Raw genomic sequence first — 55,135 nt, 5'->3', positions numbered from 1 at the left:
GAGATCGCGGCCTCCTACCGAGCCCGCGCCCGCGGACTGCTGGGCCGCGACGGCATCGAGGGGGCGCTGCTGCTGACCCCGGCGAGCGGGGTGCACACCTTCCGGATGCGGTTCGCGATCGATGTCGCCTATCTGAGCCGGGACTTCACCGTGCTGGCCGTGCGCACCATGCGCCCGGGCCGGCTGGGCCGCCCGCGGCTGCGGGCCCGGCACGTCCTGGAGGCGGAGGCCGGTGCGATGGCGCGGTGGGGGCTGCGTGCGGGCCTGCGGCTGGACGTCGAACCCACCGGCTGAGCGCGCCGGCGCGGCCGGCCGGCGGCCCGGGCGGGCAACCCGGGTCCTGGCGGGCGCCCGGGTCATGACGCGCGCGGGAAGCTGACCTCGACCCGGCGGTTCTTCCTGCGGCCCTCCTCCGTGCCGTTGTCGGCGATGGGGTACTGCTCGCCGTAGCCGCGGATCTGGAAGCCGACGGACGGGCCGAGGTCCTTGGCCAGTTCCTCCTGCACCGCGGTGGCGCGCCGCTTGGACAGCACCAGGCCGTGGCTCGCGGAGCCGAGGTCGTCGGTGAAGCCGAACACCCGCAGGCCGGTGGCGTGCTGCTTCTTGATCTCGTCGGCGATGGTGTTGATCCGGGACAGCGCGTCGTGGGTCAGCTCGGCGCTGTCCTTGCCGAAGAGGACCTCGGCCTGGAGCGCGAAGGTCACGTTGTCGTTGGTGTCCTGGCGGCGCTCGGAGCCGTCGTCGGTCTCGACGATGGACTTGATGTTGAGGACCTTCGACGGGGCGAGCCTGGCGCCCTGGACCATCCGCAGATCGGGGTCGTTCGGGTCGATGTGCACGGGCGGGGCGGAGTCCTCGGTCACGCCCGGCGGGTCGGCGTGGGCGGCGGGCGCGGTCAGCGGCACGGCCAGCAGCAGTGCGACGGCGGCCGCGGTGACGGCGCGGCGCGGCGCGCGGCGGCCTCGGGGCGTCTGGGTCGCGGTCATCGGTACCCGCTCAGTCCGTGATCTGTACGGTGGCCGGCGGCATGGTCGGCAGCTGGAAGTCGACCTCGGTGACCTTGGCGGGGGGCGCCGGGAACTGTGCGAAGACGGGGCGGCTGGCGCCCGGCATCAGCCCGCTGAGGCCGGTGGTGCACAGGCATTCGCCGTTGGTGTCGCGCAGCACCAGATACCGCTTCTTGCCCGCCTTGTCGACGAGGGTGGCGCCGGAGATCGAGGAGCGGGAGCGCAGCTCGGTCTCGTTGGAGCGCCAGTTGATGGCGTTGAAGGGGCGGTTGCCGTGATTGGCGACCGTGCCGTTGACGGTGACGAAGCCGCCGGAGTCCCGGACGACGGAGTGCAGGGTGACCACCACGCCGTCCGGCCCCTTCATCTCACCGATCACCTTGTCGGAGTCGGCGGCCGGGCTGCCGGGGCCGCCGTCCTTGGGGGCGCTGCTGCGGGCCGGCGGCTTGTCGCCGTCCGCGCCCTTCGCACCGCCGCCGTCGCCGCCACCGCAGCCGGCCACGACGAGAGCCAGGCCGACAGCGCCGGCCAGGGCGACCGCTCCTCTGGCGGCCTTCGTGGTGCGCCGAATGCTCATGGATGCGATTCCTTTGATCGTCGTCTGGTCGGGTCGTGGCCGGGACGGTGGCCGGGTGCGGCCGGTCAATGGGCGAGGCGTACGGAGAAGAGGTCGGCGGCTTCCGGGAGGTCCTGGAGGTGGTCGGGGTCGAGGGCCCAGCGCTTGCCGTCGCAGCTCAGTTCGACGGGGGCGTGCCCGGGGTCGTCCTTGTCCTTGCCGCCCTTGCCGTCCGCGCCGCCCGTGTCCCCCGCGCCGCCCGGACCGCTGCCGTCGTCCGGCGGTGCGGCGAGGGTGCAGCGGGGGCCCACGACGGACGTCGCCTCGGACTTCGCGTGGATGCTGCTAGTCCTCGGGATGACCGAACTCCCCACGGCCTTGCGGCTGGTGACCGTGACGGCGAACGAGGTGGGCCAGGAGTCCGGGACGCAGCCGGGACCGGAGACCTCGGCGCCGTTGCGGCCGGCGAACCAGTCCGCGCTCGCGCAGGCGTCGGTGGACAGCGGGCCGCGGCCGTTCAGCAGGTCCTTCCAGGCGGCCGGGTCGGTCACGTAACTGCCGTCGCGCAGACCGTCGAGCAGGCTCTTGGTCAGCTGGTCACGGTACTTCTGGCCGGCGGCGAGCGCGGCCGCGTCGGCGGCGGTCTGCGCACCGTTGCGACTGGCCGCCGCCTGGCCGACGGCGAAGAAGGCGAGTGCGAGGAAGAGCAGGCCGGCGACCGCGACGATGTAGACGGGAAAGGCCTGTCCGGCATCGCGCGGGCCGCGGCGGGTGGGACGCGTGGGACGGGTGGGGGAAGCCGTCACGGCGGTGGCGCCGGACCGGCTTAAATGCCGACGACGTCGGAAATCTTGTTGGCGATGGCGTTCGCGATCTGGCTGCCGAAGTCCGTGGTCGACAGGACCAGGACGATCGCGACGACCACCGCGATGATGCCGAGGTACTCGATCGAGGTCTGTCCCCGGTCGTTCCCCAAAAGCCGCTTCGCCATCGTGTTCCCCTCCATGGGCGGCCGTACCACTCTGGTCCGGCTGGTCTGCCCCCGTGATGCCGGCGCGTTCGGGCGCGCTGGTGACATCAGAAAAGTACGCCGCAACAGCGTTCCCGGAACAGGGATTGCGAACCCCGTCCTGATTCCGGAACGCGGACGACAGAGACAACGGCACATTTTGGCCATTCGCTCGCACCCCGTCCACCCCCGTTCCCCCTCCGGGACCCTGCCCCGCTCCCCTGCCCATGTGGACCGTACGGCCCGACCGCACCCTAGTGGGCGCGCGACCGCAGGCCTACCCACTGTGACACAACTCGTTGCTGGTGCGAAGGAGTTGAGGAGAAGCGAGGCGGGAACCACACGCATCCGGCCGGGAGCGGCCCCGGGACGCGCCGGAGTGCGCCCCGGCGCGGCGCGGCGCACGGCACCGAGGCGGCGGACCCGGGGCTCGGACCGGCCGGTCCGAGGATGTGCATCCGCAAGGACGGCCCGCGGTGGCGGGGGCGCGGCAGGCCCCGGCGGGGAGGACGGCGGAGACGCCCGGGCGGGCCGCGCCGGGGAGCGGCGACGGGGCCCGCGCCCCGGTGCGGCCCCCGGTCACTTCCCGACCAGCGAGCCGAAGTTGGTGCCCGAGCCCAGGAAGAACCCCGCGATGAGCAGGATCATCGTGGCCGGCACCATGAACGTGGTGACGACCATGGTGGCCTTGGGGACCGCGCGGGCGGCGCGGCGCCGGGCGTTCTGGGCGTCGGTGCGGCGCATGTCGTTGGCGATCTGGATCAGGGTGTCGACGATCGGCGAGCCCAGCTCCTCGCCCTGCTGGAGGGCGGTGACGAACTGGGCGACCTGTTCCGAGTCGTTGCGTTTGCGCAGTTCCTCGAAGGCGGCGCGGCGGCTGACGCCCATGTCCATCTGCCGCAGCGTGATGCGGAGTTCGTCGGCCCAGGGGCCCTCGTAGCGTTCGGCGACCCGGTCCAGGGCCTGGCGGAAGCCCAGGCCGGCGCTGACCACGACGGCCAGCACATCGAGAAAGTCCGGAAGCGTGCGCTCGATGGTGTCCCGGCGCTGGCGGATCGCGGCCCAGATGCCGACCTCGGTCCAGAAGAGGCCGAAGAGCACCATCAGGATGCCGAGCAGCGGCTGGCCGCGCAGGAACATCACCAGCGCGCCGAGGAAGCCCAGGGCCCCGTAGACGGCGCGGCGGGCCGCGTAGCGGTCGACGGTCAGCCCGGCCGGATTGCCCGCCAGGTCGATCCGCCGGCGGATCCGGGCGGTGCGCCCCTCGCCCATCAGCCGCAGCACCAGCGGCGCCCAGCGCATCCCGGCGCGGTCCACCGCCGATCCGACGGCGGTGGTGCGGGTGGCGCCGACCTCCAGGGACAGCGCCAGGTCGGGCGGCAGCCGGGCCTCCCGGCGGTAGAGCGCGACACCGCAGCAGACACCCACGACCGAGAGGGCGAAGGCGAGGGCCAGCAGGATTCCGATTGCCATGGCGATACCTAGACGTCGATCTTGGAGAGGCGGCGGATGAAGAAGAACCCGAGGCCGTAGAGGGCGAAGGCCACCACGACCGCGAGCTGGCCGAGGAAGGAGGAGGTCATCCGGTCGATGGCGCCGGGCGCGATCCGGTTCATCAGCAGCAGGGTGCCGATGCCGAGCAGCGGGACGACGTAGGCGGTGACGACGACCTGGGAGAGCTGGGTGCGGACCTCCCGCCGGGTCTCCTTGCGCTCCTCCAGGGTCGTGGTGAGGTTGCGCAGCGAGCCGACGACGGTGCCGCCGGCCCGGTTGGAGAGCACCAGGGTGGTGACCAGGACGACCAGTTCGCGCGACGGGAGGCGCTCGGCCAGTTCGCCGAGGGCCTCGTCGACGGAGTGGCCGACGGCGAGCTTGTCGGAGACCTTGGCCAGCTCCTCGCCGGCCGGGGCCTCCAGCTCCTCGGCGGCCATGCCCAGCGCCGTGCGCAGCGCCAGCCCGGCCTGGGTGGCGTTGGCGAGGATCCGGGAGAGTTCGGGCAGCTGGTTGATGAAGCGCTCGATGCGCTTCTGCCGCTGCCAGTTGAGGAAGGCGAAGGCCGCCCAGACCGCGACCAGGGCCGCGATCGGGCCGAAGAAGGGGGCGAGGGTGGCCTGCGCGACCACCCAGAGGACCGCGACCGCGGCGAGCATGCCGACGAAGAATTCGCCGGGCGTGGTGTCCAGGCCGGTGGCGGCCAGCCGCAGTGCGAGGCGGCGGCCGAAGCGGGTGGCGCGCAGGGTGCGGTCGACGGACGGGAAGCGGCGGCGGCGCCCGGAGGACGGCAGCGCCCGCTCGTCGGCGAGCCGGTCGACGACGGCCTGCCGCTGGGCGCGCCCGGCCGCGTACGTGCGGACCCCGGCGATCGCCAGCAGCCCGCACAGCAGCGTGGCCCCGATGGCGAGCAGGGCGAGGGGGTTCGTGGTGGCCGCGGTCAGTCCCCCGGCGGCGGTGGTCGGGGCCCAGCCGGTCATGAGGTGGCCTTCCGGATGGCGAGTTGGTCGTCGGTGGCCGCCACGCCGAAGGCGGGCGGGGTGGGTTCGCTCGCCATGAAGAGGCGTTCGGCGACCCGGCGCGGCAGCGGGAAGTAGCGGAACCGGCCGTGCACGACGCGGTCGGCGCCCATCGGTTCGGCGTCGAAGCGGCAGACCGTCGCGATCCGGTAGTCCTCGTGGCCGCGGGAGTCGAGAAGGGCGATCTCGCTGATCCGGCGGGTGCCGTCGGCGTGCCGGGAGAGCTGGACGATGCAGTCGACGGCGCTGTTGATCTGGTCCCGCAACGCCTCGAAGGGGATCTTGACGTCCGACATGGAGGCCAGCGTCTGCAGCCGCATCAGGGCGTCCTCGGCGCTGTTGGCGTGCACGGTGGCGAGCGAGCCGTCGTGGCCGGTGGACATCGCCTGGAGCATGTCGAGGGTCTCGCCGCCGCGCACCTCGCCGACGATGATGCGGTCGGGGCGCATCCGCAGGGAGTTGCGGACCAGGTCGCGGATGGTGATGCGGCCCTTGCCCTCCACGTTGGGCGGCCGGGACTCCAGCCGGATCACATGGGACTGCTGGAGCTGGAGTTCCGCGGCGTCCTCGACGGTGATGATCCGCTCGCCGTCCGGGATCAGGCCGGAGAGGGCGTTGAGCAGGGTGGTCTTGCCCGCGCCGGTGGCCCCGGAGACCACCACGTTGAACTTGGCCCGCACCAGCCCCGCCAGCAGCATCAGCATCTGCTCGTCGAGGGTGCCCATGCCGATGAGTTCGGCGAGGGTGTAGGCGCGCGGGAAGCGGCGGATGGTGAGGGTGGCGCCGTTCAGGGCGAGCGGCGGGATGATCACGTTGACGCGTTCGCCGGACGGCAGCCGGGCGTCGACCATCGGATTGGACTCGTCGACCCGGCGGTTGACCGTGGAGACGATCCGCTCGATGGTCTGCATCAGCTGCTCGTGCGAGGCGAAGCGGACGGGCAGCAGCTCGACCCGGCCGGCCCGCTCCACATAGACCTGATCCGGGCCGTTGACCATGATCTCGGTGATCGAGGCGTCCTCCAGCAGCGGCTCCAGCACCCCCAGGCCCAGCGCCTCGTCGACCACCCGGCGGATGAGCTGGGCGCGTTCGGCCGTGGAGAGCACCGGGCCCTCACGGCTGATGATGTGGCCCAGCACGCGCTCCAGCCGGGTGCGGCGCTCGGCCGCGGCCAGCGAGGACATCTCGGCGAGGTCGATCTCCGCCAGCAGCTTGGCGCGGTAGACGGCCACCAGATGGCTGTCCTGGCGCGCCTCGCCGGCCGGTTCGGGTGCGACGATCCGGGCTTTCAGGCTCATCGCGGGGCTGCTCCTTCGTCGGCGCCCGCGGCGGGCCCGGCGCCGAGGGCGCCGGACTCCTGCGGGCGGGGCATGGTGGCGCTGCGGCGGGCGGTGCCGAAGTCGCCCACGCCGGGGATGATCGAGGGGATGGTGACCGACACCGTCGCGCGGACCGAGTCGCCGCCGTCGCCGCCCACGGTGATCCCGGCCTTGATCCAGTCGCTCATCGCGGCCCGGCCGGCGGCCTGCGGGTCGGCCGGGTGGTCGGCGGGGTCCATCGAGGCGGTACGGGCCGCGGCGCGCGCTCCCGTCCCGGCCTGCTGGACGGCGAACGCCGCGAGTCCGAGCTGGACCACGGCCAGCCCGACCAGCAGCAGGAGCGGCAGGAAGCCGAGGAACTCCAGGGAGACCTGGCCCCGGTCGCGGTCACGGTCGCGGCCGGGGCCGCAGTGCCGGGCGGGCGGGCGGACGGCGCTCATCGGGGGTCCTCCTTCGCGGCTCCCGCCGAGCCCACGGCCCGCCACGGGAAGCTGCCCGCGCCGGGGAACAGCACCGGGACCTCGATGCCGACCGTCGCCTTCCACACGCCGGCCGCGGGGGCGCAGGAGATGCTCGCGCCGCCCCGCCAGGAGGCGGGCAGTTCGTGCGCGGCGGCGGCCCGGCAGGCGCCCTCGCCGCCGCCCTCCATCGCGGTGCCGGCCCGTGCGCCCCGGTCGGCGGAGTGGGCGGCCAGCGCATAGGCGTAGCCGACCAGGACGAGCTGCCAGAGCAGCGCGAGGACCAGCAGGATCAGCGGGAGCATCCCGACGAACTCCACGGAGACCTGCCCCCGGTCGTCGCCGCCCAGCGGGCGCCGCACCGCTCAGCCCTCCTCGTAGGGACCGGCGGCGTCGAACGGCCCCGCGCCGCCCGTCGCCGCGGGGCCGCGGCGGCCGGCGAACCGGCCGCCGGACCGCGCCCCGGCCCGGTCGGCCGGACCCGGTGCCGCTCCCGCCGCGCCCTCGGCCGTCGCCGTGCCGGGAGCCGCCCCCGGCGCTATGGCCTTGCGCTTGCGGCCGGTCAGCGTCGGGCGCGCCCGGTGGCTGCCGCGGCCCTGCCGGGCGGCCGGCGACTCGACCAGGCCGAGTTCGGCCGCCAGGGCGCCCAGCGCCTGCTTGACCGTCGACCGGTTGTCGAGGTCCTGCATCCGGCCCGCGTCGACGCAGGGCTGCAACTCCTTGAAGGCGGCCGGCACGTGCGTCCGGGCGACCTGGGTGCCGGTGGCCTTGGCGACCAGCGGCGGCTGGATCTCGGTGTTGCGGGTGAGGCGGTTGACGACGGTCGTGGTGTCCTCCGCCTTGCGGATCTGCAGCCGGTCCCACAGCCGCACCTGCCGCTTGGCGGCGCGTACGGCGACCACGTCCGGGGTGGTCACCAGCAGTGCCGTGTCGGCGAGTTCGACCGCCGCGGCGTTCGCGGACTGCATCTGGGACCCGCAGTCGACCAGCACGACCTCGTAGCGCGAGCGCAGGGCGCCGAGGATCTGGCGGGCCGCGCGGTCGTCGACCTCCTCGCCGCGCTCGCCCTCCTCGGGGGCCAGCAGCAGTCCCAGGCCGGTGTGGTGGGCGTGCACCGCGTCCTGGAGGACCCGTACGGAGATGTCCTGGATGCCGGCCAGGTCGACGATCGAGCGGCGGAACTGCACGTCCAGATAGGAGGCCACGTCGCCGGACTGGAGGTCCAGGTCCACCAGGGCCACGCTGCGGCCCGCGGTCCGGGCGGCCAGCGCGAGGTGCACGGCGGTGACGGTGGTGCCGACCCCGCCCTTGGCGCCGGTCACGGTCACCAGCGTGCCGGCCGGTCCGGGCGCCGCCTCCGGGCCGGCCCCGAGGTGCACCCGTACGCCGGCGGCCCACTGGGCGGCGGCCTGCACCCGGGCGGCCAGCTCGTCGTAGCCCAGCGGCAGCCCCACCACGCCGCGGGCGCCGGCGTCCATCGCCGCGGAGAACAGCGCGGGTCCGGCGTCCGCGGTGATCAGCACCACGCCGACGGCGGGGAAGCGCAGCGCCACCTCCCGGATCAGCTCCAGCGCCGGTGCCGGGCCGATCCGTTCGTGGACCAGCACGACCTCGGGGAGCCCCTCCACGGCGGCCGGACCGGCGGCGGCCGGGGCCTCTGCGCCCTGCGCACCGGCCCGGGCGAGCGCGGCGAGCAGCGCGGTGGAGTCGGCGACCGCGGGCGCGGGCTCGGCGTCCGGCAGCTGGTGGAGCAGCGAGGAGACCGCGCGTGCGGCGTCCGGGTCGCCGATGGCCGAGAGGATGCGGATGGTCACCAGGGGCTCCGGGTCACTTGTCGCCGTCGAGGGTGTAGGTGCGCTGACCGGGCGGTATGGCGGTCTCGCTGCCGGGGGCGAGCAGGGCGAGCCGGACATGGGTGGCGAAGGACTCGGCGTAGGCGACGCGTTGGGCGTCTCGGGTGTCCAGCGCGAAGGTGATCGGCACGGCCTCGCCGGCCTGCCGGTTCGCGGTGGTGTCGCCCGGGTCCTTGGCCTCCAGGGGCGTCAGCTTGCCGACGTCGATGACCTGGGCGCCGGCGACGATGACCTTGGAGACCGGCTTGTCCTCGGGGCGCTTGCCCTCGAACGTGGCGTAGATGTTCACCCGCGCACCCGGGTTGATCTTGCCGGCCACCCCGGTCGCGGCGTCGATCATGATGGCGATCTCCTGCTGCCCGGGCTGCAGCGCGGGCCGCTCGACGATCATGTCGTCCTGGAGCAGCGACCCCTTCTTCAGCGGGGTCACGGCGATCCGTCCGCTGACCTTGTCCAGGTCGGTCACGGCGGTCGGCGGCAGCCAGCGCTCCGGCATCTTCACCTTCTCGAACTGCCCCGGATCCAGCGCCTTGTAGGCGGCTATGTCCGTCTTCAGCCGGTACGCCGTCCGCTCGGGGCCGACCTTGGACTCGACGTTCTTGATCACCGACAGCACGCCGACGAACGCGCCGATCGCGCAGAGAACCGACAGGAGCAGCAGGATCGCTCCGCGGCGCTGGCGTGAGTTCATGGGGGAGGGACCTCGATCGGGGACGGAGAGCAGGGGCGGGCGGTCGGAGGTGACGGACGGCGGGCGGCTGCCGGGCCGGCCGGGGCGGGGCCGCACTCGGCCGGGGTCGGCTCAGCGCACGCGGGCCACCGTCCGCGGGGTACCGGGGGCGCCCGGCCGGCCGGACAGGTCCGGATGGCCGGCGAACGAGGCCTGGCCGGGCAGGTCCCGGCGGCCGGGAGTGCGGGGGCCGTCGGACGCGTAGGGGTTGCCGGGCACGGGGGGACCGGACCCGTAGGGGTTGCCGGGTGCCACCGGGCCGCCCGGCGGGTACTGCGGGCCGCGGGCGGCGGCCGCGTCCGATGCGGCCGGTGCCCGGTGCACGGCGGGCGCCTCCGGCGCGTCCGGGACGGCCGACGGCGCCGCGGGCGGGTGCGGGAGGGCCGCCGGCGCCTCCGCCACGGCCCGGGGCGCGGGCGCGGCTATGGCCGCCGGCCCATGCGCCGGGCCGCCACCCCCTGCCGCCCGTGGTCGGGCGAGCGGCGCCGCGCAGAACGCGCAGCGGTCGCCGAGGAGTTCCAGGCCGCACCAGCCGCACCGCTCCCGCAGCACGGAGCTGACCAGCTGGTGCAGGACCGACAGGTCCGGTATGCCCGCGGCGAATTCGACCAGTTTGCGGGTCCCCCACCACTCGGCGGACTCGGCGGGCAGCCGGGTCTCGAACACCCCCTGCACCTGCCAGGCGGGGGCGAGCGTGTCGCTCACCCAGTCGCCGGTGAACTGGCCCCGGGCGAGCGCGAGCTGGGTGGTGAAGCCGGGCGCCGGCAGCCCGGCGCCGCCGCCGTGCCGGTCGAGTTGCAGCAGCCGCGGCGCGGGGTGGGCGAGCACCGCGAAGTGGACGCCGGGCAGCCAGGACTTCACATGGGAGCGCAGATCGACCTCGATGTGGTCCAGGCCGCCGACGCTGCCCAGCAGGGCGCCCGCGTGGAGGTAGTGGCTCAGCAGCCGTGCCGCGCTGGCCAGGACGCCGGGGCTGAAGTCGCACAGCGACAACTGCCGCAGCTGACGGGCCAGCACGGCCACCCCCAGCGGCGGGAGGGACAGCGGCACGATGGCGATCCGGTCGCTCTCCAGGACGGCGCGCAGCGTGTGCAGCCGGCGGATGTGCGCGGGCGGGCAGGCGGAGGAGTAGAGCGCGACGATGTGGCCGTGGTGCTCCAGCACCGCGCTGGTCTCCGTCAGGGCCTCGTCCAGCGGCTGGAGATGCGGGGCCTGGAGGACGACGGCGGCGGGGGTCTGCCGGTCGGTCGCAGGCAGCGCGAGGTCAGGGCTGGTGACTGCAATCGCGGTCGGCACGTCGCTCCCCCACTCCCTCCGGCCGCCGGGGGCCCCGGGACCGCGGATCGGCACAGCTCTGCGCCATCGGCGCCATACGCTGAGCACCTTATCCACAGAGATACGTCCCAGAGAACACGTTCTGAGCTACTCGTCATCACCATCGCTCCACACCTGCGCGGCGCGGAGCGACTCGGCGGCGCACACGGTAACCCCCGCCCCCGACCAGCGGCTTGACACCCGTAATGGTCTGGACCACGCACGCGCGGGTGCAGGCGCCGCAGGGTGCGCATCCGCCTCTCGTGCCCCACTTTTCGGCCGTCCGCGGGCAGTTGTGCGGGAGCGCGTCCGCAGGGGTCCGCACCACCCGCACGCCCCCGCCCCCGTACACACCGCGAGGTCCCGTGCACCGGAGCGCACGGGACCTCGCCCCCCGCTTCCCGAACGGAGGGGTCCGCTACCTCACTTGCGTGCGGCGGACGGCTTCGGCAGGGCGCAGCCGGCCGCGTTCAGGTCGAGCTTGTTGCCCGCGGCGAAGCACTTCGGTATCCCGTAGGTCTCCTCCGCGTAGTTGGTGCCCTTGTGCACCGTGACCTTGCCGTTCTCATCCACTTCGCACGGGTTGTTCTCGGTGCACCGCTCACCGTCCTCGTTGCCCGTGTTGTTGATGGCCGTGACCTTGCCGGTGGACGTGTCGACCACGGGGGATCCGGAGGTGCCGCCGATGGTCTGGCACTGCGGGGTGTAGCGGACCGAGTCCTTCCAGGTCCAGTCGCCCTCCTTGAGGGTGGGCACGAACCCGTCGATGTTGCACGAGTAGATCTTCTTCCAGTACCCGGAGACGACGCTGATGCCGGCGCCCTTCACCGGGTGGTCGGTGGCCAGCTCCAGTGGCTTGATCCCGTACTTCTGCTCGATCTGGGCGTAGGTCGACGAGGTGCGGTAGAGGGTGACATCGGTATCGGTCATCGTGGCGTAGACGACCCGGTTGGCCCGGATCGTGCCCGCCCGGCCGCCCGTCTTGGTCAGCAGGGTGAAGCTGCGGCTGGACGGCTGGTCGACGACGACCTCGCCCGCGCCCGGCATCCCGCTCTCCAGGCAGTGGCCGTTGGACATCACCAGCGCCGGGTCGTTCGCCTGCGAGCCGGGCATCCGCACGACGGAGCCGGAGCAGTTGCTCAGCGCGACGGTGCCGGCGAAGTCCACGGCCTTGGCCTTCTGGTGCTGCGCGGGCGCCCGGTGCTGCTGCGGTGCCGCCTGGGCCGTTCCGACGGTGCCCGCGAGGGCTGCGGCGCCCAGCACGGCCGTGGCCAGGGTGCCGACGAGAGGTCGATTCATGTGGGGGTCCTCTCAACTCTTTGTCACCGAAGTCCCGTGCGGGGCTTCGGATTTGTCGTGCGCAGTGTCCGCGCGGCCGCCGGATGAAGCAATCGGTTTCGCCGGATCGATGGGAAGTCGCCGGGTTGGCCGCGGGCGGACGGGAGCGGCCCGCCCGCCCGGCATCCGGCCCGCCCGGTATCTGGCCGCCGGATGCATTGACCCGCTCATGTCATGCCCCGACACTCACGTCGTCGCTTCGCTCACACCCCACAGGAGACCGCATGCGACCACGTATCCGCGGCGGACGCAGCACCGTCCTCGCCGCGCTCCTCTCCCTCGCGCTCGCCGCCCCCGTCGCCGCCGCCCAGGTGTCCGCCGGCCCGCCCGGCGAGCCCGCCGCCGCGGCCGCCGCCCGCCCCGAACTCCCGCACCAGTACGCGGTGTCCGGCCCGGCCACGCCCGCCGAGCGCACCGCGCTCACCACGACCGGCGCCACCATCGACGAGGTCCACGCCCGCGCCGTCGTCGTCACCGCCGACCGCGCCCAGGCCGCCGCCGTCCGCCACCTCGGTTACCGCCTCCGCCGGCTGCCCGACCCGCCGGCCACCCGGCCGGTCTCCCCCGGCACCCGGGTCGGGGACTTCCCCGCCGGGTACACGAAGTACCACACCTACGACGAGGCCACGAAGGAGATCGACGCCCTCGTCGCCAGGTATCCGGCCCTGGTCAGCAAGAAGGTCATCGGCACCTCCCAGGAGGGCCGCGACATCCTCGCCCTCAAGGTCAGCCGGAACGTCACCGAGGACGAGGCGGAGCCCGAGGTCCTCTTCACAGCGCACCAGCACGCCAGGGAGCACCTCACCGTCGAGATGGCCCTGTACCTGCTGGGCGAGTTCACCTCGAAGTACGGGAGCGACCCGCGCATCACCAAGATGCTGGACTCCCGCGAGATCTGGATCATCCCGGACCTGAACCCGGACGGCGGCGCCTACGACATCGCCGCCGGCTCGTTCCGCAGCTGGCGCAAGAACCGCCAGCCCACCCCCGGCTCCCGCAGCGTCGGCACCGACCTCAACCGCAACTGGGACTTCAAGTGGGGCTGCTGCGGCGGCTCGTCGTCCAGCCCCTCCTCCGAGATCTACCGCGGCCCGTCGGCCGCCTCCGCCCCCGAGGTCCAGGTCGTGGCGAACTTCGTCCGCAGCCGGATCGTCGGCGGCACCCAGCAGATCAAGGCCGCCATCGACTTCCACACCTACAGCGAACTGGTCCTGTGGCCCTTCGGCTTCACGGACGACGACACCGGCCCCGGGATGACACGGGACGACCACGACGCGTTCGCCACGATCGGCAAGAGCATGGCCGCCAGCAACGGCTACACGCCCGAGCAGTCCAGCGAGCTGTACATCACCGACGGCGCGATCGACGACTGGCTGTGGGGCGACCAGAAGGTCTTCGCCTACACCTTCGAGATGTATCCGTCCTCGGCCGGCGCCGGCGGCTTCTACCCCAAGGACACCGTGATCCCCAGGGAGACCACCCGCAACCGCGAGGCGGTCCTCCGCCTCCTGGAGGTCGCCGACTGCCCCTACCGGGCGATCGGCAAGGAGGCGCAGTACTGCAAGGCGGGTTGAGCGGCCCGCCCGCCGAGTGGGGCTGCGCCTGCGCGGCGCAGCCCCACGCGCACCGCGTCAGTCCTCGCGGCTGGTGACCTCCAGGAGGTGCATCCCGAACTGGGTCTTCACCGGTCCCTGGACCACGCCGACCGGGGCGGAGAACACGACCTGGTCGAATTCCGGCACCATCTGCCCGGGGCCGAACGACCCGAGGTTGCCGCCGTCGCGGGACGAGGGGCAGGAGGAGTGCTTCTTGGCCAGCTCGGCGAAGTCCGCTCCGCCGGCGATCTGCTCCTTGAGGTTCAGCGCCTCGGCCTCGGTGTTGACCAAGATGTGACGTGCAGTAGCCCTAGCCATGTTCTACGTCCTTTCGAGTCCTCATCAGCGCCATCCACGATCGCGTACCCGGCAGGACCCGCCGGTGGCAGCGACCACCGGCCCGGCCACGGCAGGTACACGTGCCGCCTCCGTAGGTCGGGCAAGCGCCACCTCAGAATCCCACAGGCGCCCACCCGCCCAGGTCACCGCCCGAGGGCGGCCCCCGCAGGGAGCGTGCACCCCGGTGAACCATCCGCCCCGGGCCCGCGTCTTCCCTCCTTGACCGCCCCCCACCTGCCCGGGAGAACAGCCATGGCCGACAAGGACGTTGCGCACACCGACGAGCGGGGATACGCCCCGGAGCCCTGGTGGGCGGGCGTCGGAACGTGGGGCGCCGTCGCCATGATCGCCGTCGGGGCCCTCCTGGCGGCATGGATCTTCCTCCGGCTCCCCGGCACCCCACCGGGGCCGACCCACGGCTACTACGGAGCCTCCAAGGTCATCGCCATCGGCCTGGTGATCGTGGGCGGCACCCTGCTCAACCGCCGCCGCACCCGTACCGCGGCCACCGAGGAGGCGAACACCCAGGACGGCCCTCAGAGCAGGTGATCGGCCTTGCCGGCCTTTATCTCGCGGATGAGGGTGCGCAGGGCCTCGCGGCTGTCGGTGACGTACGCATCCTCGGCACCCGCCACGGCGATGTAGGCGTTGCCGTCTCCGTCGGTGCCGAGGCGGAAGCAATTGTTGCCTTCGCCGCAGTAGGGCTCTTCCCAGCTGATGTCTGCCATGGTCCCCTCACGATTGACACGTGATGCTGGATGAAGTCGCACGGCGCCTTGCCCGGGACCGGCGCCGAACCCACTGTGCACCAGATGACGGGTCTCCGATACGGCGCGCCGCCCATCTGCTGCAGGGAGCAGATGGACATGCCGTTCCACGGAAGGCAGCTGCGGCTAGAGCAGGTGATCGGCCTTGCCGGCCTTTATCTCGCGGATGAGGGTGCGCAAAGCCTCGCGACTGTCGGTGACGTACGCATCCTCGGCACCCGCCACCGCGATGTAGGCGTTGCCGTCCTCGTCGGTGCCGAGGCGGAAGCAGGCCGAGCCCTCGGCGCAGAACGGCTCTTCCCAGCGGATATCGGCCATGGGGGTGCCCCTCACAGTTGACGCGCGATGGCGTGGATGAAGTCGCGCGAGCGTTCGGGAGAGAGGCTAACGCGTTCCATTCCGTCCATCTGTGACCGGTAGCGGGTCAACTGCGCGTCCAGGTGCAGGAACTCCGGCCCGTGCGTGCTGTCCACCTGCACGGCATCGAGTTGCGGCACCACACCTTCCGCGTAGACCACGGTCTGCCCGGCGCCCGGAAACTCTCCGGCCTCGAAGGGGATGACGCGCAGGGTCACGTTGTCGCGCTCGGAGACGCCGAGGAGGTGCTCCAGCTGGGCAAGGGCTACCGCCCGGCCCCCGAACTGCATCCGCAGGGCGGCCTCATGGACGATGCCGAGGTACCCGCACGGGTCAGCGCCCTCCAGCACCTGCTGGCGCTCCATCCGGTGGGCCACCCGCAGCGCGATCTCATGCTTCGGCATGGGAGGGACGCCCACGCGAAAGATCGTGGTGGCGTGATCGCTGGTCTGCAGCAGACCCGGAATGTGCACCGTGTGCGCGGTACGCATCCGTACGGCGTGCCACTCGAACTCGGCGATGTCCAGCAGCCCGGCAGGGAGGCTGCCCCGGTACTTCTCCCACCAGCCCCGGCCCGGCTCAGCCATGGCCACCAGTGCGTCGACATACTTCTCATCGCGGCAGTCGCAGTTGCAGGCCAAGGTGCGCAGCCGCTCCGGACTGATGGGGCGCAGGCCCGCCTCCATGTTCGAGATCCTGCTCCGGTCGACACCCAGCAGCCCGGCGGCATATTCGGCGGACATGCCTGCCGTCGTGCGCAGCTTCCTGAGTTCGGCACCCAGCCGCTGCTGGCGTTCGGTCGGCGTTGTCCTCTGCGCCATGAAGTTCCCTCCGACTCCGAGATGTTGAGAAGTCTGCCGCCTGATGTGCAAGAGGCACTACCGGAGGTCAGAAATCTCCTGACCGAGTGGCAAATTTAACCCCGACTGCCCTACAGTCAGTAACGCAACACTTACGCTCGACGCAGTCGGAAGCGCATTGCGCGAGCCTGCCCGCGGCCTCCTGCCCTGGGAGAGGCGGGTCCGCGCCAGGGAGACAGGCCACCGGCTGCCGAGACCTCAACCACCCGTGAAGCACAGGGAGTTGCCATGCCCGCAGCCGTATCCGTCTGCCCGCACCCGCTCGACACCGTCACGCCCCCCGTACCGGAAAATCTGGCCTACAGCCTGACCGTCCCCGCCGCGCTGGCCAGTCCCGCCATCGCGCGTGCCGCCGCGGGCGTACTGCTCGAAGCCCACGGTCTGCGCGATGTGGCCGTCGCGGCCCTTCAGGTGGTGGGGGAACTCGCCTCCTGTGCCTGCCGGTTCACGGCGACCGAGGACGTCTACCTGTCGCTGCGCTATCGGGACGACGCGCTGCGCATCACGCTGTACGACGGGCATCCGCGCCATACCCATCGGCGGCTCGCGGCGGCCTGCGACGCCCGGCGGCGCTCCACGCTCCTGCTGCTGGCCTGCGTGGTGCGGGACTGTGAGGGCGAGTGGGGGGTCGGGGCGTCGCAGGAGTCCGGCGACGGGACACGGATGTGGGCCGTGCTGCCGCGCGACGGGGCGCGGGCGTACGGGCGCGCGGTGTGACGCCGTACGCCGAGGGGGTGTCGCCCACCACCGGGCTGCCCCTCGGCGTACGCAGGGGTGGGAGAAGTCGCCGCCCGCAGCTACACCACCAGGCTCACCGCTGCCGCGACCGCGAAGCCGGCGAGCGAGAGGACCGACTCCAGGACCGTCCAGGACTTGAGGGTGTCGCGTTCCGTGATGCCGAAGTACTTGCTGACCATCCAGAAGCCGCCGTCGTTCACATGGGACGCGAAGATCGAGCCGGCCGAGATCGCCATGATGATCAGCGCCAGCTGGGCCTGGGACATGCCCTGGTTCTCGACGAGGGGGACGACGATGCCGGCCGTGGTGACGATGGCGACGGTGGCCGAGCCCTGGGCGACGCGCAGGAGGAGGGAGAGGAGGTAGGCGAGGACGAGCACCGGGAGGCCGACGTGGTGGAAGGTGTCGGCGAGGGCGGTGGCCACGCCGCTGCCCTTGAGGACGGCGCCGAAGATACCGCCGGCGCCGACGACCAGGATGATGTTGCCGACCGGCTTGAGGGACGCGGTGGAGACCCGCTCCAGGGACGTGCGCGACCAGCCGCGGCGGATGCCCAGCAGGTAGTAGGACATCAGCAGGGCGATCGTCAGGGCCACGAAGGGGTGGCCGAAGAACTCCAGCACCGAGCGGCCGGTGGAGGGCGGCAGGGCGATGGAGGAGAAGGTCGCCAGGAGGATGAGGAGCAGCGGGGTGCCGATGATGAGCAGGACGGTGGCCAGGGAGACCGGTTCCTCGGTCGGTCCGGCGCCGGCCGCGCGCCTCTCCTGGGTGACCGCGGCCTTCGCCTCGTCCGCCGCCTCGACCATGTCCTGCGGGACGGGGACGAAGATCCGCTTGCCGATCCAGGCCGCGTAGCCCCAGGCGGCGAGCACCGCGGGCAGGCCGCAGACCAGGCCCATGAGGAGGACCCAGCCCAGGTCGACCTTGAAGAGGCCGGCGGCGGCGACCGGGCCGGGGTGCGGCGGCAGGAAGGCATGGGTCATGGACAGGCCCGCCAGCAGCGGCATGCAGATGAGCAGGATCGACTTGCCGCTCTTCTTCGCCGCCGCGTAGACGATCGGCGCGAGGACGAAGATGCCGACGTCGAAGAAGACCGGAATGCCGAAGATCAGGCCGGTCAGGCCCATGGCGAGCGGTGCGCGCCGTTCGCCGAAGAGGCGCAGCAGCCGGGCGCTGAGCACCTCGGCGCCGCCGGAGACCTCCAGGATCGCCCCCAGCATGGTGCCCAGGCCGATGATGATGGCGACATGGCCGAGGATGCCGCCCATCCCGGACTCGATCAGCGAGACGGCGTCGGACTTCTGCACCGTGCCGAAGAGTTCGGTGACGGAGAGCCCGGCGGCCAGGCCCACCGCGAGGGAGACCGTCAGCAGCGCGACGAACGGCTGCAGCCGCACCTTGATGATCAGGACGAGGAGCAGGGCGATGCCCAGGACGGCGACCGTGAGCAGGCCCGCGGTGCCGGGTATCAGGGCGAGCAGTCCGCCGGTGTGCGGCGGCGCGGGGGCGGGCGGGGCGGCGAGGAACATGGGCGACTCCGTTGTCAGGCAGGGGCCCGCGGGTCCCTGGCAGGTGTTCCAAGGCAGGGCGGTCCGCGGCACGGCGACCCGTCGCTACGGGAGGCCGTGCCGTGCGGCGAACGGTGTGCGCCGGGCGGCGCTAACGGCAGGCGGGGCAACGGAGTCGGCGCCTCAGCTCAGGACCGCGAGGGCGTCGATCTCGATGAGCAGGCCCGGCGGGAGGCCGACGTAGACGGTGGTGCGGGCGGCGGGGGCCTCCTTGAGGCCCTGCTCCTCGAAGTAGGCGTTGTAGATCTCGTTCAGCTCGGCGAAGTGCGCCACGTCGGTGAGGTAGACGCGGATCATCACCGCGTCGTCCCAGCTCGCGCCGCCCTCTTCGAGGATGGCGCGGACGTTGGCGAGGGTCTGCAGGGTCTGCTCGCGCAGGGTCGGGCCGGCCGGGGTGGGGGCCTGGCCCTCGACGGCGGGCAGGAAGCCGACCTGGCCGGCGACCTGGAGGATGTTGCCCTTCTTCACGCCGTGCGAGAACTTCGCGGGCGGGGTGGTGTGGGTGGACGGGGTGAGCGCGGTCTTCTCGGTCATGGTGGTCAGGCTTCCTGTGCGGGGTCGATGGCGGACGGGGCAGGGGCGGTTCCGGAGTACTCCCGGCTGATGGCGTCGGCGGTGCGGCGCACCAGCGGGAGCAGGGTGAGGAGTTCGTCGGCGGTGACGACGACGTTCGGCGCGGAGAGGGACATGGCGGCGACCACGTGCCCGTCCGTGCCGCGGACGGGGGCGCCGACGCAGTTGATGGACTCCTCGTGGCCGCCGAGGTCGGTGGCCCAGCCCTGGGCGCGGACGGTGGCGAGTTCGGCGAGGAAGGCCGCGGCGTCGGGCGTCGAACGGGGCGTGTAGCGCGGGTAGTCGAGCTTCTCGGCGAGGGCGCGGCGCTCGGGCGCGGGCAGGTCGGCCAGGAGCAGCTTGGCGACCGCGGCGACGGTGATCGCGACGGGCTTGCCGATCCGCGAGTACATCCGCACCGGGTAGCGGCTCTCGACCTTGTCGATGTAGAGGACCTCGCTCTCCTCCAGCACGGCGAGGTGGACGGTGTGCCCGCAGGCCTCGTTGAGGGCGACGAGATGGGGGTGGGCGATCTCCCGTACGTCGAGGTTCTCGGCGGCCTGCTGGGCGAGCGCGAAGAGCCGGGCGCCGAGGCGGTAGCGCTGGTCGGCCTGGCGGTAGACCATGCCGTGCTCGTGCAGGGTGCGCAACAGGCGCAGGGCGGTGGACTTGTGCACGCCGAGGCGGACCGAGACCTGTTCGAGGTTGGCCGGGCCCTCCGCGAGCAGCGGCAGGATGCTCAGTGCGCGGTCGACGGTCTGGCTCATGCGCGTGCCTCGCTGTCCCGGCCGCCGGCGGGGGCGTGCCCTTCGGTGCCGCCCCGGTGGCCGGTGGGCGGCGGATCCGCCGTACCTGACTCGTTCACTGTGCCCGTCCCTCCACCCGTGCGGTGCGCCCCGGCGGCCGTCCAGCCGGGGCCGAGTCGCAGTGTGCCCCAGTCGGCCGGACCCAGGGCGGCGAGGCGGTCGGCGAGGGCCCGGCCGAGCGGCGGGCCGAGATCGCCGGGGACGGTGAGCGAGGCGGCGGCCAGCAGATGGCCGTGCCGCAGGCGGGCGAAGAGCGGCAGCGCGCGCAGGGTGCCGGAGAGGAAGCCGGCGGCGAAGGCGTCACCGGCGCCGATCGGGGCGACGACCTCGACGTGCAGCGCGGGGGCGAAGGTGGTGGTGTCGGTGCCGTCGGCCCGCCGGTCGAAGGCGGTGGCGCCGGCCGCGCCGTGTTTGACGACGAGGGTGGCGGGCTCGGGCAGGGCGGCGCGCACGGCGGCGGGGCCGTGCAGCCCCCAGGCGGCCTCGGCCTCGTCCTCGCCGACGAAGACCAGGTCGCAGCCGCGGGCGAGGTCCAGGAGGAGTCCCGGGCCGCGGGCGGGGTCGCGCCACAGGTCCGCGCGGTAGTTGACGTCGAAGGAGACCAGGGGGCGGTCCGGGGTGCGGCGGGTGAGGGTGCGCAGCACGCCGAGGCAGCCGTCGGAGAGCGCCGCGGTGATGCCGCTGAGGTGCAGGATGCGGGCGGGGTGCAGCGCCGCGGGGTCGAGGAGGTCGGGCGCCATGGCGGAGGCGGCGGATCCGGCGCGGTAGTAGAGGACTTCGGCGCGGTCGGCGCCCTCGTGCTCCAGGCCGGTGGCGCGCTCGCCGGCGGTGCGGAAGTAGATGCCGGTGGGGCGCAGCGGGTCGCGCTGGACGTGGGCGGTGTCGACGCCGCAGTCGGCGACGGCGGCCAGGAGGTGGTCGCCGAAGCCGTCGGTGCCGACCCGGGAGACCCAGCGGGCGGTGTGTCCGCCGCGGGCGAGGGCGCAGGCGACGTTGGACTCGGCGCCGCCGATGGCGCGGTCGAAGGCGGGGACGCCGGCGAGCGGGCCGGGGGCGCGGGGCAGGAAGGCGACCATCGACTCGCCGAGGCAGACGACCTCGACGTCCCGGGCGGGGGCACCGGCCGGGGCGGCGGCGTTCGAGGTCCTGGTCACGATGGCTCGGCCTCCTTCGCTGGGGTGCGTGCCCGGACGGGGTGCCGCGCGGTGTCTCACGGCCGATCCGCACCGCGTTTTGTCACCATTGACCGGGCGCTGGCCCGGATGTTAGACAGCTGCCAGCGATATGCGCAATGAGCGTTGCAGAGGATGCAACACGATTCTGGAGGAGGCCGCATGTCGGGCGAACGGCTCGCGCAGGGACTGAAGGAACTCGCGGAAGAGCGGGTCGATCACCGCTTCAAGTCGCTCCCGCCGGACGCCGACGGCCGCACCGTCGGGGAACTCGCCGCCGAGCGCCGCAACCTCTTCCGCGACGGCTTCACCACCCCCGTCCTCGCCCTCTCCGCCGAGTCGGTCGAGCACAACCTGGCCCTGATGGAGACCTACGCCGAGCGGCACGACCTGGCCTTCGCCCCGCACGGCAAGACCTCCATGGCACCCCAGCTCTTCGCCCGCCAGCTGGAGCACGGCGCCTGGGGCATCACCGCCGCCGTCCCCCACCAGGTCCGGGTCTACCGCAGCTACGGCATCGACCGGATCTTCCTGGCCAACGAGGTCGTCGACGCGGTCGCGCTGCGCTGGCTCGCCGCCGAGCTCGCCGCCGACCCGGACTTCCGCTTCCTGTGCTACGTCGACTCGCTGCGCGGCATCGAGCTGATGGACACCGCGCTGCGCGAGGCCGGCGCGACCCGCCCGGTCGACGTGGTCATCGAACTCGGCGCCGGCGACGGCGCGCGCACCGGCGTGCGCACCGAGACCGAGTGCCTCGAACTCGCCGACGCGCTGGCCGGGGTGGACACCCTCCGCCTGGTCGGCGTGGCCGGCTACGAGGGCGAGGTGCCGGACGCCACCACCGAGCGGGTCACCGCCTGGATGCGCCGGCTGGTCGCGCTGGCCGAACGGCTGGACGCCGCGGGCCGGTTCGCCGACCTCGACCGGATCGTCATCAGCGCCGGCGGCAGCGCCTGGTTCGACGCGGTCGCCGACGTGTTCGCCGCCCTCCCCGCGCTGTCCGCGCCGGTCCTCAAGCTGCTGCGCTCGGGTGCGTACGTCTCGCACGACGACGGCCAGTACCGCAAGCTGACCCCCTTCAACCGGGTCCCCGAGGAGGGCGCCCTGCAGCCCGCCTTCCGCCTGTGGGCGCAGGTCGTCTCCCGCCCCACCCCGCAGCAGGCGTTCCTCAACGCGGGCAAGCGCGACGCGGCCTACGACCTCCATCTGCCGGAGGCCCAGGTCGTACGGTCCGGCCGGGACGGCACCCTGCGCCCGGCCGACGGGCTCACCGTCACCGGCCTGTCCGACCAGCACGCCTGGGTCGCCACCGAGCGCTCCGGCGATCTGGAGGTCGGCGACTGGGTCGCGCTGGGCCTGTCGCACCCCTGCACCTCCTTCGACAAGTGGCAGCTGATCGCGCTGGTCGAGGCGGACGGCACGGTCACCGACTTCATCCGGACCTTCTTCTAGCCCCTCGGGCGGGCTTCAACCCGCCCGACGGGCCCCGGCGGTGCGTGCCGACCCCCGCGGCGCGCACCGCCGGCCTCCCCCGGCCACCCGGGTCCGGCGGGCACCCGTCCCCGGGGGCAGCGAGAAAGGCGGCCCGCCCATGGACACCGTGTTCCGCGACGTCCGCGTCCTCGACGGGTCCGGCAGCCCGTCCTACCGCGCCGACGTCGCCCTGAACGGCGGCCGGATCGCCGAGATCCACCGCGAGTCCGACGACGGGCGGCGCCCGGGCGGCGCCCGCCTGGTGGAGGGCCACGGCCTGGCCCTGGCCCCCGGCTTCATCGACATGCACGCCCACAGCGATCTGGCGCTGCTGCGCGACCCGGGGCACGAGGCGAAGGCCGCCCAGGGCGTCACCCTCGAAGTCCTCGGCCAGGACGGCCTGTCGTACGCGCCGGTCGACGACCGCACCCTGGACGAGGTCCGCGTCCAGATCACCGGCTGGAACGGCGGCGGGCCCGCGGACACCTCTGTCGACTTCGACTGGCGCACGGTCGGCGAGTACCTCGACCGCCTCGACCACGGCTTCGGCGGCGAGGGCATCGCGGTCAACGCCGCCTACCTCGTCCCGCAGGGCACGGTCCGGATGCTCGCGGTCGGCTGGGACGACCGGGCGGCCACCGCCGGTGAACTGGCCCGGATGAAGCAGCTGGTCGCCGAGGGCCTGGAACAGGGCGCGGTCGGCATGTCCTCCGGGCTGACCTACACCCCCGGCATGTACGCGGGCGACGCCGAACTGACCGAGCTGTGCCGGGTGGTGGCCGACCACGGCGGCTACTACTGCCCGCACCACCGCTCGTACGGCGCCGGGGCACTGGACGCCTACGCGGAGATGATCGCCCTGACCCGCGAGGCCGGCTGCGCGCTGCATCTCGCCCACGCCACCATGAACTTCGGCGTCAACGAGGGCCGCGCGCCCGAGCTGCTCGCGCTGCTGGACGACGCGCTGGACGCCGGCGCCGACCTCTCCCTCGACACCTACCCCTACACCCCCGGCTGCACGACGCTGGCCGCGATGCTGCCCAGCTGGGCGGGCGAGGGCGGCCCCGAGGCGGTCCTGGCCCGCCTGCGCGACGAGACGACGGCCGCCCGGATCCGCCATGCCATGGAGGTGGCGGGCGCGGACGGCTGCCACGGCGTGCCGATCTCCTGGGACACCGTCGAGATCTCCGGGGTGTGCGACCCGGCGCTGGCCGGCTACGTCGGCAAGACCGTCGCCCGCAGCGCGGCCGAGCGCGGCGAGGAGCCCTGGGCCACCGCCCGGCGGCTGCTGCTCGACGACCGGCTGGGCCCGACGATCCTTCAGCACATCGGCCACGAGGACAACGTCCGCCGCATCATGCGCCACCGGGTGCACACCGGCGGCAGCGACGGCATCCTCCAGGGCGACAAGCCGCATCCGCGCGCGTACGGCACCTTCCCCCGCTACCTCGGCACCTACGCCCGGGAGCTGGGGGTGCTGTCGCTGGAGGAGTGCGTCGCCCATCTGACGGGCCGTCCGGCCGCCCGGCTGCGGCTCCCCGACCGCGGCCTGGTCCGCGAGGGCCACCGCGCCGACCTGGTCCTCTTCGACCCCGAGACGGTCGCCGCCGGAGCCACCTTCGACGCCCCGCGCACCCCGCCCGTGGGCATCCCGCACGTCCTGATCGACGGCCGCTTCGTCATCGAGAACGGCCGCCGCACCCAGACACTGGCGGGACGCTCGGTCCGACGGACCCCACCGGTGCGAGGCTGAGGGGCGGCACCGGGCCCACCCCCTCACCGAGCGTGAGGAATCTCCCCCGCTCCGTGAGTCAACGTGGGGAAAAACACCGGGCGGCCGCCGATACGCGCCCGTAAGGTGGCGGACATGCAGGTGATCCAGTCAACGAAGCTCGCCAACGTCTGCTACGAGATCCGTGGCCCGGTGCTCGAGGAGGCCATGCGGCTGGAGGCGGCGGGTCACCGCATCCTCAAGCTCAACACCGGCAATCCGGCGGCGTTCGGCTTCGAGTGCCCGCCCGAGATCCTGGAGGACATCCTCCGCACGGTCGGCAGCGCCCACGGCTACGGCGACGCGAAGGGCCTGCTGTCCGCCCGCCGCGCGGTGATGCAGCACTACCAGACCAAGGGCGTCGAGCTGTCCGTCGACGACATCTACCTCGGCAACGGCGTCTCCGAGCTGATCCAGATGTCCATGCAGGCGCTGCTGGACGACGGCGACGAGGTACTGGTCCCGGCCCCCGACTACCCGCTGTGGACGGCCTCCGTCTCGCTCTCCGGCGGCACGGCCGTGCACTACCGCTGCGACGAGCAGGCCGACTGGATGCCCGACCTCGCCGACATCGAGCGCAAGGTCACCGACCGCACCAAGGCGATCGTCGTCATCAACCCCAACAACCCCACGGGTGCCGTCTACGACGACGAGCTGCTGCGGGGCATCGCGGAGATCGCCCGCCGGCACAACCTGATCGTCTGCGCCGACGAGATCTACGACAAGATCCTCTACGACGGCGTCACCCACACACCGTTCGCCGCTCTGGCCCCCGACCTGCTGACCCTGACCTTCAACGGACTGTCGAAGTCCTACCGGGTGGCGGGCTACCGCAGCGGCTGGATGGCCGTCTGCGGCCCGAAGGCGCACGCCGCCTCGTACATCGAGGGCCTGACGATCCTGGCCAACATGCGGCTGTGCGCCAATATGCCGGCCCAGCACGCCGTGGCCACCGCGCTCGGCGGCCGTCAGTCGATCCACGACCTGGTCCTGCCCGGCGGCCGGCTGCTGGAGCAGCGCGACACGGCGTACGACCTGCTCACGCAGATCCCGGGGGTCAGCTGCGTCAAGCCGAAGGGCGCGCTGTACGCCTTCCCCCGCCTCGATCCCAAGGTCTACAAGATCAAGGACGACCGGGAGATGGTGCTCGACCTGCTCCGCGCCGAGAAGATCATGATCGTCCACGGCACCGGCTTCAACTGGCCCGAGCCGGATCACTTCCGCCTGGTCACGCTGCCCGGCAAGGAGGAGCTGACGGACGCCGTCACCCGGATCGGCTCCTTCCTCGACGGTTACGGACAGTACTGAATCACCGCGATTTTTCTATACGGATCTCAACTTTAGACAGAGTCCAAGGTAGGATGGCCTCCTGACGCATTCCAGGAGGCCGTCCCATGTACGAACCGATCCGCACCAAGTCGGTCCACACCATGGCCGCCGCCCCGCAGATCCCGCACCGCTCCCGCGCGCAGGAGCTGGACATCCGGCTCGCCACCCAGCTGACCGCGCTGCTCACCGTCACCGATGAGCTGCACGCGCTGGCGACGCGGCCGGACGGCTCTGCGGCGGACGGCGCCGCAGCGCAGGCCGCCGCGCTGACCGCCGCCGCCGAGCGCATCGCCGAACAGGTCGCGCGGCTGAGCGGCGGCCACTATCCGCTGCGCGCCGAGCCCACCGACGGCGGCGCCGCCTCCCGGGCCGCGGCCCTCCACCAGCGCGCCCACGCCCTCGCCGAACACACCCTCGCCCTCGCCACGACCCGGAACGACACCGCGGTGGCGGCCCTGGCGGCGGAGCGGGTGGCCGCGCACGCCGCACCGCTCCCGGATCTCGCCACGGCCTGACCCGCGCCGCACGCACCGGCCGCCGCCTCACCCGACCGGCCGAAACGGGCGGCCCCGATTCCCGCCCGCTCCCGCGCACCGTACGCGCCGGGGCCCCACACCTGTGCGGTGCGGGGCCCCGGGCGGTGCGTGGTGCGCCGCGGTCAGCCGAGCCGCTGGACCAGCGCGCGGTACTCGTCCCACAGCTCCTTCGGCGTGTGGTCACCGAAGGTGTTGAGGTGCTCGGGGATCAGCGCCGCCTCCTCGCGCCAGACGTCCTTGTCGACGGTCAGCAGGAAGTCGAGGTCGGCGTCGTCGAGACCGAGGCCCTCGGTGTCCAGCGACTCCTTGGTGGGCAGCACGCCGATGGGCGTCTCGACGCCCTCGGCCTTGCCGTCCAGCCGCTCGACGATCCACTTGAGCACCCGGCCGTTCTCGCCGAAGCCCGGCCACACGAAGCGGCCCTTGTCGTCCTTGCGGAACCAGTTGACGTAGTAGATCTTCGGCAGCTTCGCCTGGCGCCCTTCCCGCGCGGCGTCACTGCCGACCTTGACCCAATGCCCCATGTAGTCGCCCATGTTGTAGCCGCAGAACGGCAGCATGGCGAACGGGTCGCGGCGCAGCTCGCCGACCTTGCCCTCGGCCGCGGCGGTCTTCTCGCTGGCGACGTTGGCGCCGAGGAAGACGCCGTGCTGCCAGGTCAGCGACTCGGTCACCAGCGGCACGGCGCTGGCGCGGCGGCCGCCGAAGAGGATGGCCGAGATCGGCACGCCCCGGGGGTCCTCCCACTCGGGCGCGATGATCGGGCACTGGCCCGCGGGCACGGTGAAGCGGGCGTTGGGGTGGGCGGCCGGGGTCCCGGACTCCGGGGTCCAGTCGTTGCCCTTCCAGTCCGTGAGGTGGGCGGGCTTCTCCTCCGTCATGCCCTCCCACCACACGTCGCCGTCGTCGGTCAGCGCGACGTTGGTGAAGACGGAGTTGCCCCACATCGTCTTCATGGCGTTGGCGTTGGTGTGCTCGCCGGTACCGGGGGCGACACCGAAGAAGCCGGCCTCGGGGTTGATCGCGTAGAGGCGGCCGTCCTCACCGAAGCGCATCCAGGCGATGTCGTCGCCGATGGTCTCGACCGTCCAGCCGGAGATCGTGGGCTCCAGCATCGCGAGGTTGGTCTTGCCGCAGGCGCTCGGGAAGGCGGCGGCGACGTACTTGGCCTCGCCCTGCGGCGGGGTGAGCTTGAGGATCAGCATGTGCTCGGCGAGCCAGCCCTCGTCGCGGGCCATGACGGAGGCGATGCGCAGCGCGTAGCACTTCTTGCCGAGCAGGGCGTTGCCGCCGTAGCCGGAGCCGTAGGACCAGATCTCGCGGTCCTCGGGGAAGTGCGAGATGTACTTGGTGGAGTTGCACGGCCACGGCACGTCGGCCTCGCCCTCGGCCAGCGGGGCGCCGAGGGTGTGCACGGCCTTGACGAAGAAGCCGTCGTCGCCGAGCTGGTCGAGCACCGGCCGGCCCATGCGCGTCATGGTGCGCATGGAGACCGCGACATAGGCGGAGTCGGTGATCTCCACGCCGATCGCGGAGAGCGGGGAGCCGAGCGGACCCATGCAGAACGGGACGACGTACATCGTCCGGCCCTTCATCGCGCCGCGGAAGATGCCCTTCTCGCCCGCGAAGATCTCCCGCATCTCGGCGGGGGCCTTCCAGTGGTTGGTCGGGCCGGCGTCCTCTTCCTTCTCGGCGCAGATGAAGGTGCGGTCCTCGACACGCGCGACGTCCGAGGGGTCGGAGGCGGCGTAGTACGAGTTGGGGCGCTTGATCGGGTCGAGCTTCTTGAACGTGCCCTTGTCGACGAGCTCCTCGCACAGCCGCTCGTACTCCGCCTCCGAGCCGTCACACCAGACGACCCGGTCGGGCTGGGTGATCGCTGCGATCTCGTCGACCCAGGCGATGAGCCGCTGGTGACCGGTCGGAAGGGTGGGAGCCGCGTTGTCGCGCGCCACGATCGCTCCTAGATGAGGGTCCTGGACGGATATCTACCCGATTCGCCGGGAACATCCGCTTCTTTTGGTTGTCTGCCCCTTGGGGGCCGCGACCCGGATGCTTCGTGACCGCTCATCCGGTGCCGACCGCACTCATTTGATCATCCGACCCCGAGCGGGTTCTGTCCAGAGGGCGCCTTGGTGACCGTCACCACTCCGGTATGAACCGGTAACTTACGGTCGCGTAGGTAGCATGACGCCCATGACTTCCGCGCCCGAAGCCGCCGACAGCCCGCCCCCCTCCGCGCCGTCCGCGGTCGCGGCCGTCGCCGCCCCGGCCGCACCCCTCAAACCGAGACTCCGCGGCTGGCTGCACGCCGGGATGTTCCCCGCCGCGCTGCTCTCCGGCATCCTCCTCACCGCCCTCGCCGACAGCCCCCGCGGCCGCCTGGCCTGCGCCATCTACACGATGACCGCCTGCCTGCTGTTCGGCGTCAGCGCCCTTTACCACCGCGGCAATTGGGGCCCGCGGGCCGACGGCGTCCTGCGCCGGCTCGACCACGCCAACATCTTCCTGATCATCGCGGGCACCTACACCCCGCTGACGATGCTGCTCATGCCGGGATCCCGCGGCGAAACGCTGCTCTGGGCGGTCTGGGCGGCCGCCCTGGCCGGCATCCTCTTCCGGGTCTTCTGGGTCGGCGCCCCCCGCTGGCTGTACACCCCCTGCTACATCGCCATGGGCTGGGCCGCCGTCTTCTTCCTGCCCGACTTCCTGCGCACCGGCGGTGTCGCCGTGCTGGTACTGGTCATCGTCGGCGGGCTGCTCTACAGCGCGGGCGGCGTGATCTACGGCATCAAGCGCCCCAACCCCTCACCCCAGTGGTTCGGCTTCCACGAGGTCTTCCACTCCCTCACCCTGGCGGCCTTCGTCGTGCACTACGTCGGGATCTCGCTGGTGGCCTACACCCACGCCTGACCGGCGGCCCCGTCCCGCGCCCGCACGCCCCGGACTCCGCAACCGGCACTCCGCACCCCTCCCCCACACCTCCCGGCCGCGACTCCGCGTCGCGGCCGCTTCCGTTCCCGCACCCGTCGCCCCCGCGGTCGCCGATCATCCGGCCACCCCTCCCCCGCAGCACTTCACTCAACGTAATCATCTACGCGCCACAGCGTGACACACCCCACTGACAACCGACAGCGCGCACCCGGCCAACCGCGAGCGCGAGCGCCGTGCCCGCACCCCCGCCACGCCGTCGTACCCGTGGTCGGCGATGGCCGACAATGCTGCTCATGGTCTCCGCACACCGCTCCGCCACCCCACCGTCCGGGACGCCGAAACCCGGGCTGCGGGAGCGGAAGAAGCTCCAGACCCGGCAGGCGATCCGGCGGGCCGCCTACCGGCTCTTCGCGGAGCGGGGCTACGACGCGACGCCGGTCGACCGGATCGCCGAGGCCGCCGAGGTCTCACCGAGCACGGTCTTCCGCTACTTCCCCACCAAGGAGGACATCGTGCTCGCCGACGGCCGGCACGGCCTGCTGGAGGCCGGGCTGCGGGCCCGGCCCGTGGACGAGCCGGTGGTCGAGTCGATGCGTCAGATCACCGTCGAGGCGCTGCGCCGGCTCACCGCACGGGAGCGCGGCGAACTCGTCCAGCGCGTCCGGCTGATCCGCGAGGTGCCCGCCGTCCGGGGCCGCACGGCGGAGAACACCGCACGGGACGCCGCGCGGCTCACCGCGGTGCTGGCGGAACGCTCCGGCCGCCCGGCCGGCGACCCGGAACTGCGGGTGATCGGCGCCGCGTTACTCGCCGCGCTCCAGGAGGCGATGCTGGCCTGGGTCGAGACCGGTCCGGAGGGCGATCCGGCGGCGCTGGTCCACCGGGCCATGGACGTCCTGGCCCGGGGCCTCACGCCGTAGGGCCGGCGCCCCGGGGCGGCACGCCCGGCGCGGCGTTCAGGACGCGCTCGATCCCGGCCGCCGCGGTCAGCAGCTCCTCGTCCGCGGCCGGCGGACCGACGAGCTGGAGGCCGAGCGGCAGCCCGTTCGCCGCACGCCCCGCGGGCAGACTGACGGCCGGCAGACCGGCGTTGCTCCAGGGCAGGCACATGATCGAGCTGCCGGTGGTGGTGAGGTCGGCGGGGGCGGGGCCGGTTGCGGACGGGGCGATCCACAGGTCGACGCCGGCCGCGGCGCGGTCCGCCGCGAGCCGTGCGCGGAAGACCTCGCGCCGCTCCCGGGCCGCCGCGTAGGCGGTGTCCCCGATCGTGTGCCCCTCCCGGATGGCCGCCGTGGTCTCGGGGCGGTAGAGGTCCCCGAAGCGGGCGAACCAGTCGGCGTGCGCCCGGGCCACCTCGTACCGGTTCATCGTGAACAGCTGCGCCACGATCTCCGCGAAGTCGGCCATCACCGGCACCTCGTGGACGGTGTACCCGGCGGCGCGCAGCAGCTCCCGCTGCGCGGTGAAGGCGGCCAGCGCCTCGTCGCCCGCGCGCTCCAAATAGGGCCCGGCCGGAACGCCCAGTACGGGGCGCGCCGTCCGCTCCGCCGGGCCCCGCTCCCGCCAGCCGTCGACCAGCGCCGACGCCGCCCAGGGCGACCCCGGCGACGTCCGTGGCGTAGCAGCCCAGGGTGTCGAAACCGGCGGCGTTGGGGATCACTCCGTCCACGGGGATCCGCCCGTAGCTCGGCTTGAAGCCGACCACTCCGCAGTAGGCGGCGGGCCGGATCATCGAGCCGACGGTCTGCGTCCCGATGGCCAGCGGCACCATCCCGGCGGCGACGGCGGCCGCCGACCCGCTGCTCGAACCGCCCGGAGTGTGCGCCGGGTTGTGCGGATTGCAGGTCGGGCCCGGCGCGGTGACGGCGAATTCGGCGGTCACCGTCTTGCCCGCGATCAGCGCACCGGCGGCGCACAGCCGGTCGACGACGGCGGCCTGCCGCCCGGCGAGCACCTCGGGCGGCAGCGCCGAACCCGCCCGGGTGGGCAGTCCGTCGGCGTGCACGATGTCCTTGACGCCCACCGGGACGCCGTACAGCGCGGGCCGGCCGCCGGCCTCGCCCGCACCGCTGTCCGCCGCCCGGCGCGCCGCCTCCAGGAGCCGCGCACGCCGTCCTTCCTCGGGCACGAAGGCCCGCACCTGCGGGTCGACGGCGTCGATCCGGTCGCACGTACGCCGCGCCGCGTCGACGGGGTCGTCCGTCCCGGACCGCAGCGCCGCGGCTTCCCGGACGAGGGAGCGATTTCCGAGCAAGGTCGTCACACCCGCAGGCTACAACCGCCCACCGACAGCGGCCGGGGATCCGCTCCCCGGCCCGCGCCCCACCGCCCGTGACCTCACAACTCCACGACCACGGCGCCCAGATGGCGCCCCTCGGTGAGCTCGCGCAGCGCCCGCGGCGCCGCGTCGATGTCCCGCAGCCGGGCGTGCGGGAAGGTGAGGGAGCCGTCCCGCAGCCCCTCGCCGAACCGCTTGTTCCACTCGGGGATCAGGTCCGGGTGCTCGTACAGGGAGATGCCGCGCAGGGTGATGCTCCGGGAGAGCAGCGAGAGGGTGTCGAGCTCCAGGGTGGTCGTGCCCCCGGCGGCGAGCTGACTGGACAGGGCGCCCACGAGGGCGACCCGCGCGCCCCGGTTGGCGACGGCGAGGGCGGCCCGGAGCTGCTCGCCGCCGACGTTGTCGAAGACCGCGTCGAGGCCCTCCGGGGCGGCCTTGCGCAGCTGCTCCTCCATGGGCTCGGCGCCGCGGATCACCACCGCGTCGTAGCCGCACTCCCCGATCAGGCGGTCCGCCTTCGCCGGCGATCCCGTACTGCCGATGACCCGGGCGGCACCGCGCAGCCGGGCGACCTGCCCCGCCAGGGAGCCCACGCCGCCCGCCGCGCCGCTGATGAACACCGTGTCCCCGGGGCGCACTTCGGCGCCGCGCACCACCCCCATCCACGCGGTGGGGCCCTGGGAGAGGTAGGCGGCCGGATCGGGCAGCACACCGGGTTCGAGGCGGTGCGCCCGGTCGGCGTCCAGCAGGGCGAACTCGCGCCAGCCGAAGTGGTGTTCCACCAGGTCACCGGGGACGAGGTCGGTCCCCGGGGCGGCCACCACCTCGCCAACCGCGGCCCCGTACAGCGGCTCGCCGATCCGGTAGGAGGGCATCGGCACCACGCTGGACTCCTCCATCAGCGTGCGCATCACGGCGGCGACACCCATCACGGTGTTGCGTACCAGCACCTGGCCGGACCCGGGATCCGGCACCGGCACCTCCACGACCTCGAAGAGGTCCTCGGTGACCGGCCCCCGGGGCCGGGCGGCCAGGCGGACTTCACGGTGTGTGCGCTGTGTCATCCCCCGAGGCTAGGACCTGACGCGCCGCGGCCGGGGGCAGAACCCGCCCCCGGCTCCGACCAGCCCGTCCGCCACGTCCCGGGCGCCCGCCACGCCGGCTACTCCGCCTGGAGACTCGCCGTCAGCTCCGCCGGGTCCGTCGTCGGCCGCGAGCAGGTGAAGTGGCGGCAGACGTACGCGGCGGGGGCGCCGTCGACCAGCGGGCGGTCCTGGAGGAGCGGCACCTCGTCCGACCCCGGGGCGCCCGTCGCCACGACCGCTCCCGGGGCGGTGCCCAGCAGCGCGGCGCGGTGCAGCGCTGCGGTGGCCGGATCGCCCTGCGGGCCGACGACCGCGACCTCGCGCGGCCCGTCCAGCGCGGCCTCGGCGACCGCGAGGCCCCAGCCGATGAAGCGCGGGGCCCGGCCGGCGAGCGCGGTGACGATGCCCAGGGCCCCTTCCGCGGCGTCCCGGTGGAGGCCGCTGCCGGTCAGCGCCGCGTACGACAGCAGGGCGCCGGCGGCCGCGGTCCACCCGGAGGGCGTCGCGTTGTCGGTCGGATCCTGGGGGCGGCGGATCAGCGCCTCGGCATCGGCCGCGGTGTCGTAGAGCGCGCCGTCCTCGGTGGTGAACTGCAGCAGCACGGTGTCCAGGAGGAGGCCCGCGAACTCCACCCACACGCCCTCCCCGGTAACCGAGGCGAGGGCGAGGAAGCCCTCAGCGACGTCGGCGTAGTCCTCCAGGACACCGGAGTTGTCGCCGGCCGTGCCGTCGCGGGAGGTGCGGTGCAGCCGGGCCCGGCCGTCCATGTGGACGCGGACGAGCAGGTCGGCGGCGTCGAGGGCGGCCTGGATCAGATCCGGGCGGTCGAAGTAGGCACCGGTCTCGGCGAGCGCGGCGATGGTCAGCCCGTTCCAGGCAGCCACGACCTTGTCGTCCCGGCCGGGGCGCGGCCGCTCTTCCCGCGCCGCGAGCAGCCGCCGCCGGACGGACGCCACCCGCTCACCGTCCACCGGATCCTCCGCGTGCGGAAGTTGCAGGACCGAGGCGCCCTCCTCGAAGGTGCCGTCCTCGGTCACCCCGTAGTGGCCGGCGGCGAACTCCGCGTCCTCCTCGCCCAGTACGGCGCGCAGCTGCGCGGGCGTCCACACGTAGTAGGCGCCTTCGGTGTGCCGCCCGGTGCCGTCGTCGCTGTCGGCGTCCAGGGCGGAGGCGAAACCGCCCTGCTCGGTGCGGAGTTCACGGACGAGGAAGTCGGCCGTCTCGACGGCGACGCGGCGCGCCTCCTCGGAGCCGGTGGACCGCCACAGGTGGGCGTAGGTCCGGCACAGCAGGGCGTTGTCGTAGAGCATCTTCTCGAAGTGCGGCACGGTCCACGTGGCATCCACCGCATAGCGCGCGAAGCCCCCGCCGAGCTGGTCGTAGATGCCGCCGCGGGCCATGGCCGCACAGGTCGCCTGCACCATCTCCAGGGCCCCCTCGGAGGCGGTGCGCGCGTGGTGGCGGAGCAGGAACTCCAGCACCATGGGCGGCGGGAACTTCGGCGCCCCGCCGAAACCACCGTGCGCCGCGTCGAATTCGCGGGTCAGCCCCATCAGCGCGGTGTGCAGCTCCTCGGCACCCGGCGGCCGCCGGTCCGCGGGCAGCGACGCGCTCAGCGACCGTCCGGCCAGATCCGCGACGATCCGCCCGGCGACCTCCCCGACCTCGTCACGCCGGTCACTCCAGGCACTGCGCACCCCGTCCAGGATCTGCCCGAACGACGGCATGCCATGGCGCGGCTCGGGCGGAAAATACGTCCCGAAGTAGAACGGCTCGGCATCCGGCGTGAGAAACACGGTCATCGGCCAGCCCCCCTGCCCCGTGGCGGCCTGCACGGCCTCCATGTAGACAGCATCGACGTCCGGCCGCTCCTCCCGGTCCACCTTGACCGCCACGAAGTGCTCATTGAGCAACGCGGCGGTCACGGGGTCCTCGAAGCTCTCGTGGGCCATCACGTGGCACCAGTGGCACGAGCTGTACCCCACGCTGAGCAGCACCGGCACGCCGCGGCGGCGGGCCTCCTCGAAGGCGGCGGTGGACCAGGGCCACCAGTCGACGGGGTTGTCGGCGTGCTGGAGCAGATATGGGGAAGTCTCTTGGGCCAGGCGGTTCGGCATGGGGTCATCCTCTCCCAAGGGGGCGCGGGGATCGGGGAGCGGAGGGAGTTTTCCACAGGCCTGCCGGAAAGTGCGCGGACGCGGAACACTGTGCGTACGGCGACGATCACCGCCGGGGACTGCAGGAATGCTGGAGGGGGAGGAAGCATGCCGGGCTCACTGGCCGTGCTGCGCGAGGACCATCGCGCGGATGCGGAAGCGCTGTTGACCAGGGCCGTCGAGGAAGAGGTGCGGCGCTCGGGCGGTCGGCTCGACGGCGCCACCCTGCTCGGCAGGGCGCGGTCGGCGCTGGAGGAACTGGCCGGCAGCGCCGCCGAGGAGTACGCCGCCTACGTCCGGGCGCTGGACGAGGCGGACGCCGGCCGGCCGTCGCTGACCGGCCGGCTCTCGCGCAAGGAGCTGGGCACCCCGGCGGTGGCGACGGCCGTGGCGGCGGTGGCGGCCGTCAGCACCGACCTCGCGTACGGCACGGGCGCGGGACCGGCGCTGGCCGTGGGCGCCTCCGTGCTGCTGGCGGGTGCGACGGCCACGGTCCTGAAGCTGACCGCGGCCCACATGCCGGCCGCGCACCGGGAGGCCGGCAGGCGCGGTCAGCCCGGTGGCCAGCAGCAGCTGCGGCTGCAGTGGCTGACGGCCCTGGAGGTGCGCGGGGTCCGGCCGTTCCTGGACCAGCAGCGGATGCTGACGGCGGCGGCCCGCGGCAGCGGCGCACCGGCCGCGGCCAAGGGCGGGCAGAGCGGTCGGGGGCCGCAGCTGCGCGGTGCGGACCGCAGCGCGGCGGCCCGGCAGCGGTCCGTACTGGAGCATTCGTTCTCCCAACTGCCCAGTGCGGACGGCCCGTTCGCCGGGCGGCGGACGGAGCTGACGCAGATCGCGCAGTGGGTGCACGCGGCCCGTGCGAGCACCGAGACCAAGCCGACGGTGGTGGTGCTGCACGGCGAGGCGGGCTCGGGCCGGACCGCGCTGGCGGTGCGGGCCGCCCATCAGCTGCGCGATCAGTTTCGTGGCGCGTGCGTGGTGGACCTGCGCAGTGACACCCCCGGCGAGGTGCCGCTGCCGACCCGGGACGCGCTGCTGCATCTGCTCAACCGGCTCGGCGCGCCGCGCGAACAGCTGCTGTTCCGCGAGCGGCCGTCCCAGGAGCAGCACGTCAAGCGGCTCACCGAGCTGTACCACCAGCATCTGACGGACCTTCCGGTGACGGTGCTGCTGGACGACGCCACGGATCCGGAGCAGGTGCGCAGCCTGGTGCCGGAGCGGTCCGACAGCCTGGTGCTGGTCACCTCCCGCACTCCCCTGAAGCTGCCCGGGGATCTCCGGGCGTGGGTGCACCAGTTGCCGGTGGGGGCATTGGACGCGGCCGGCACCGAGGAGTTGCTGCGCGCCGCTGCCGCGGCCGGGGGCGAGGCTCCGGACGAGGCGGGCCCCTACGACGCACGGGCCGTCGACGAGATCGGCCGGCTGTGCGCCGGCCTGCCGCTGGCGCTGCGGGTGGCGGGCTCCGCGCTCGGCCCGCGCACGGCCACCACACTGGCCGAGGACCTGGCGGCGTACGGTCCGGTGCCGCCGGTGGAGCGCGCGCTGTCGCTGCGCTACTTCGATCAGCCCGAGGCGGCCCGGCGGCTGCTGCGCCGGCTGGCTCTGGTGGGCCGGGCGAGCCTGGGGACGGCGGCCGCGGCGGCCCTGCTGGGGGTGGCGAACGCGGAGGCGGAGCGGCAGCTGACGACGCTGGTCCGGGCGGGGCTGATCGAGCATGTCCGCGGTGAGCGCTACCGCCTGCATGCCCTGGTGCACAGCTTCGCGCACGCCCGGCTGGAGGACGAGGAGGACGCCCAGGAGCGCGGCGCCGCCCAGGAGCGCCTGATCCGCGGCTATGCGGAGCTGGCGGACTCGGTCATCCGGCTGGTCGACGGCCGCACCTCCACCCGCGCCGACCGCTTCGGCTCCCACGGCTTCACGTCGCTGGACGCGGCCCTCCAGTGGCTGGACGACGAGTCCAGCTTCATCACCGCCGCGCTGCGCCATGCCGACCAGGGCGTGGACCAGGCGGCGGTGTCGCATCTGCTGGGGGCGCTGGCCGACTACTGCCTGCTGCGCGGCGACCTCTACCGCCTGGGCGAGCTGAGCGAGCTGACCCGGGCGGTCGGCCAGGGGCTGCTGTCCCGCTCGGTGCAGTGGCGGACGGGCATCGCGGCCCGGCAGCTCGGCGAGCTGGACAAGGCGCGTACGACCCTGTCGTCGGTGGTGGACCTCTACTTCGAGGCGCAGCATCCGGTGGGCGCGGCCCGTGCGCTGCGCGATCTGGGCATCACGCTCCAGCAGCAGGGCAGTCTCGCCGAGGCCTCGGCGAAGCTGCGGGAGGCGCTGGAGCTGCAGGCGGGCCCGGACATGCACGGCGACCGGGCCTGGACGCTGCACGCCCTGGCGGCGGTGGAGCGGGACCGGGCGCAGCTCGACGGGGCCCACGCCATGCTGCACGAGGCGCTGGAGCTGCACGAGGAGAGCGAGAGCGTGCACGGCCAGGCGTGGGCGCACTTCCAGCTCGGCCAGGTGTATCTGCGGATGGGCGAGGTGCCGGCGGCGGAGCGCTCCTTGCAGGCGGCGATGGAGCTCTACGGGCGGACGCACGACGAGCGCGGTGAGGCCTGGGCGATGACCCAGCTGGCCCGTGCCCGGCTGGTGGACGGTGATCCGGGCCCGGCCGTCGACCAGCTGCGGCAGGCGCTGCCGCTCCACCACCAGCACGAGGACGCCCGCGGCGAGGCCTGGACCATGTACTACCTCGGTCAGGCCCTGGAGGAGCGCGGCGAGCACGATGCGGCGCTGCGCCAGCTGGAGCGGTCCCGGACGATGTTCAGCCGGATGCAGGACGCCTACGGTCTGGCCTGCGCCCGGCACCATTCCGGCCGGGTCACCCGTGATCTGCGGGCCGAGCAGACCGGGTCGCTGCGCAACAGCGGCTTCGCCCGGCAGCTGCTGCAGGACGCCCGCAAGGACTTCCAGCGGATAGGAGTGCCGCACGGGGAGGCCTGGTCCTGCCTGGAGCTGCTGATCATCGATGCCGGCAACGGCCGGGCGGCGCAGGCGCTGGAGCTGGCCGACGAGGCGGCCGGCCTGTTCGCGGGCTACGGCGACCGGCGCGGCGAGGACTGGGCCCGGTTCCTGCGCTGCACCCTGCTGCCGCTCGCCTCTCCGGGCGGTTCGGTGGTGGGGGCCGCGGTGGCGCAGGAGGAGCTGGCACAGCTGGTGCGGGAGAAGCACCCGGCCCGCGATCCCCGGCTGGAGGACTGCGCGGAGACGTTCGGGCTGCTGCTGGAGCGCGGGGTGGAACCGGAATCGGGGTGGCAGGCATGGCGGCTCGGCATGGTGCCCCACCGCCCGGCACGCGAGGTCATGGGAGTGACCGTCACACGGACCGACGGGGCATGACAGCGGGGCCGGGCTTCTTGCTCGGCCTCGGGCGCAGCACGCTGCTCCTGGCCCACCGTGCGGTCACAGGCCACGGCGAGCCGTCCCGGGCCCACCATGCGGTCCTCGGGCCCACCGCGCCCTCCCCGGACCCGCCGGGCGGGCCCGGCTCGCCGGCCGCTCGGGTCGGCGAGCCGCCGGGCCGGTCAGCCGGCCGTGTCCATCGGCCGACCGTCGACCGCCACCCGGTCTTCAAGAACCACCCGGTCTTCAAGGACCGGCTGGTCTTCGCGGACCGGCGGTCTTCGCGAACCACCCGGCCTTCGCGCACCGACCGGCCCCGGAGGCCCTGCGGCCCCGGTACGCCCGGCGGTCCGGTGCGCCCGGCGGTCCGGTGCGCCCGGCGGTCCGGTGCGCCCGGCGGCCCGGACCCCGGAGCGGCTCGGTGCTGTGCCGCCTCAGCCGGTCTTCGGCTCGGGGCCCGCGGCGGAGGCCGTTCCGCCGGCCTCGCTGCCCTGGGGCTGCTCCTCGAAGTCCACCTTCTTCATGTGCTTGTTCATCGATTTCATCAGCAGCCATACGGCGCCGCCGATGACCGCGAAGACGATGAAGCCGAGGACGCCGGGGGTCACCTTGTCCTTGTCGAACGTGTCGGCAAGGGTGACGAAGTGCGTCAGGGCGAGGGTGCTGGTCGCGCTCATCATGGGCTCAATTGTTGCGGATGCCCGCGAAGAGGTCGTCCTCGGGGAGGGAAGTGTCCACGAGCGACTTCGCGAGCTCGTACTCCTCCGTCGGCCAGACCTCGCGCTGGAGGTCCATCGGCACCCGGAACCATCCGCCGTCGGGGTCGATCTGGGTGGCGTGCGCGATCAGCGCCTTGTCCCGGATCTCGAAGAACTCGTCGCACGGGACATAGGTGGTCAGCGTGCGCTCGCGCCGCTCGAACTGCTTCCAGCGCTCCAGCCACTCGCCGTACGGGGACTCCATGCCGCGCTCCAGCAGCGCCTCGTGCAGCGCGATGGTGCGGGGCTTGTTGAAGCCCTGGTTGTAGTAGAGCTTCTGCGGCTGCCAGGGCTCGCCCGCGTCCGGGTAGCGCTCCGGGTCACCGGCCGCCTCGAAGGCCACCATCGTGATCTTGTGGGTCATGATGTGGTCCGGGTGCGGATAGCCGCCGTTCTCGTCGTACGTCGTGATGACGTGCGGCTTGAAGGTGCGGATCAGCCGGACCAGGGGCTCCGCGGCCGTCTCGACGGACTGCAGCGCGAAGCAGCCGTCGGGCAGCGCCGGCAGCGGGTCGCCCTCGGGCAGCCCGGAGTCGACGAAGCCGAGCCACTCCTGCTTGACGCCCAGGATCTCCCGGGCCTCGTCCATCTCCTTCTTCCGCACCTCGTGGATGTTCTCCTCGATGTACGGATCGCCCTGGAGCTTGGGGTTGAGGATGGAGCCTCGCTCACCGCCCGTGCAGGTGGCGACCAGCACGTCCACCCCCTCGGACACGTACTTGGCCATGGTGGCCGCACCCTTGCTCGACTCGTCGTCGGGGTGGGCGTGGACCGCCATCAATCGCAACTGCTCAGTCAAGACTCGATCCTCAGTGAAGAGCTGGAGAAGATGCCTCCTATAGTGACCGAAGCGGGGGGCGCTGTATTCCCTGGGGCGGGGACCCCCCGGGGGTTATTGGTTCCGGTCCCCCGACCAGGAGAATTGATCATGACCGCGGTGCGTGAAGGGCTCCCCGAAGGACGCTACGGCCGCTCCGCGGACGCGCGCGCGGACCGAAAGCTCAAGATCATCGGCAGTGTGCTCGGCGTCGCCCTGCTGGGCGTGATCGGCTGGTGCGGCGTCTCGTACATCTCCGGCCAGGAGCTGAGCGGCCGGGTGATCGCCTGGGACGCGGTCTCCGATCACGCCGTGAAGGTGCATCTGGAGGTCGTCAAGGACGCGGCCGACAAGGGCGTGTGCACCCTGCGCTCGCAGGCCGAGGACGGCACCGAGGTCGGCCGCAAGGACGTCACCGTCGACCAGCGCACGGGCCAGGTGGACACCGAGGTCACGCTGCGGACGACGAAGCGGGCGACCAACGCCGTGCTCGTCGGCTGCACGCCCGCCGGCAAGGGCTGAGCCCGGCCCGACGGCGCCCGGCCCACCGGCACCCGACCACCGCCCCCGCCCGACGACGCCCGCCCCACCCGGCACCCGGCCACCGGCCCCGCCGCCCTCCCGCACCCCCCGGCCGACCCACCGGCCACCCGGCCCGCTCCCACCGGCAGGGCGTGTCGGAACCGGCCCTGAGCAGGGATGATGTGTTCCTGTGCGGCCACTGTGAAATTCCTCTTCCCCGTTTTGTGCCGGAATTGTTAGGCTCGTGGTTTCGCCCACCCGTGAAGGCGCAAACCTTCCTGGTAGGGCGTTTGATTTATCCCCAGTACCGACGAGGAGCACCTGTGACCCAGACCAGCGAGAACGTCACCTGGCTTACCCAGGAGGCGTATGACCAGCTCAAGGCCGAGCTGGAGCACCTGTCTGGTCCCGCACGCGCCGAGATCACCGAGAAGATCGCGGCGGCCCGCGAGGAAGGTGACCTGAAGGAGAACGCCGGGTACCACGCGGCGAAGGAGGAGCAGGGCAAGCAGGAGCTCCGCGTCCGCCAGCTCACGCAGCTGCTGCAGACCGCGAAGGTCGGCGAGGCCCCCGCCGCGACCGGCGTCGTCGCTCCCGGCATGGTCGTCACCATCGCGTTCGACGGGGACCCGGACGACACCCTGACCTTCCTGCTGGCCTCCCGGGAATACGCGAGCTCGGACATCGAGACCTACTCCCCCCAGTCGCCGCTGGGCACCGGCGTGCACGGCAAGAAGGTCGGCGCCGAGGCGGAGTACGAGCTTCCCAACGGCAAGAAGGCGGCCGTGAAGATCCTCGACGCCAAGCCGTACACCGGCTGAGGCGCGAGCGCCCCACAGACACGGGAAGCGGCCCGGAGCGCGATGCTCCGGGCCGCTTCTCCGTGCTTGCGCCCCGCTCAGGCGGTGGCCGAGCGGTATTTGCGGACTGCCAGGGTCCGGAAGACCACGATGATCAGGACGGACCAGATCACCGAGGCCACCACCGGGTGCTCCATCGGCCAGGCCCCGGTCACCGACCTCGGCACCCCCGCGATGGTGTTGCCGAACAGCAGCCGGGCGGCGGCCACCGTCGCGCTGAACGGGTTCCACTCGGCGACGTGCTGGAGGAACGCCGGCATGCCGTTGACCGGGACGAACGCGTTCGAGATGAAGGTCAGCGGGAACAGCCAGATCAGTCCGCCGGAGGTGGCCGCCTCGGGCGTGCGCACCGTCAGGCCGATGAGCGCGCCGATCCAGGAGAACGCGTACCCGAGCAGGAGCAGCAGCGCGAAGCCGGCCAGCACCTCGGCGAGGTTCTCGTGGGTGCGCCAGCCGATCAGCAGCGCGACGACCGCCAGCACCACCAGCGTCAGCGCGGTCTGCACGAGGTCGGCGAGGGTGCGGCCGGTGAGCACCGCACCGCGGGACATCGGCAGCGACCGGAACCGGTCGATGAGCCCCTTGTGCATGTCGTCGGCGATGCCCGCCCCGGCGCCCGCCGTGGCGAAGGTGACGGTCTGCGCGAAGATCCCGGCCATCAGGAACTCGTGATACGCCTGGGCGTCGCCCACCGGGGCCCCGGGGACGTTGATGGAGCCGCCGAAGACATACGTGAACAGCACCACGAACATGATCGGCTGGATCAGCCCGAAGATCACCACCTCGGGGATCCGCAGCATCCGGATCAGATTGCGCTGGGCCACGACCAGGGAGTCGCGGACGGACCGGCCGATGCCGCCGCGCGGCCGCACGGTCCGGACCGGGGCGCCCCCGGTCGCTTCGGTCACCGTGGTCACTTCACACCCTCCCTGTCACTCGTCGTGCCCGTGTCCGCGCCGGCCGTCCCGGCGCCCCCGCGGCCCCGCTTCTGCCGTCCGACCGCGCCGCCGTCCGTGTCGGCCCGGCCCGCGCTCCCGTCGTCCGCGCCGTCGTCCGCGTCGCCCTCGGCGTGGTGCCCGGTCAGCGAGAGGAACACGTCGTCGAGGGTCGGGCGGCGCAGCCCGATGTCGTCGATCTCCACCCCGCGCAGGTCCAGTTCGCGGATGACCTCGGCGAGCAGCTTCGCGCCGCCCGTCACCGGGACCGTGAGCTTGCGGGTGTGCGGGTCGACGGTGCCCTCGCCCTTGCCGAAGCCGCGCAGGACCTCGTCGGCGACGGTGAGGTGCTCGGGGGCGTGCACCACGACCTCGACGCGCTCCCCGCCGGTGCGCGCCTTGAGCTGGTCGGCGGTGCCGCGGGCGATGACCCGGCCGTGGTCGACGACGCAGATGTCGTGCGCCAGCCGGTCGGCCTCCTCCAGGTACTGGGTGGTGAGCAGCAGGGTCGTGCCGCCCGCGACCAGTTCCTGGATGACGTCCCACAGCTCCTGGCGGTTGCGCGGGTCCAGGCCGGTGGTCGGCTCGTCCATGAACATCACGGGCGGGCTGACGACCAGGGCGGCCGCCAGGTCGAGCCGCCGGCGCATACCGCCGGAGTAGGTCTTGGTGATGCGGTCGGCCGCGTCGCCGAGGTGGAAGCGCTCCAGCAGTTCGACGGCCCGCCGCTTCGCCTCGCGGCCGCTCATCTGGTAGAGCCGGCCGACCATCGTGAGGTTCTCCCGGCCGGTCAAGTACTCGTCCACGGCGGCGAATTGGCCGGAGAGGCCGATGGACCGCCGTACCTCGTCCGGGCGGGCGAGGACATCGATGCCGGCGACCACGGCCTTGCCACGGTCGGGCCGGAGCAGGGTCGTCAGGACGCGTACGGCGGTGGTCTTTCCCGCGCCGTTCGGGCCGAGCATTCCGAGGACCGTTCCTTCGGGAACGTCGAGATCGACGCCGTCCAGTGCTCGCACGTCGCCGAAGGTCTTCACGAGCCCTTCGGCGTATATGGCGCCTGGCATAGGGATACTCCCATGGCTTGGGTCAGTTCCAGGTCGAATATTACGGTTGGCGGCTTATGCCTGCCTTGTGGCATATGTGCGCAACGGGCACCACGACGCACCGGCACCCCCGCAGACGCGATGGTACGCCCAGACGCGATACATCGCGATACAAATCCTCAATATTCACGGCCGGACGGACGCCCGCTCACTCCGCGACGACGTACCCCGCCTCGCGCAGCGCCGCGCGGACCTCTTCGCAGTGCGCGGGGCCCTTGGTCTCCATGTGCAGTTCCACCTCGACCTCGGTGAGGCCGAGCTGCGGATCCGTCCGCACGTGCCCCACGTCGAGGACGTTCGCGTCCACCACGGACAGCACCCCGAGCATCGCCGCCAGCGCCCCCGGCCGGTCGGTCAGCCGCAGCCGCAGGGAGAGGTAGCGTCCGCCGGCGGCCATGCCGTGCCGCAGGATGCGCTGGAGCAGCAGCGGGTCCACATTGCCGCCGGACAGCACCGCGACCACCGGCCCCTCGAAGGACTCCGGGTCGGCGAGCAGCGCGGCCACCGGGCTCGCCCCGGCCGGCTCCACCACCAGCTTCGCCCGCTCCAGGCACAGCAGCAGCGCGCTGGAGAGCTGGTCCTCGGTGACCGTGCGGACCTCGTCCACCAGCTCCTCGACCATCCCGAAGGTGACCTCACCGGGGCGGCCCACCTTGATGCCGTCCGCCATGGTCGACAGCCCCTCGATCGACACCGGGCGCCCGGCCGCCAGCGACGGCGGATAGCAGGCCGCGCCCGCCGCCTGCACCCCGACGATCCGCACGTCCGGCCGCAGCGCCTTGACCGCGAGCGCCAGCCCCGCGGCCAGCCCGCCGCCGCCGATCCCGACGACGACCGTCCGCACCTCCGGGCACTGTTCGAGGATCTCCAGGCCGACCGTGCCCTGCCCGGCGATGATGTCGTGGTGGTCGAAGGGGTGGATGAAGACCGCGCCGGTCTCCCGCGCGTATGCCTCGGCGGCGGCCAGCGTCTCGTCCACCACCTGGCCGTGCAGCCGCACCTCGGCGCCGTATTCGCGGGTCGCGGCGACCTTCGGCAGGGGGGCACCGACGGGCATGAACACCGTCGAGCGCACGCCCAGCAGGGACGCCGCGAGCGCCACCCCCTGGGCGTGGTTGCCGGCGCTCGCGGCCACCACACCGGCCGCCCGCTGCGCCGCGCTGAGCCCGGCGATCCGCACGTAGGCGCCACGGATCTTGAAGGAGCCGGTGCGCTGGAGGTTCTCGCATTTGAGGTGGACGGGCGCGCCCACCAGCCCGGCCAGATAACGGCTGCCCTCCATGGCGGTCACTCGGGAGACACCGGAGAGCATCTTGTCCGCATTGCGTACGTCATCGACCGTAATTGCGGGGGCCGAGGCCGCGGCGGGGGCCTCTCCCGGAGTGGCGGCGGAGGTCTCGTGCGACGTACGCGGCGTGTGAGCGGCCATGCCGCCAGTCTTACAGTTTGCCCACCTGAGGGCCTTTTCTGTCCGGCTGTCAGGACGGCACGGGCGGCCGCACGCCCCCGCGTACCGCACGGCCGCCCGGGGGTTACGGGGCGTTATCGGAATCCACAGCCCGGGTACACCCCGCGCCCGGTCCGCGTACGCTGTCCTCCCATCCATACGCACTTCCATCGAAGCGAGCTCCCGGCCATGCCCACCTCTTCGGACATGACGACCCATACCGATCCCGCTCTGCTCGACGCGCTGCAGCACCAAGTGGCCGTCTTCGCCCGCCGCGCCGAACAGAGCCGCCTCGGCGGCGTCGGGCAGGCGCGCAACTCCATGGACCGCGCCGCCTACCTGCTGCTCAACCGCCTGGACCAGGAAGGCCCGATGGGCGTCAAGGCCCTGGCCGCCGGCATGGGCATCGACTCCTCGACGGTCACCCGCCAGGTCGCCCCGCTGGTCGACTCCGGGCTGGTCAGCCGCGCCACCCACCCCGAGGACGGCCGCGCCGTGGTGCTCCAGCTGTCCGAGCGCGGCCACGCCCGTCTGGACGAGGTGCGCACCTCGCGCCGTGCGCTGATGGCCCTGGTGACGGAGGGGTGGTCCGAGCCGGAGCGCGAGGCGTTCACCACCCTCCTGACGCGCTTCAACAGCTCGCTCGCCGACATCACCACGTCCCTGACGCCGGCCGGCCCCGCGTCCTGACCGGGGGCCCGCGCGCGCCCCGGCCGACGGCCTGAGCCGCGCCCTCCCCTCCCGTGAGCGTCCCGCCGCCGTCCCCGTGACCGGCCGTGCGCGTCACGCCTCTTGACCGGGTGGCCGCGCTGCCGTGCCATAGGAGCCCAGGGTTCGGGTGTCCGTCATCCGGGAGGCGTGGTGCGAGAGCGGCGACCGGCGCAGGAGCGCCGCCGCGCCCGGGAGTTCGAGTCCTTCGTGGCCGGCGCCGGGGGCCGGCTGCTGTCCGCCGCCGCGCTGCTGACCGGCGAGCCGGCCGCCCGTCCCGCCCCGGCCGCCGAGGAGTTGCTGCTCCGCGCGCTGTCGCGGACCTACGCCGCCTGGGACCGCTTGGGCGGCGACGATCCGTACGAGCGCACCCGCCGTGAGCTGGCCGCCCGCTTCGCCCGCACCGCCCGCCGGCACCGCAGGCCGCGCGGCGGCCCGCTGGCCCGGCTGTCCCCGCGGGAGCGCCTGGTGCTCGTCCTGCGGCTGTACGAGGACGTGCCCGAGGAGCTGGCCGCGGCCCAACTCGGCCTGCCCGCCGCGCGGGTGCACGACCTGTGCCTGCACGCCGTCGCGGAGCTGCGCAGCCGCCGGCGCCCGGAACCGCCGCCCGCCCCGGCCCCGTCCCCGAAGTCCTCGGCCCCATGAGCCTCCCGGGCCTCCCCGTCCCCCTCAGCCCGGACAGTCCCGACCGTCCCGGCCTCCCGGACCGCAAACAGGACGAGGTGCGGCGGATGCTGGCGGGCCCGTACCCGCGCGTCCCGCCCGATCTGGCGGCCCGCGCCGCCGAGCGCGGGCGCCGGCTGCTGGCCCGCCGCACGCTGCTGCGCCGGCTGGGCTGGCTGCTCGCCCTGTGCGCCCTGGTGGCGCTGTTCGTGCTGGTCACGCACCGGCCTTGGCTGCCCCCGCCCACCCACACCACCCCTCCCGTGGAGGGGTGGTGAACGGCGGGGGCAGCAAGGGCTCGGTCAGCCCAGCGCCTGCGTGAGGTCGGCCACCAGGTCGTCGACGGACTCGATGCCCACTGAGAGGCGCACCAGGTCCGCGGGGACCTCCAGCAGCGAACCGGCCGTCGAGGCGTGCGTCATCAGCCCCGGGTGCTCGATCAGCGACTCGACGCCGCCGAGCGACTCCCCGAGAGTGAACAGCTTGGCCCGGTTGCAGACCTCCACGGCGGCCTGCTCGCCGCCCGCGACCTGGAACGACACCATGCCGCCGAAGGACCGCATCTGCTTCGACGCGACCTCGTGGCCCGGGTGCTCGGCCAGCCCCGGGTAGTAGACGCGGGTGACCTTGCTGTGGGAGGTCAGCAGCTCCGCGATCCGGGCGGCGTTGGCGCTGTGCCGGTCCATGCGGACGGCCAGCGTCTTGATGCCGCGCATCACCAGCCAGGCGTCGAAGGGGCCGGCGACGGCGCCCATCGCGTTCTGGTGGTAGGCGAGTTCCTCACCGAGGGCGTCGTCGTTGACGACGAGCGCGCCGCCGACCACGTCCGAGTGCCCGCCCATGTACTTGGTCGTGGAGTAGACGACCACGTCCGCGCCGAGGCCGAGCGGCTGCTGGAGGTAGGGGCTGGCGAAGGTGTTGTCGACGACCAGCTTGACGCCGGCCTCCCGGGCGACGGCGGCCAGCGCGGAGATGTCGCTGATGCCGAGCAGCGGGTTGCTGGGCGTTTCCACCCAGATCGCCTTCGTACGGGGCCGCAGGGCGTCGCGGACGGCCTTCGGGTCGGAGGTGTCGGCGACCGACCACTCCACGCCCCAGCGCTCGACGACCTTGGAGATGAGACGGAACGTTCCGCCATAGGCGTCGTTCGGGATCACGACATGGTCGCCGGGGACCAGCAGGGTGCGCAGCAGGCAGTCCTCGGCGGCGAGGCCGGAGGCGAAGGCGAGGCCGCGGCGGCCCCCGTCCAGCGCCGCGAGGTTCTCCTCCAGGGCGGTACGGGTCGGGTTGGCGCTGCGGCTGTACTCGTAGCCGCCGCGCAGCCCGCCCACGCCGTCCTGCTTGTAGGTGGACACCTGGTAGATGGGCGGTACCACCGCGCCGGTGGCCTCGTCGGGCTCCTGACCTGCGTGGATGGCAACGGTTTCGAAATGCTGTGGGTGTTGTTCGCTCATGCCGCCGAGGGTAGTCGGCCGCGCGACCGAACTTTTCGGAACTTTCTGGTTGGCTGGATAGTGGATACATACGAAAGACCGCATGCCGGTTCCGCCCCTCCCGCCCGCCGCGCCGGTGACCGCCCACCGCACCGGGGAATCCCCGGTGACCCCGGCACGTTGAACCCGCCGGGAAGCCGTCACAAGAATTTCAGGTACAGGACACCCACATGGACGCTCTGCTGCTTCTCCTCGCCGCGCTCGCGCTCGGCGGGTTCGTCTTCCTGCCGTGGATGCGCCGGCGCCGGGCGGTGCAGCACACCCGGCAGGGCCTGGTGGTGGCCGCCGACCCGATGGCCGGCTACGGCTTCGTACCCCTGGAGGAGCTGGACGTACGGCTGCCCGGCCCCGATGAGGAGCTGGAGGAGGCCCTGGCCGAAATGCGCCGGACACACGACTGGCGCCCGGCGGCCGCACTCCTGAAGTCCACCGGCGACGACTGGGAGCGCCGCTGGCAGCGGGTGCAGACGCTGGCCGGCGCCGCCGCCTTCGAGCTGGCCGCGCAGGAGGCGAGCGAGGAGCAGCGGCGCGGTGCGGCACCGGGGTACGGCGACGGCGGCCGCACCGGCGGGATCTGGCTGCGCACCTGGCGCTCGGAGGCCCCCAAGGACCCCGGCGGCGCCCAGACCCACGCCCAGTTCCTCGTCCTCCAGGCGCTGCGCGATCCCGGCTCGCAGGACTTCCGCATGATCCTGGAAGAGGCCCGTACGGTCTGCCGGGAGGCGGCGCTGCTGGCCCCGGGCAGCCCCCTGCCGTACATCATCGAGCTCGCCGTCGCCCGCGGCCTGGGCGATCGCGCCGCCGACTACGAGGAGCTGTGGACCAAGGTCGCCCAGCGCGCGCCGCAGCACATGGGCGCGCATCTCGCGGCCCTCCCCTACTGGTCGCAGAAGTGGCACGGCTCCCGCCCGGAGGCCGAGGCCTTCGCCGAGCGCGCCGCGGCCGGCGCCCCCGCCAGGACCCTCCTCCCGGCCCTCCCCCTCTTCGCGGTCTACGAGCACCTCCCCGAGGCCAACATGGTCCGCAGCCTCTACCGGAGCGCGGTCGTCGAGCGCGCCATCGAAGGCGCCCACTTCGCCCTGCGCGAAGCCCCCGCCGACCACCCCATGGCGCCGCACGTCCGCCATCTGCTCGTCTGGTTCCTGGTCCGCGCCGAGCGCTACGACGAGGCCATGGAGCAGCTCCGCCTGGTGGACGGCCATGTCGGCGCCGTCCCGTGGTCGTACGGCCCCAGCCCCGCCGCCGAGTACGCCGCCTACCGCGCCCTGGCCATCGCGGGCTGGGAACAACGGGGCGGCAACGCGGCGGGCTTCCCTCCGGCGGGGGCTGAGTAGTCCGTACGGGGGGGCAGCCCGGGGCGCAGGGGGTAGCCCTGGGCGCAGCGCCCGCCCTCCCCCGTCACACGGATCGCTCCCCACCGCCCCGACAGGCCCCAACTGGCCCCCACCGGCCCCGCCCCTCGTGGCCGGAATACCCCCGCCCCCTCCGGCGTTCCACCCACTACCCCTACGCATGCCGAGTGCGCTTGCCCGCCAGCCCGCCCGAGCCAGCCCAGGAGCCTGATCCCATGCTCTTCTCCCGCTTCAAGACCCATCTGCCCACCCCCGAGGAAGCGCTCGAAGGCCGCCCCGAGCCGACCTTCGCCGTCCCCGACCGGCACACCGTCCTGGGCAACCCGCTGCTGGGCCCGTACCCGGAGGGTCTGGAGATCGCCGACTTCGGCCTGGGCTGCTTCTGGGGCGCCGAGCGGAAGTTCTGGCAGACCGAGGGCGTCTGGACCACCCTCGTCGGCTACCAGGGCGGCCACACCCCGAACCCCACCTACGAAGAGGTCTGCAGCGGCCACACCGGCCACACCGAGGCCGTCCGCGTCGTCTACGACCCCGCCGTCGTCCCGTACACGACCCTGCTCAAGCTCTTCTGGGAGTCCCACAACCCCACCCAGGGCTTCCGCCAGGGCAACGACGTCGGCACCCAGTACCGCTCGGCGATCTACACCCACTCCCCCGCCCAGCAACAGGCCGCCGAAGCCTCCCGCGACGCCTACCGCACCGTCCTCCACAACTCCGGCCACCCCGACATCACCACCGAAATCCTCCCCGCCACCCCCCGCCCCTTCTACCCGGCCGAGGCCTACCACCAGCAATACCTCGACAAGAACCCCGCGGGGTACTGCGGGATCGGGGGGACGGGGGTCAGCTGCCCGGTGGGGGTGGCTCCCACGGAAGGCTGATCACGCGGCGGCCGGCCCGTGCGGGGTCGGCCGCGCGTGTGCGTGACGCGGTCAGCTGCCGCCTGGTCTACCGGACGTCCTCCCTCGCGTATGGGCTTGCCTACGGTTCACCAGGGCCGTTTCCCCATGCGTTGAAGCAGGACCACAAGGCATGGATCAAACCAACACTCCTTGAGAACGGTCCTCGCCATGCCCCGACCCCGTCTGGCGTCACCTCTCGTGGGTACGGTCGCCTTGAAGTCTGTTGCCGGCCGCTGCCTGGCACGGCGATCTGCGCTACCGGGTTGGCGGTGTTGAGGGAGTGGATACGGGCATGCCGTCGGATGCTGAGCGGAGCACAGGAGAGGGGTTCACGTCAGGCGCCGCTACGCAGGTACTGACTGCAGCATGTCGGCGAGCAGGGCTCGACGGTGACGGAGCGCGCCTGATCCGCTTGGGGGAGAACGCCCTGTTCCGGCTGGCTTCCCACCCTGTGGTGGTGCGCATCGCCCGTACGGCGGAATACCTGGACTCGGCCCGGGGCGAGGTTCAGGTGTCGCGCTGGCTGTCGCGCGAGGGCTTCCCCGTGACGCGCGTGGTCGATGACCTGGAGCAGCCCATGGTCGTCGACGGGCATCCGGTGACGTTCTGGCACCTGATCGAGGAGGGGGCCGCCCGCAAGGCGACGTACGGAGAGCTGGGCGCGGTCCTCCGTGAACTGCACTCGCTCAGCCTGCCGGACACGCTGAACCTGCCTCCGTACCCCGTCCTGGACCGGACCGACCGACGGATCAACGCGGCGCTCGACATACCGGAGGATGACCGCGCGTTCCTGCGGAAACGCGCGCGTGAGTTGCGGGACCGTGTGGCGGGCCTTCGGTTCGAGTCCGAGAAGGGGCCCGTACACGGGGACGCTCATGTGCAGAACCTGATGGTGGACCGGAATGATCAGGTGATCCTGATCGATCTGGAACGGTTCAGCTTCGACCACCCCGAGTGGGATCTGATGGTCACCGCCACCGAGCATCACAGCCTGGGATGGCAGACCAAAGAGCAGTACGGCGCCTTCGTCGGCGCCTACGGGCGGGATCTCCGTACGTGGTCGGGCTTTTCAACCCTCCGCGCGGTGCAGGAATTCAACATGACCACATGGCTCATGCAGAACGTGTCCGAGAGCGCCGAGACGGCTGCGGAGTACACCCGTCGGATCTCCTCGCTCCGGAACGAGGACGCACCGCGCGACTGGAGCCCGGGGTGACCTCGGCTACTCGTCGCCCAACCGGTTCACGGCGTCCCGTACCTGTCCGCTGAACTGCTGAACGGCAGGGCGCTTACCGTACGCGGACGCCTCGCGTTGGAAGTCGCCCACGTACCGCTGGAATCGGGCGGACTCCAGGGCATCCCCGGCTTCGACAGCGAGACCGGCGGTCGTCACGGCGGCATCAAGGTCGCCGTTCAGCAGTTGGCTCTGCGCGAGCACCATGCGGCAGAGCCCGAGCGTACGGGCGTATTTGGGGTCGGTGAGTGCGACGGCCCGTTCGGCGAAGCGGACGGCTTCGGCGCCCTGCCCGAGATCGCGGAAGCAGTGACAGAACTCCCCGATCAGCTCGCCTTCATCCATGTACGAGAGCCATTCGGGATCGTCACCGCTGTCGGCGCGCTCGAAGAACCTCTCTGCCTCGCTCATCGCGCGCGCAGCGCCCTTCTGGTCCTGCGCTGTCGACAGAGCGCGCGCCTCATGGGCGGAGAACAGTGCCATCGCACGGGGCGTGGAGGCAGCCTTGCCACCTTCCACCGACGCGCGAGCCAGCGTCAGAGCCCGGGGCACCTGGCCCAGGTAATTAGCCTGATGGCTCATATTGGCCAGGATGCGTGCGCCCATCATGCGGTCGCCCGCCACCTGGGTCAGCCGCAGCGTCGACAGCATGTACCGGTCGGCAAGGGCATGGTTTCCGCTGTCGTACGCGGTCCAGGCAAGAAGCTGTGACATCTCCGTCGCGGCCTGGAACAGCGCCTCACCGACCTTGGCGCTGTAACTGGCGCCCAGCAGGGGCAACACGTCTTCCCGGAAGTAGTGCCGGAACGCCTTGTGTGCATGTCCGCCGCCGAACTGGAAGTCCATCTGCATGAAGAATCCCGCTGCGGTCCGGATCGCGGCGACGTCACGCATGCCGACCCGACGGGCGGCAGGAGCGTCGGTCGGCACGCCGTCAGGGCGGGAGACGAGCCACGAGAGCGCGGCGGAATGCACCTCGGCGTCCGGAAGTTGCGGCTGGTCCGACGGCCCGTCTTCCGGACGCTGGTGCGTAAGGCCGGCCAGAGCACTCAGTGTCTCGGCGAGCGAACCGGCGTAGCCCATGCCGACCGCGGGAGTGGGGGCCGGCGCGGCACCGGGAAATCCCAGATCTCGCGGGGTGACCCTCCGTCGCAACTTGTCGCTCAGCGCCTCAGCGACGAACACGGCTGTCTGCCGCTGGATACCGCTCCCGTCCAGCCATCGCTGCACGGCCACGTGCGTCGTCCCGAGGTGCTCGCCGTGCCGCTGCGCGACCTCACGGACCCGTTTTGCCAGCCCCTTGTTCGAGGCTCCGGCCTCGGCCATGACTGCGGCCAACTTGCGGTTCGGTTCTTTGCTCACGTTCTGCGTACACCCCCCGGGCGTCACGTTAAGTGTTCATCGTGTCACACCAGATGCGGGCCGAGGGGGTTCATCGCGAACCCCCTTGAGCGACATCGCGAACCCCACGTGTGCACGCGAACCCCCTTATGAACACTGCCTCTTGGCCAAAGACGGTCGTTGACTGTCGAGACAGGACCCCGGCGGTGCGTGACGGCACCCCGGGGCATGGCCAACCTGATGGAAGCAGGTCGACATGCGGAACCATATCGGCAGGTTTTTCGAGTTGCTGCTGAAAGTCTTACTGCCCGCTCCGGGGCGCCATCGCAGGGCGGGGACGAGCCCGGTGGTGTACTGCGTGGACAAACCGACGACGACCCTCGGTGTGCCGCGGGTCGCTGACCCGTACCTCTGGGGTCCGATCCGCGGTGAGGACGTTCAGCTCGTCCGCCCCTACCTCGTTGCCCACGAGCAGCAGATGCAGCGCCAGGCGGATGCCGGCCGCTGTGCCGGCTCGCTGTGCGACTCGCCGTGGATGGCGGTGGCCTCGTGAGCGCCAACCTGCGCCTCCTTCCCTGGCCCGGTCCGGCCGGACAGCGCTCGTACCTGTCGACCGACGACAGAGACAGCCCTCTCTCCCGACTCGCCGACGAAATGGAAGAGGTCCAACTCGAAACAGGAGCCGAGCTGCTCGGCCACGCCGCAAAGCTGCTCGAAGACCAGAAAGCCAACGCTGTGGAACTCCGGTTCCTGAGCACCCGGTTGTGTGAGGCACTTCGAGACGCGCTGAGCGTCGCTGAGAGCAGAGGCGGACGGCTGCCCGAACCCGATGACGACGATGCTGAGCGGGACAAGTTGCCAACACCCGCAAGCGGGGCAAGTGAATGAGTCGGACCGCGCACGAGACACCGGAATGGGAGATCGCACCGGTAGCGAGCACGTCACTGAACCGTGGACCAGACGGACGGATGGCGCTGACGCTCCAGATCACCCGCCATGAGAAACCGGTCGCCACTGCTCCGCTGCGGCTGACCGTAGCTGAGGCAGAGCGGGTCCATACAGCGCTCTGCCATGCCCTCGACCAGGAGCCCGTGCCCGACAATGCGCCGCCATGCCGCAAGGCGATCCAGTACCCCGGCGGCCGACAACGCTTCTGACGCCTTCAGGGCCTGCGGCCGGTAAGAGGACTCAGTAACGGATCCTCCCGCTTGCGAAGGAGGCGAGGAGAACCCTCGACTGCCAGCGGCGGCCTTCGGCTAGCAGCGACACATCGAAGGGCAGCGCCCCAGCGTACGTTGGGACTCCCCTGCCGTTCGCCCGGACTTCCCGGCAGCAGCCAGCCGACTTTCGAAGAACGAAGTGCGCACACCGCTCCGGAAGCCGAGGCAGCCGCGGGGGGGCAGGCCGATCAGGCGTTTGGCGGCTACTGCGGTAGTTGTCTGTCCACACGTGGACCGTAGAGGACTCGAGTATCCATGCTCATGGCTCCCCTGTGACGATGCAGCCACCCCCAGGCTTCCTGCCCGTCCCGCGCTCGATCTGTCAGACGGTCGCGAGGCCACAGAGCCTTGGGCAGCCCTTCGTAGGAAGGTGTATCATCCGCCGACCCCACAACCTCGTCTCGTACACTGGGGCTCGCAACCGTCTGCTACGAATTTGAGAGAAGGAAAGTGGATCGCCTTACTCGCAGCCCGCTTCAAGCTGCAAGCCATGAGCCGATCCCGACTCTGTTTGACCATGCGCAGGCGCCTGGCGCCACTCGCGGGGGCGCCCTCTCGCCTAAGCGGCCGGCGGTAGAGAGAGCAGGCTTGGCGGACATATTTCCGTACTACGCGGGTTTCTCATTCGAGTGGGCTTGTAACCAACTAATCCGATGGGAAGCCTCGGGCGTAGTTTTGGACCCTTGGAATGGCAGCGGAACCACGACGCTTGCCGCCCAGCATCTGGGATTCGAGTCCATTGGCGTGGATCGGAATCCGGTGGCCAACGTGATCGCCCGCCTTCGGTCCGATGCAGGCAGATGTACGGGTGGCATCAAGAGACCCCCTAAACCGCGAGTGCGTAGTACGGAGCGGTTCCTGCGAGATCCGCTGGTTGCGTGGTTCGACACCGAAGCAATTGCCCGGATTCGGGACTGGCATCGCACAATCAAAAAGCTTGACGCCGGCTTGTATAGCATTGGCATGGTAGCTCTGTTTCGCGCGGTCCGATCCCTCACGAAACCCTTTGAAGGGAGCAATCCAACATGGGTTAAGAGGGCTAAAGAAAAGTCGTCACTGATTTACCTGGATTACAGCGAGGTTGATCTAGCCGTTGAGCGCGAGATCTACTTTGTTTCCAGCCGTACAGCAGAGCACCCAGAATATTCCGCGCCAATTACGTTGGTTGGTGGGGATTCCTCTGCTCTCCCGATCTCAGACGAATGCATCGACGTAGTCCTTACCTCGCCCCCCTATCTGACGCGAATTGACTATGCGGTTGCGTATACGAGAGAGCTGGCGATACTTGGTATTGATATTTCGTCAGACAGGAGAATCCGTTCTGACCTGATGGGCACCACACTGATTCGATGCAAGGACTCTCTGGATTCGCGATTCCTAGGAAGTTCTGGAAAATCGCTGCTTGAGCGTATCGCGCAGCACAGCAGTAAGGCCTCATCGGGCTACTACCTAAAACAAGCCCGGCAGTACCTTGACGACTTGACGGCTGGCTTCGATGAGTTGAGCCGCGTCTGCAATCGGAAAGCGACCGTACACCTTGTGGTCCAAGATTCTTTCTACAAGGATGTTCCAGTCCCGCTTGCTGAAATCTGCATTGAGGAGTCGAGGGCGCGTGGATGGGAGCTTGAGTTTCAGGAAAAGTTCGAGGTGCGTCGCTCACTAACCACTCTGAACACTGCAGCAAAAGCTTACAAGAAGGGTGATGTAGAGGAATCCGTCATCACCTTGCGGAGGGGGTAAAGTATGTCAGATGAAATTCTGTCACCGGATGATTTGATTCAAGCGGTTGACAGGAAAATCACCGGTATCAGAACCAAGAGTAATGACTTCTCCTTTAACGAGCTAGCGGACATGTATGAGTCTGAAGAGCTCATCATTGATCCCGAGTTCCAGCGCATGTTCCGATGGACCGAGGGCGCACAATCGCGGTTTGTTGAATCCCTCTTGCTTGAGCTTCCCGTTCCCCCAATTTTC

Annotated in this window: 55 protein-coding genes and 1 pseudogene (2 of these 56 cut by a window edge); 24 read left to right on the top strand and 32 right to left on the bottom strand. The window is 72.0% G+C overall.

The window, feature by feature from the left end; all coding sequences use genetic code 11:
• Nucleotides 1-294, top strand: the 3' portion of a protein-coding gene (locus tag IEY78_RS10085; RefSeq protein WP_189097290.1) for a DUF192 domain-containing protein. The gene continues 60 nt to the left of window position 1, outside the view; only the last 294 of its 354 coding nucleotides appear in the window; the start codon falls outside the window, past its left edge; it ends in the stop codon at nt 292-294.
• 62 nt (nt 295-356) lie between these two features.
• On the opposite strand, the gene IEY78_RS10080 is transcribed toward IEY78_RS10085, so the two are convergent.
• The 13 genes from IEY78_RS10080 to IEY78_RS10020 form a co-directional block, all read right to left on the bottom strand.
• The gene (locus IEY78_RS10080; RefSeq protein ID WP_189097289.1) at nt 357-986 is read right to left on the bottom strand and encodes an OmpA family protein; all 630 of its coding nucleotides are present in this window, start codon (nt 984-986) and stop codon (nt 357-359) included.
• Nucleotides 987-996: 10 nt separating this feature from the next.
• Nucleotides 997-1,584, bottom strand: a complete 588-nt coding sequence (locus tag IEY78_RS10075) for a hypothetical protein (protein WP_189097288.1) — start codon at nt 1,582-1,584, stop codon at nt 997-999.
• A gap of 65 nt (nt 1,585-1,649) precedes the next feature.
• Complete coding sequence (locus IEY78_RS10070) at nt 1,650-2,369, bottom strand: pilus assembly protein TadG-related protein (RefSeq protein ID WP_189097287.1); 720 nt, start codon at nt 2,367-2,369, stop codon at nt 1,650-1,652.
• Between the two features lie 20 nt (nt 2,370-2,389).
• On the bottom strand, nt 2,390-2,554 hold the full coding sequence (locus IEY78_RS10065) for a hypothetical protein (protein WP_189097286.1): 165 nt from the start codon (nt 2,552-2,554) through the stop codon (nt 2,390-2,392).
• A gap of 597 nt (nt 2,555-3,151) precedes the next feature.
• Nucleotides 3,152-4,045: a DUF5936 domain-containing protein gene (locus tag IEY78_RS10060; protein ID WP_189097285.1), complete on the bottom strand. Its 894-nt coding sequence runs from the start codon at nt 4,043-4,045 to the stop codon at nt 3,152-3,154.
• Between the two features lie 8 nt (nt 4,046-4,053).
• Nucleotides 4,054-5,043 carry a type II secretion system F family protein gene (locus IEY78_RS10055; protein ID WP_189097284.1) on the bottom strand — a complete coding sequence of 330 codons (990 nt, stop codon included), beginning with the start codon at nt 5,041-5,043 and terminating at the stop codon, nt 4,054-4,056.
• Entirely contained in the window at nt 5,040-6,380 is a 1,341-nt protein-coding gene (locus IEY78_RS10050) for a TadA family conjugal transfer-associated ATPase (protein ID WP_189097283.1), read from the bottom strand. Before IEY78_RS10050 ends, IEY78_RS10055 begins: the two co-directional genes overlap by 4 nt.
• Entirely contained in the window at nt 6,377-6,841 is a 465-nt protein-coding gene (locus tag IEY78_RS10045; RefSeq protein WP_189097282.1) for a TadE/TadG family type IV pilus assembly protein, read from the bottom strand. Before IEY78_RS10045 ends, IEY78_RS10050 begins: the two co-directional genes overlap by 4 nt.
• A complete protein-coding gene (locus IEY78_RS10040) occupies nt 6,838-7,221 on the bottom strand; it encodes a TadE/TadG family type IV pilus assembly protein (RefSeq protein WP_189097281.1) in 384 nt (127 codons plus the stop codon). Before IEY78_RS10040 ends, IEY78_RS10045 begins: the two co-directional genes overlap by 4 nt.
• 3 nt (nt 7,222-7,224) lie before the next feature.
• A complete protein-coding gene (locus tag IEY78_RS10035) occupies nt 7,225-8,673 on the bottom strand; it encodes a CpaE/TadZ family protein (protein ID WP_189097280.1) in 1,449 nt (482 codons plus the stop codon).
• Between the two features lie 13 nt (nt 8,674-8,686).
• Nucleotides 8,687-9,403: a Flp pilus assembly protein CpaB gene (gene cpaB / locus IEY78_RS10030; RefSeq protein ID WP_189097279.1), complete on the bottom strand. Its 717-nt coding sequence runs from the start codon at nt 9,401-9,403 to the stop codon at nt 8,687-8,689.
• Nucleotides 9,404-9,514: 111 nt separating this feature from the next.
• Nucleotides 9,515-10,738, bottom strand: coding sequence for a collagen-like triple helix repeat-containing protein (locus IEY78_RS10025; protein WP_189097278.1), 1,224 nt, complete (start codon nt 10,736-10,738; stop codon nt 9,515-9,517).
• 441 nt (nt 10,739-11,179) lie between these two features.
• Entirely contained in the window at nt 11,180-12,055 is an 876-nt protein-coding gene (locus IEY78_RS10020) for a S1 family peptidase (protein ID WP_189097277.1), read from the bottom strand.
• A gap of 263 nt (nt 12,056-12,318) precedes the next feature.
• On the opposite strand from IEY78_RS10020, the gene IEY78_RS10015 reads away from it, so the two are divergent.
• Nucleotides 12,319-13,668, top strand: a complete 1,350-nt coding sequence (locus IEY78_RS10015) for a M14 family metallopeptidase (RefSeq protein WP_189097276.1) — start codon at nt 12,319-12,321, stop codon at nt 13,666-13,668.
• 57 nt (nt 13,669-13,725) lie between these two features.
• Here IEY78_RS10015 and IEY78_RS10010 read toward each other — a convergent pair whose 3' ends face one another.
• Nucleotides 13,726-14,007, bottom strand: a complete 282-nt coding sequence (locus IEY78_RS10010; protein WP_189097275.1) for a peptidylprolyl isomerase — start codon at nt 14,005-14,007, stop codon at nt 13,726-13,728.
• A 273-nt stretch (nt 14,008-14,280) separates the two neighbouring features.
• On the opposite strand from IEY78_RS10010, the gene IEY78_RS10005 reads away from it, so the two are divergent.
• Nucleotides 14,281-14,577: a hypothetical protein gene (locus IEY78_RS10005; protein ID WP_189097274.1), complete on the top strand. Its 297-nt coding sequence runs from the start codon at nt 14,281-14,283 to the stop codon at nt 14,575-14,577.
• Here IEY78_RS10005 and IEY78_RS10000 read toward each other — a convergent pair.
• The 3 genes from IEY78_RS10000 to IEY78_RS09990 form a co-directional block, all read right to left on the bottom strand.
• Entirely contained in the window at nt 14,565-14,756 is a 192-nt protein-coding gene (locus tag IEY78_RS10000; RefSeq protein ID WP_189097273.1) for a hypothetical protein, read from the bottom strand. The genes IEY78_RS10005 and IEY78_RS10000 overlap by 13 nt on opposite strands.
• A gap of 165 nt (nt 14,757-14,921) precedes the next feature.
• Nucleotides 14,922-15,113: a hypothetical protein gene (locus tag IEY78_RS09995; protein WP_096212828.1), complete on the bottom strand. Its 192-nt coding sequence runs from the start codon at nt 15,111-15,113 to the stop codon at nt 14,922-14,924.
• Between the two features lie 11 nt (nt 15,114-15,124).
• Nucleotides 15,125-15,973: a helix-turn-helix domain-containing protein gene (locus IEY78_RS09990; RefSeq protein WP_189097272.1), complete on the bottom strand. Its 849-nt coding sequence runs from the start codon at nt 15,971-15,973 to the stop codon at nt 15,125-15,127.
• Between the two features lie 267 nt (nt 15,974-16,240).
• On the opposite strand from IEY78_RS09990, the gene IEY78_RS09985 reads away from it, so the two are divergent.
• Nucleotides 16,241-16,729 carry an ATP-binding protein gene (locus tag IEY78_RS09985; protein ID WP_189097271.1) on the top strand — a complete coding sequence of 163 codons (489 nt, stop codon included), beginning with the start codon at nt 16,241-16,243 and terminating at the stop codon, nt 16,727-16,729.
• Nucleotides 16,730-16,809: 80 nt separating this feature from the next.
• On the opposite strand, the gene IEY78_RS09980 is transcribed toward IEY78_RS09985, so the two are convergent.
• The 4 genes from IEY78_RS09980 to IEY78_RS09965 form a co-directional block, all read right to left on the bottom strand.
• Nucleotides 16,810-18,279: a GntP family permease gene (locus IEY78_RS09980; protein WP_189097270.1), complete on the bottom strand. Its 1,470-nt coding sequence runs from the start codon at nt 18,277-18,279 to the stop codon at nt 16,810-16,812.
• Nucleotides 18,280-18,441: 162 nt separating this feature from the next.
• Nucleotides 18,442-18,852: a RidA family protein gene (locus IEY78_RS09975; RefSeq protein WP_189097269.1), complete on the bottom strand. Its 411-nt coding sequence runs from the start codon at nt 18,850-18,852 to the stop codon at nt 18,442-18,444.
• 5 nt (nt 18,853-18,857) lie between these two features.
• Complete coding sequence (locus IEY78_RS09970; protein WP_189097268.1) at nt 18,858-19,637, bottom strand: IclR family transcriptional regulator; 780 nt, start codon at nt 19,635-19,637, stop codon at nt 18,858-18,860.
• Nucleotides 19,634-20,752, bottom strand: a complete 1,119-nt coding sequence (locus IEY78_RS09965) for a sugar kinase (protein ID WP_229699842.1) — start codon at nt 20,750-20,752, stop codon at nt 19,634-19,636. The genes IEY78_RS09970 and IEY78_RS09965 overlap by 4 nt, the downstream gene beginning before the upstream one ends.
• Nucleotides 20,753-21,010: 258 nt before the next feature.
• On the opposite strand from IEY78_RS09965, the gene IEY78_RS09960 reads away from it, so the two are divergent.
• The 4 genes from IEY78_RS09960 to IEY78_RS09945 all read left to right on the top strand — a co-directional run bounded on the left by IEY78_RS09960 (nt 21,011) and on the right by IEY78_RS09945 (nt 25,936).
• Nucleotides 21,011-22,300, top strand: a complete 1,290-nt coding sequence (locus tag IEY78_RS09960; protein ID WP_189097266.1) for an amino acid deaminase — start codon at nt 21,011-21,013, stop codon at nt 22,298-22,300.
• 139 nt (nt 22,301-22,439) lie between these two features.
• A complete protein-coding gene (locus tag IEY78_RS09955) occupies nt 22,440-24,074 on the top strand; it encodes an N-acyl-D-amino-acid deacylase family protein (RefSeq protein ID WP_189097265.1) in 1,635 nt (544 codons plus the stop codon).
• 114 nt (nt 24,075-24,188) lie between these two features.
• Nucleotides 24,189-25,400 (top strand): pyridoxal phosphate-dependent aminotransferase, encoded by a 1,212-nt coding sequence (locus tag IEY78_RS09950; RefSeq protein WP_189097264.1) that lies wholly within the window; start codon nt 24,189-24,191, stop codon nt 25,398-25,400.
• Between the two features lie 86 nt (nt 25,401-25,486).
• Nucleotides 25,487-25,936 carry an SCO4983 family protein gene (locus IEY78_RS09945; RefSeq protein ID WP_189097263.1) on the top strand — a complete coding sequence of 150 codons (450 nt, stop codon included), beginning with the start codon at nt 25,487-25,489 and terminating at the stop codon, nt 25,934-25,936.
• Nucleotides 25,937-26,079: 143 nt separating this feature from the next.
• Here the strand turns inward: IEY78_RS09945 and IEY78_RS09940 are convergent, their stop codons facing one another.
• A complete protein-coding gene (locus IEY78_RS09940; RefSeq protein ID WP_189097262.1) occupies nt 26,080-27,912 on the bottom strand; it encodes a phosphoenolpyruvate carboxykinase (GTP) in 1,833 nt (610 codons plus the stop codon).
• A 241-nt stretch (nt 27,913-28,153) separates the two neighbouring features.
• Between IEY78_RS09940 and trhA the strand changes: the two genes are divergently transcribed.
• Both trhA and IEY78_RS09930 read left to right on the top strand, forming a co-directional pair.
• Nucleotides 28,154-28,870 carry a PAQR family membrane homeostasis protein TrhA gene (gene trhA / locus IEY78_RS09935; RefSeq protein ID WP_189097261.1) on the top strand — a complete coding sequence of 239 codons (717 nt, stop codon included), beginning with the start codon at nt 28,154-28,156 and terminating at the stop codon, nt 28,868-28,870.
• A gap of 314 nt (nt 28,871-29,184) precedes the next feature.
• The gene (locus IEY78_RS09930; RefSeq protein WP_373294105.1) at nt 29,185-29,811 is read left to right on the top strand and encodes a TetR/AcrR family transcriptional regulator; all 627 of its coding nucleotides are present in this window, start codon (nt 29,185-29,187) and stop codon (nt 29,809-29,811) included.
• On the opposite strand, the pseudogene IEY78_RS09925 reads toward IEY78_RS09930, so the two are convergent.
• From IEY78_RS09925 to IEY78_RS09915, 3 genes and pseudogenes are all read right to left on the bottom strand, one after another.
• Nucleotides 29,801-31,154 (bottom strand): annotated as a pseudogene (locus IEY78_RS09925) (amidase). The gene IEY78_RS09930 and the pseudogene IEY78_RS09925 sit on opposite strands and share 11 nt — an antisense overlap.
• Before the next feature lie 74 nt (nt 31,155-31,228).
• Nucleotides 31,229-32,233, bottom strand: coding sequence for an MDR family NADP-dependent oxidoreductase (locus IEY78_RS09920; protein WP_189097259.1), 1,005 nt, complete (start codon nt 32,231-32,233; stop codon nt 31,229-31,231).
• 98 nt (nt 32,234-32,331) lie between these two features.
• A complete protein-coding gene (locus tag IEY78_RS09915; RefSeq protein WP_189097258.1) occupies nt 32,332-34,371 on the bottom strand; it encodes a thioredoxin domain-containing protein in 2,040 nt (679 codons plus the stop codon).
• A 147-nt stretch (nt 34,372-34,518) separates the two neighbouring features.
• Here IEY78_RS09915 and IEY78_RS09910 point away from each other — a divergent pair, with 147 nt between their 5' ends.
• Nucleotides 34,519-37,800, top strand: coding sequence for a tetratricopeptide repeat protein (locus IEY78_RS09910; RefSeq protein WP_189097257.1), 3,282 nt, complete (start codon nt 34,519-34,521; stop codon nt 37,798-37,800).
• A gap of 437 nt (nt 37,801-38,237) precedes the next feature.
• On the opposite strand, the gene IEY78_RS09905 is transcribed toward IEY78_RS09910, so the two are convergent.
• Both IEY78_RS09905 and mca read right to left on the bottom strand, forming a co-directional pair.
• Nucleotides 38,238-38,483, bottom strand: a complete 246-nt coding sequence (locus IEY78_RS09905; protein ID WP_189097256.1) for an RAMP4 family protein — start codon at nt 38,481-38,483, stop codon at nt 38,238-38,240.
• A 4-nt stretch (nt 38,484-38,487) separates the two neighbouring features.
• Complete coding sequence (gene mca / locus IEY78_RS09900; RefSeq protein ID WP_189097255.1) at nt 38,488-39,360, bottom strand: mycothiol conjugate amidase Mca; 873 nt, start codon at nt 39,358-39,360, stop codon at nt 38,488-38,490.
• A gap of 129 nt (nt 39,361-39,489) precedes the next feature.
• Between mca and IEY78_RS09895 the strand changes: the two genes are divergently transcribed.
• Both IEY78_RS09895 and greA read left to right on the top strand, forming a co-directional pair.
• Complete coding sequence (locus IEY78_RS09895; protein WP_189097254.1) at nt 39,490-39,900, top strand: DUF4307 domain-containing protein; 411 nt, start codon at nt 39,490-39,492, stop codon at nt 39,898-39,900.
• A gap of 323 nt (nt 39,901-40,223) precedes the next feature.
• Nucleotides 40,224-40,721: a transcription elongation factor GreA gene (greA, locus tag IEY78_RS09890; protein WP_189097253.1), complete on the top strand. Its 498-nt coding sequence runs from the start codon at nt 40,224-40,226 to the stop codon at nt 40,719-40,721.
• 77 nt (nt 40,722-40,798) lie between these two features.
• On the opposite strand, the gene IEY78_RS09885 is transcribed toward greA, so the two are convergent.
• The 3 genes from IEY78_RS09885 to ilvA form a co-directional block, all read right to left on the bottom strand.
• On the bottom strand, nt 40,799-41,677 hold the full coding sequence (locus IEY78_RS09885) for an ABC transporter permease (protein WP_189097252.1): 879 nt from the start codon (nt 41,675-41,677) through the stop codon (nt 40,799-40,801).
• On the bottom strand, nt 41,674-42,762 hold the full coding sequence (locus tag IEY78_RS09880; protein WP_229699827.1) for an ATP-binding cassette domain-containing protein: 1,089 nt from the start codon (nt 42,760-42,762) through the stop codon (nt 41,674-41,676). Before IEY78_RS09880 ends, IEY78_RS09885 begins: the two co-directional genes overlap by 4 nt.
• A gap of 187 nt (nt 42,763-42,949) precedes the next feature.
• Nucleotides 42,950-44,230: a threonine ammonia-lyase gene (ilvA, locus tag IEY78_RS09875; RefSeq protein ID WP_189097251.1), complete on the bottom strand. Its 1,281-nt coding sequence runs from the start codon at nt 44,228-44,230 to the stop codon at nt 42,950-42,952.
• A 207-nt stretch (nt 44,231-44,437) separates the two neighbouring features.
• Between ilvA and IEY78_RS09870 the strand changes: the two genes are divergently transcribed.
• The 3 genes from IEY78_RS09870 to IEY78_RS09860 all read left to right on the top strand — a co-directional run bounded on the left by IEY78_RS09870 (nt 44,438) and on the right by IEY78_RS09860 (nt 45,897).
• Nucleotides 44,438-44,938 (top strand): MarR family winged helix-turn-helix transcriptional regulator, encoded by a 501-nt coding sequence (locus IEY78_RS09870; protein ID WP_189097250.1) that lies wholly within the window; start codon nt 44,438-44,440, stop codon nt 44,936-44,938.
• Nucleotides 44,939-45,109: 171 nt separating this feature from the next.
• A complete protein-coding gene (locus tag IEY78_RS09865) occupies nt 45,110-45,601 on the top strand; it encodes a sigma factor-like helix-turn-helix DNA-binding protein (protein ID WP_189097249.1) in 492 nt (163 codons plus the stop codon).
• Entirely contained in the window at nt 45,598-45,897 is a 300-nt protein-coding gene (locus tag IEY78_RS09860) for a hypothetical protein (protein ID WP_229699826.1), read from the top strand. The genes IEY78_RS09865 and IEY78_RS09860 overlap by 4 nt, the downstream gene beginning before the upstream one ends.
• Nucleotides 45,898-45,921: 24 nt before the next feature.
• Here the strand turns inward: IEY78_RS09860 and IEY78_RS09855 are convergent, their stop codons facing one another.
• Nucleotides 45,922-47,073, bottom strand: coding sequence for a cystathionine gamma-synthase (locus tag IEY78_RS09855; RefSeq protein WP_189097248.1), 1,152 nt, complete (start codon nt 47,071-47,073; stop codon nt 45,922-45,924).
• Between the two features lie 209 nt (nt 47,074-47,282).
• Here IEY78_RS09855 and IEY78_RS09850 point away from each other — a divergent pair, with 209 nt between their 5' ends.
• From IEY78_RS09850 to IEY78_RS09840, 3 genes are all read left to right on the top strand, one after another.
• A complete protein-coding gene (locus IEY78_RS09850) occupies nt 47,283-48,446 on the top strand; it encodes a hypothetical protein (RefSeq protein WP_189097247.1) in 1,164 nt (387 codons plus the stop codon).
• 233 nt (nt 48,447-48,679) lie between these two features.
• Nucleotides 48,680-49,345: a peptide-methionine (S)-S-oxide reductase MsrA gene (gene msrA / locus IEY78_RS09845; RefSeq protein ID WP_189097246.1), complete on the top strand. Its 666-nt coding sequence runs from the start codon at nt 48,680-48,682 to the stop codon at nt 49,343-49,345.
• 313 nt (nt 49,346-49,658) lie between these two features.
• Nucleotides 49,659-50,582 carry an aminoglycoside phosphotransferase family protein gene (locus tag IEY78_RS09840; RefSeq protein ID WP_189097245.1) on the top strand — a complete coding sequence of 308 codons (924 nt, stop codon included), beginning with the start codon at nt 49,659-49,661 and terminating at the stop codon, nt 50,580-50,582.
• A gap of 6 nt (nt 50,583-50,588) precedes the next feature.
• Here the strand turns inward: IEY78_RS09840 and IEY78_RS09835 are convergent, their stop codons facing one another.
• A complete protein-coding gene (locus tag IEY78_RS09835; RefSeq protein ID WP_189097244.1) occupies nt 50,589-51,962 on the bottom strand; it encodes an NsdA family TPR-like regulatory protein in 1,374 nt (457 codons plus the stop codon).
• 337 nt (nt 51,963-52,299) lie between these two features.
• Between IEY78_RS09835 and IEY78_RS09830 the strand changes: the two genes are divergently transcribed.
• From IEY78_RS09830 to IEY78_RS09810, 5 genes are all read left to right on the top strand, one after another.
• On the top strand, nt 52,300-52,494 hold the full coding sequence (locus IEY78_RS09830; protein WP_189097243.1) for a hypothetical protein: 195 nt from the start codon (nt 52,300-52,302) through the stop codon (nt 52,492-52,494).
• Nucleotides 52,491-52,829 carry a hypothetical protein gene (locus IEY78_RS09825; RefSeq protein ID WP_189097242.1) on the top strand — a complete coding sequence of 113 codons (339 nt, stop codon included), beginning with the start codon at nt 52,491-52,493 and terminating at the stop codon, nt 52,827-52,829. The genes IEY78_RS09830 and IEY78_RS09825 overlap by 4 nt, the downstream gene beginning before the upstream one ends.
• 80 nt (nt 52,830-52,909) lie before the next feature.
• Nucleotides 52,910-53,098: a hypothetical protein gene (locus IEY78_RS09820; protein WP_229699825.1), complete on the top strand. Its 189-nt coding sequence runs from the start codon at nt 52,910-52,912 to the stop codon at nt 53,096-53,098.
• A gap of 822 nt (nt 53,099-53,920) precedes the next feature.
• Nucleotides 53,921-54,901, top strand: coding sequence for a hypothetical protein (locus tag IEY78_RS09815; protein WP_189097240.1), 981 nt, complete (start codon nt 53,921-53,923; stop codon nt 54,899-54,901).
• 3 nt (nt 54,902-54,904) lie between these two features.
• Nucleotides 54,905-55,135: the 5' end (the start) of a GmrSD restriction endonuclease domain-containing protein gene (locus IEY78_RS09810; RefSeq protein WP_189097239.1), read on the top strand. Its footprint extends 909 nt past the window's final position; only the first 231 of its 1,140 coding nucleotides appear in the window; it begins with the start codon at nt 54,905-54,907; its stop codon lies off the right edge, out of view.

The sequence above is a fragment of the Streptomyces kronopolitis genome (assembly GCF_014646275.1).
In the GTDB taxonomy this organism is placed as follows: domain Bacteria; phylum Actinomycetota; class Actinomycetes; order Streptomycetales; family Streptomycetaceae; genus Streptomyces; species Streptomyces kronopolitis.
The sequence above is the reverse complement of the archived record's forward strand: the minus strand, read 5'-3'. Positions and strand labels throughout refer to the sequence as shown.

Coding starts and splice junctions, on each gene's coding strand:
- IEY78_RS09915 (WP_189097258.1), bottom strand. CDS start 34,371: ATGCCGAACCGCCTGGCCCAAGAGACTTCCCCATATCTGCTCCAGCAC.
- IEY78_RS09905 (WP_189097256.1), bottom strand. CDS start 38,483: ATGATGAGCGCGACCAGCACCCTCGCCCTGACGCACTTCGTCACCCTT.
- IEY78_RS09960 (WP_189097266.1), top strand. CDS start 21,011: ATGTCGGGCGAACGGCTCGCGCAGGGACTGAAGGAACTCGCGGAAGAG.
- IEY78_RS10050 (WP_189097283.1), bottom strand. CDS start 6,380: ATGAGCCTGAAAGCCCGGATCGTCGCACCCGAACCGGCCGGCGAGGCG.
- IEY78_RS09975 (WP_189097269.1), bottom strand. CDS start 18,852: ATGACCGAGAAGACCGCGCTCACCCCGTCCACCCACACCACCCCGCCC.
- IEY78_RS09980 (WP_189097270.1), bottom strand. CDS start 18,279: ATGTTCCTCGCCGCCCCGCCCGCCCCCGCGCCGCCGCACACCGGCGGA.
- IEY78_RS10010 (WP_189097275.1), bottom strand. CDS start 14,007: ATGGCTAGGGCTACTGCACGTCACATCTTGGTCAACACCGAGGCCGAG.
- ilvA (WP_189097251.1), bottom strand. CDS start 44,230: ATGGCCGCTCACACGCCGCGTACGTCGCACGAGACCTCCGCCGCCACT.
- IEY78_RS09950 (WP_189097264.1), top strand. CDS start 24,189: ATGCAGGTGATCCAGTCAACGAAGCTCGCCAACGTCTGCTACGAGATC.
- IEY78_RS10015 (WP_189097276.1), top strand. CDS start 12,319: ATGCGACCACGTATCCGCGGCGGACGCAGCACCGTCCTCGCCGCGCTC.
- IEY78_RS10065 (WP_189097286.1), bottom strand. CDS start 2,554: ATGGCGAAGCGGCTTTTGGGGAACGACCGGGGACAGACCTCGATCGAG.
- IEY78_RS10000 (WP_189097273.1), bottom strand. CDS start 14,756: ATGGCAGACATCAGCTGGGAAGAGCCCTACTGCGGCGAAGGCAACAAT.
- IEY78_RS10055 (WP_189097284.1), bottom strand. CDS start 5,043: ATGACCGGCTGGGCCCCGACCACCGCCGCCGGGGGACTGACCGCGGCC.
- IEY78_RS10075 (WP_189097288.1), bottom strand. CDS start 1,584: ATGAGCATTCGGCGCACCACGAAGGCCGCCAGAGGAGCGGTCGCCCTG.
- IEY78_RS10045 (WP_189097282.1), bottom strand. CDS start 6,841: ATGAGCGCCGTCCGCCCGCCCGCCCGGCACTGCGGCCCCGGCCGCGAC.
- IEY78_RS09860 (WP_229699826.1), top strand. CDS start 45,598: ATGAGCCTCCCGGGCCTCCCCGTCCCCCTCAGCCCGGACAGTCCCGAC.
- IEY78_RS09820 (WP_229699825.1), top strand. CDS start 52,910: ATGGCGCTGACGCTCCAGATCACCCGCCATGAGAAACCGGTCGCCACT.
- cpaB (WP_189097279.1), bottom strand. CDS start 9,403: ATGAACTCACGCCAGCGCCGCGGAGCGATCCTGCTGCTCCTGTCGGTT.
- IEY78_RS10020 (WP_189097277.1), bottom strand. CDS start 12,055: ATGAATCGACCTCTCGTCGGCACCCTGGCCACGGCCGTGCTGGGCGCC.
- IEY78_RS09920 (WP_189097259.1), bottom strand. CDS start 32,233: ATGACACAGCGCACACACCGTGAAGTCCGCCTGGCCGCCCGGCCCCGG.
- IEY78_RS09855 (WP_189097248.1), bottom strand. CDS start 47,073: ATGAGCGAACAACACCCACAGCATTTCGAAACCGTTGCCATCCACGCA.
- IEY78_RS09850 (WP_189097247.1), top strand. CDS start 47,283: ATGGACGCTCTGCTGCTTCTCCTCGCCGCGCTCGCGCTCGGCGGGTTC.
- IEY78_RS09955 (WP_189097265.1), top strand. CDS start 22,440: ATGGACACCGTGTTCCGCGACGTCCGCGTCCTCGACGGGTCCGGCAGC.
- IEY78_RS09985 (WP_189097271.1), top strand. CDS start 16,241: ATGCCCGCAGCCGTATCCGTCTGCCCGCACCCGCTCGACACCGTCACG.
- IEY78_RS09880 (WP_229699827.1), bottom strand. CDS start 42,762: ATGCCAGGCGCCATATACGCCGAAGGGCTCGTGAAGACCTTCGGCGAC.
- IEY78_RS09990 (WP_189097272.1), bottom strand. CDS start 15,973: ATGGCGCAGAGGACAACGCCGACCGAACGCCAGCAGCGGCTGGGTGCC.
- IEY78_RS09840 (WP_189097245.1), top strand. CDS start 49,659: ATGCCGTCGGATGCTGAGCGGAGCACAGGAGAGGGGTTCACGTCAGGC.
- IEY78_RS09910 (WP_189097257.1), top strand. CDS start 34,519: ATGCCGGGCTCACTGGCCGTGCTGCGCGAGGACCATCGCGCGGATGCG.
- IEY78_RS10005 (WP_189097274.1), top strand. CDS start 14,281: ATGGCCGACAAGGACGTTGCGCACACCGACGAGCGGGGATACGCCCCG.
- IEY78_RS09870 (WP_189097250.1), top strand. CDS start 44,438: ATGCCCACCTCTTCGGACATGACGACCCATACCGATCCCGCTCTGCTC.
- IEY78_RS09930 (WP_373294105.1), top strand. CDS start 29,185: ATGGTCTCCGCACACCGCTCCGCCACCCCACCGTCCGGGACGCCGAAA.
- IEY78_RS09970 (WP_189097268.1), bottom strand. CDS start 19,637: ATGAGCCAGACCGTCGACCGCGCACTGAGCATCCTGCCGCTGCTCGCG.
- IEY78_RS09965 (WP_229699842.1), bottom strand. CDS start 20,752: ATGGTCGCCTTCCTGCCCCGCGCCCCCGGCCCGCTCGCCGGCGTCCCC.
- IEY78_RS10060 (WP_189097285.1), bottom strand. CDS start 4,045: ATGGCAATCGGAATCCTGCTGGCCCTCGCCTTCGCCCTCTCGGTCGTG.
- msrA (WP_189097246.1), top strand. CDS start 48,680: ATGCTCTTCTCCCGCTTCAAGACCCATCTGCCCACCCCCGAGGAAGCG.
- IEY78_RS09945 (WP_189097263.1), top strand. CDS start 25,487: ATGTACGAACCGATCCGCACCAAGTCGGTCCACACCATGGCCGCCGCC.
- IEY78_RS10080 (WP_189097289.1), bottom strand. CDS start 986: ATGACCGCGACCCAGACGCCCCGAGGCCGCCGCGCGCCGCGCCGCGCC.
- trhA (WP_189097261.1), top strand. CDS start 28,154: ATGACTTCCGCGCCCGAAGCCGCCGACAGCCCGCCCCCCTCCGCGCCG.
- IEY78_RS09995 (WP_096212828.1), bottom strand. CDS start 15,113: ATGGCCGATATCCGCTGGGAAGAGCCGTTCTGCGCCGAGGGCTCGGCC.
- IEY78_RS09895 (WP_189097254.1), top strand. CDS start 39,490: ATGACCGCGGTGCGTGAAGGGCTCCCCGAAGGACGCTACGGCCGCTCC.